We start from the raw sequence: 43,853 nt of genomic DNA, 5'->3' as shown, positions 1-43,853 counted from the left end.
CGCCCTTGGGGCTTGCTTGAGCCGGTTGCCTGGAAAGCGGGCATGGCCGGTTCTGAGGGGGCCGGGACACAGCGATGTGCCCCGGCTACCCGACCCCTGCCCAAGGACTTCCCGCCCTGGCGCACCTGTTACGGGTTCATGGCACGCTGGGCCGCCTGCGGCGTCATCGGACAGATCCGTGACCAGCTCCGCAAGCGGATCCGCCGGGACATGGGCAAGGCGCCTGGCGCGGTCGCCACCGTCATCGACTCCCAGTCGATCAAGGCCGCCGATACCGTCGGCAAGGACTCCCGCGGCTACGACGCGGGGAAGAAAATCAACGGCCGCAAGCGGCACCTGGTCGTGGACACCAAGGGCCTGCCGCTGTTCGTCATGGTCACCCCGGCCGACATGGCCGACCGCAATGCGGCTAAGGAAGTCCTGTTCCGGCTGCGGCTCATGCACCCCGAGATCACCATCGTCTGGGCCGACTCCGCCTATGCCGGACAACTCGTGACCTGGGCAAAGACTTACCTGAACCTGACGATCAAGACAGTCAGCCGCCCCAAGGACGCCTCCGGGTTCGTCGTTCTGCCACGGCGCTGGGTCGTCGAACGCTCACACGCCTGGGTCATGCACGCACGCCGACACGCGCGGGACTACGAACGGCTCATCCAGCACTCGGAATCGCTCATCACCTGGGCCGCGATCACCCTGATGACCAGGCGAATCGCCCGCCGAAGCTCCCGCAGAAGCGGACAGCCGGCCTCCCGCGAAGCCCAGCGGGACTGATCGTTCTCAAGGCCAGGGCCATCACCTTGGCCTTGGCGCAGCCCGCATCGGCTCGGAGTACCACTCTCCCACCCCGGCGAAGCATCGTCAGCGAGATCGGTCGGCAGACGGGACCTGGCATGGCTGACCACCCCGTGGCCGTCAGCCGAGACGACGAGCTTGGGGCGCGACCCGGTAGCGCGCACGCAGAAAGTGCCTTCCTGCTGGAATGACAGAGACCTTCGACAAGCCTCATCATCCCAGCTCAGAGGGCACTTTCGCGTTCCCGATCAAGATCCGTACACCGTGGCAAGTGAAACGCGCACGTTAGAGGTGCTGCCTATCAACGCGTGTCTGCCGCCAGCGCGAGACCGAGGCAGGTACGCGGGACGTCAGTCTCCGTCATGAACCGTTGAGATGCAGGATCCGTTAGTGAGGACGGCATCCGGGTCATGGCGCACCGCGTACGGCGACCGTCGGTAAAGCCTGTCCGTTGCTCACAGGGCCAGCTCAGGTTCACAAGCAACCTGGCCACTGGAGAATCCCGATACGTAAACGACTCAACCAAGAAGTGGAAATGCCGTGGACTCGAAACCCCGAACACCCATGGACTGACAGTCAGGGGCGGGCATGGTCAGCCGACGACATCGCAACAGCAATAAGTAATTATTTTGGATACATGAGCAATCAAGGCTTTTCCCGGGGATCTATCGATCGCAGGGATCATGCCAGGTTCACTCCGCAGAACGCAACCGAGAACTGCTGGGGCGAGAACTTCCCGATCGGACAGTACGTTCACGAGTTGACGGCAGGCATCAGTGAACGCGATCTTTCCCGACCAGAGCAGGATGCTTTATGGCGGGCCGAACTTCGTTTCGCGCAAACAGAAGAAGCCATGCATCTGTACGACCCCAGTGGACTGCCTGGACCTGCGGGAGCGCCACAACACTTCAACTTCGCCACAGGTGAGGTATTCCTGGTCGACTCGTTCTGCCAAGAAGCCGGATGGCCTGACACTCCACCGCTGCCTGACTATGCTGCTCAAGCCCCGGCCACAGACAACGAGCAGCTTCCGATGTACACCCCAGGCCCGCCCCCTGCCTACACTCCACCGCAACAGCCCCCCATGCCCCAGCCCGTCAACGCTAACGTGGCCCTCCATGCTGCTGGTCAGCAACAGCGTGATCAACAGCCTGGGAATCAGGCTCCCCCTCGGCGGTCGGAACGACTCCGCTCCCGAAACACCTCGGAAGTCAATACACCTCAATACGATCAGCAAAGCAGTGCATCTCAGCAGAATCGAAATCCCACCGCCGGACACGGCCGCCGCTAACTGCATTTGGCCGTTCCATGCCATTACTGGAGTCTACCTGTCGGCGGGAATATTCATCCCCGAAGGGGACTCTAACCAGAGCCGCCACTACGCTCACCACAATTTACGCTCCCATCTGGAAGACGTGATTCGTAATGGCATTCCAGAATCCGTAGCGAGGCGTCCACTGTCGTAATGAGTGTTGCGATCAACGGTCTCGACAACGATGGTGTACGGGGTGCAACGCGCAGCAATGCATGGACCCAAGCACCACACAACACGCTTCATGACATCCGGGTTCGGAAACAGGCTCTCAGCGGTCGCCGACATCGGGGTCGACCTTCAAGTGAGGGAGCACGGCGAGGACGCGCTCCCGCAGGGCTGTGGGCAAGTGGTCAAACGCTTGGGAGTCGTCTGGGTAGTTGGCGTAGGCGGCGTGCAGGAGCACTTCGAGTTCATCGTGCCGTTCGGGCTTGCTCCATCCCGAGTGGGTGGCGATGTGATGGCCGACCTCGTGCCAGACAACTGAGTCTTGCGGTGCTTCCCTGCCCAGGAGGCCGGCCAGGTGCTCCTCGACGCTCGGGGTGAAGTACGCCTCGACCTGCCGGTCATCTCGTACTTGGAGGTAGCGGCGCAGGAAGTAGTCCGTCACTCCTGCTTCACGCAGGTAGGCAGCGATCGTCCCGATGAGCAGGTGCAGGTGTTCCAGGGCGTCGGTGAGCTTGTACAGCGTGTTGCGCTGCCACTCCGCGAGGTCGTCTCGGTAGTGGCCTTCGTCGACGGCGAAGTAGAGGTACTTGGCAATGCGGTGCGAGTGGTACCGCACGAGCTCTGTCAGCTCCTCGGGTACAGGCTGCTCGTGGAGGCTGGCGGACGCGCCCCCTGTTGTGCCGTCTGCTTCGCTGAGGTCGCCGAGCCGGCTCAGCCTGTCCAGCCGGACCGCTTGTAGCGCGGCCGCGTAGGACTCGCCGGTCTCGCGCTGCCGTCGCCGTGCTGCGTTGGCTCGTGCCTGGTTGTGGGACTCCATGGTTCGTTTTCCGTGCCAGCCCCGTGACCTGACACTGGCTGTTCGCATGAGACAGAGGCGCCAGCAGCGATCACGCGGAGCGTATTTCAGCTGTCATTGCAGAGCTGCTACTCACGGGGTAGCAGTTGCTGAGCTGGAGCCTTCACAGAGCGACTCTGCTGTGGGCAACGACCCTCAGGCGGAAGAGTCACGGCGTTTTCAGAGCGGGCATCCGCTGCAGTCCACGGTGTCGTCAGCCGCTGGGGCGTCCCGGTCCGCTCGAGCTCAGCCGCTTCCAGTAACGGGGCTCCTCGCTAAGCGCGGGCGGTGAAGTGGCCTCGGGTGACTTCGGAAGCCAGCCCGATGTGCGAGTCTGACCGTCTTGCGTCGATGGGCTTCAGCTTGGCCGTGGCGTTGACGCCTACTCACCAAGTCGCCGGGCCTCGCGGGCGATGACCAGTCCAGCCAAGGGTGGGAGCAGCGCCTCGCTGGGGGCAGTTGTTGGTTCTCGTGGTCAACCAACTGCCGAAGTTGCCAAGTAGCGGCGTGCAGGTCGGCGGGGTTGCTTGCCAAGCACAAGGCGGTGAGTAAGGTAACCTCATGACCGCACCGTACAGTCCCGACAGTCGGGAAAAGGTAGTAGCAAAGCTGCCTGCCGCACTACGGCAGGAACTCAAGGTTCGCGCAGCCGAGTTGGGCGTGGACATCAAGGATGCCGTCACCGAAGGCGTCCAGGCCTGGCAGGTAGATGACTCGCCCCACGCGCAGGTCGACACCTCAGGCGGCGCCTCGTTCGCCACTTACCTTCCCACGGGGCTGTACGGCCAGTTCAAGGATGTCTGCAAGGGCCGCGATATCGCCTTCAATCAGGGCCTTGCTCAGGCAATCCGTCTGTGGCTCGACAGTCACCCCTCCCCCCGCCGTATCCCCCGCACTACCGGCGCCCGCCGTCTGATCTTCGGCAATCAGAAGGGCGGTGTCGGTAAGACCGCCACGTCCGCCGGCGTCGCCGAAGCACTGGCCGAGGCCGGACAGCGCGTCCTTCTGATCGACTTCGATCCCCAGTGCCACCTGACGAAGCAGCTCGGCTACCCGATGCTCGACATCGGCGAGCCGAGCTTGGCCAAGCACATGCTGGGCGAGGGCAAGGGCAAGTTGCGGGACCTGCTCGTGCCGATAGAGGAAGGAAGCTTCGGCGGCCGCCTGTTCCTACTGCCTGGCTGCAAGGACGCCTTCCTGCTAGACGCCAAGCTGGCCACCACCCGGCACGTGCGGATCAAGGAGATCGCTCTGGAGAAGGCGCTGGAACCCCTGGAGCACGAGTTCGACTACATCATCATCGACTGCCCACCCAGCCTGGGCTACTCCATGGACACCGCCCTGTACTACGGCCGTACCCGTGACGGCGAGGAGGCCGAGACCTCCGGAGTCGTGATCCCCGTCCTGGCCGAGGACTCCTCCGCGGACGCCTACGACATGCTCTTCGATCAGATCGAAGACCTCACGTCCGACCTCGACATCGAGATCAGCAAGCTGGGATTCATCGTCAACATGTACGACAGCCGGAAGGGCTACATCGCGACCTCCTCCCTCGACAGCTGGAAGTCGATCGGAGACCCGCCGGTTCTGGGCATCATCCCCGAGCGCAAGGAACAGCGAGAAGCGGCCCGCCTCAAGCAGCCGCTGCTGACCTCCGCACCCGACTGTGAGCAGTCCGAAGTCATGCGCACGATCGCCCTGGCGGTGAACGGATGAAGGCCGCAGACCGGCTGGGCACCGGGTCCTCCTTCGGGAATGTGCCGCGGGGCCGCAGCGACCGAGGTCGGGCGAAAGCCATCACTCAGGGCGACATTCCGGCATACGAACTCGTACGCCTGCAACTGAACGATGTCTCCCCCACACCGCTCAATCCCCGCCGCAACTTCGGCACTCCGGAAGAGCTGACCCGCTTCGGCGAGGAACTTCGTGCTGCACAGCTCGCCGCGTGCGTGGCCGTTTCTCGCGACGTCTACCTGAAGCTGTGGCCTGATCACGCAGACCGCATCGGCGACGTCAAGCACGTCCTCGTGAACGGAGAGCGCCGCTACCGCAGTGCCTGCCAGGTCGGTCTGGAGGCGCTGGACTTCGTCGTGCGCGATGAACTGGCGGCCTCTCGCGAGACGTTCATAAACCATCTCCTCAAGGAGAATCTGGACCGCGCGGACTTCGACATCATCGAGCGGGCCCGCGGTATCAGCGAGCTCGTTGCCGTGTGCGCGGAGGAGTCGGAGCGCGGGGCTCGTGCCCGCGCTGCGGAGCACTTGGGCAAGGACAGGTCGTGGATCACGCATCAGCTGTCGCTGCTGGACCTGCCCGAGGCCATTCAGGCGATGCTCAGCTCCGGCGGTCTCCCGGAACGGGATGGACGCCTGCTGGTTCGGCAGCTCAAGGAGAATCCCGAGCTGACAGAGGTGGACCTTCTGCAGTTCCTCAGGGACCAGAAGGCGGCACGCTCTGCCGAGAAGGAAGCCGAGCGCGCCTTGCTGGCTGCGGCCCGCAGCCAGGCCCAGGGACGTGGCGAGCTGGGGGAAACGGGTTCTGCCGATGCCTCCGTTGGCGTACCGGCGCAACTGGACAGTAGTGCTGCAACCACACCGGCTTCCCCTATGGCTAACGGTGCGGGCGACAAGACGTCCCATCCGGCTCTACCCCGTACGGATGCCGTCGCCGAATCTCAGTCGGCAAAGGGCACGGACCAGCAGTCGACTGTCCTGCCAGCACAGAACCCGGAACGGCCACCCGCCGTCCAGTCCCCGCCCGCCGTGATCGAGATCAGGGATATCGAGCACGTCGCTGACGCTCTGGCAGACCATCTGTCCGCGGAAGACCTGACGGCACTGACCGAACTCTTGCTGGAACGGCTATCCAGCGCCAAGGTTCAGGTCTGAGCCCAGCAAGCCGTGACTGGCAGAGGGGCGGATGTTGTACGCGTACAACATCCGCCCCTCTGCCGTGTCGTCACAAACCCGGGCCGACTGCGGCGGAAGCACCACCTTCCTCGTGCGTCTCGTACAGGAAAACGCCCAGGGCAGATGCGCTGCCTACGATGAGGCGGGCGTGCCGCGGAGTGAGTCGCTGTGATGCTTGTGCCTTTGATCGGCCGTGGCCGGTGCCGTAGGCGTTCCTCAGCTCAGCTGCTCCCTGCGCGAGCTGACCGAGGCTCATCATCATGCGCTTGATTGTGTCGCCAGCGGCGGCAGAGTCGAGGTGGTCGGGTGTCAGCTGCAGGCACTTAGTGGTCTTGCGGAGCAGGACAAGCAGGTCGTCGTTCTTGTGGTGGGACTCCTGGCGATCGTCCAGGATCGTCTTGCAGATGCTCTCGAGGAACTCCTTGGCTGTCCCGATGGCAAGCTCAGGCTCCAGTTCGACCGCCCCTTCCATGCGCGTCACCTGCTGGGCGATGTACTCCGCATCGAGGCGGGCCGCAGCTTGATGGGCGTAGCCGATGGCGGTCGTGTGCGCGCCCCTCATGAGCGCGGGAGCGTAGACCGGGCGTCCCGAGAGCTGCTTTGACGGCTTCAACGTCCATCCGTCGGGCTGGAGCAGCCGGTTGAACTCGGCAACCATCTCGGCTGATTCGCCCGGGTCAGCGCACACGACGGGATGGACCATCTGCGCGAGGAAGCCCAGAAGCTTCTCGTCCGGACCGCTCATGAGCTGCAGGCGAGGATCGATGAAGATCCAGGCGTCATCCCAGTCGTAGTTGTTGTAGCGGTGCTGCACGATGTCTTCGCGGAACGTGTCGAAGCGCCGGTCCTCCGAAGGAAGGTCCTCCAGGTCGTACAGGCGTGCCAGAAAGTCGATCTCGTCAAGGCGGCCGTGCCAGGTGGGAAGGCTCCTGATGTAGTCGAAGATGTCGCGTCGTGTTACTGGCGTGATCCGCCGCGCCGGGTCACGTGATTCTTCGAACGGATCTTCCGGCACAGGAGTCATCGATCAATGATGGCCCGGCAGGATTGCTTGTCGCCCAGCTTTTCGGTAGGTGTTCGCTCGCCGTGGCAGGGCCGGATGTTGTACGCGTACAACATTGCGGAAGCCTGCGTGGGCAGGAGAACGGGTGTTGTACGCGTACAACACCCGGTGCCTCAGAGGGACGTGACTCCCCCGTGAGCGCAAGCAGCAACGTCACCTCTTTCGGCCAGAGCTCTCAAAACGCAAAAAAGCGGCCCTCGTCGCTCGGACTGCGAGGTCCGGGACGGCGGGGGCCGCTTCGTGTGCTCAGGTCCTCAGGTCGATGTCGGGTGGGAGGGCGCGCCCGGCGAGGGCGTGGGTGATGAGTCGGTAGGGCTCGATCCACGCGCCGTGGATTCGTGCTCTGGCGCAGAGGAGTGTGCCGGTGAGGATGGTCTCGGTGTCGGGGTGGATGAGGACCAGGGTGACGGGGTCGGCGTCCGGCTGCTGCCCTTCGGCGGGACGGCCGCGCTCCAGGGCGCGGGCGTCGGAGGTGATCCGGACGGCGACGTCGCCGTGGCCGATCCACGGGGCCGGCCTCCGCCGGGCGGTGAGCATGGCGGCGAACTCCGCGACGGCCATGTGGTCGCCGGGGTGGAGCGGGCCGGTGCCGTGGCCGCAGAGGCGGAAGCGGGCGCTCACGTGGCGGGATTGTCGGCGATGACGAGGAAGCTGTCGGAGCGCAGGTCCATGACGACCCTGGCGGGCTGTCCCTGGGCCTGCTGCTGGGCGGCGTACTCGTCTGCGGGCCAGGAGCCGCGGGGGCCGCCGGCGGGGAAGCGCTCAAGGACGGTGCGCGTGGACTGGTCGGGCATCAGGGTGCCTCCTGGTCGGTGAAGGAGAGCTGGAGTGCGGGGCGTGCTGTGCGGGGCGCGGTCGGCCGGGGCGGGGCCGGCGGCTCGGTGCGCTCGAGGTCGGCGTCGGCGAGGAAGCCGAGCTGTCCGGCGGCGGTCGCGCGGGCAGCGAGGGTGATCGAGCGGGTGATCCGGTGGTGCCCGTGGTCGATGCGCAGGTGGCAGAGCTGGCAGGCGGCGAGCAGGTTCTCGTCTCGCACGTCTTCGGGGGTGTGGTTGAGGTGGGCGGTGGTGAGGCCGACCACGGAGCCGGTGTCGGGGTGGATCTGCTCGTGGAGGGCCGGGCAGCGGCCGCCCGGGTGCGTCAGGCCGCAGTGGCCTGTGCACTCGCAGCGGCCGCCTGCCCGCTCGAACCGGATCCGCGCGCTGATCTCGTTCCAGTCGCGCGGGTATCGGTGCAGGTTTTCGGGACGGATGGGCACGGCGGATCCGCTACTCGCCGCCGGCGGCCTGGCGGTGCTCGAAGGCTTCGAGCAGTTCGCTCAGGTCGTTCGGCTCGGGTGCGGTGCCGACCCATGTGCCGCCCTCGGTGAACACCTCCACGTCGGTGGTGTCGGCGTCGAACCAGCAGGCGTACGGCCCGTACCGCTCGATGACCGCCGTGGCGACTGTGGCCGGGTCGGTCATCAGCGGCGCGGTCTCCAGCACGGTGAGCGCGGTGACGACCAGCCATATCGGCTCGTCCGGCGTGCGGGGGAGCCGGAGGTGGCCGGTGACGCGGAGCTTGTCGCCGGGGACCAGGTCGTGGATGACCGCGTGCGCCAGCTCCGCGTCGGCGACGCTGCACGGCAGGATCATCGCGTCCGTGCGCTCGTCCGTCGGGGAGACGGTGAGGCGGAACCGGGCCGTGCTGCCGTGCAGGTCGCCGGGCACGGTCTCTTCGTCCAGGAAGCCGTCCAGGGCTATGGCGTCGTCGGCCATGGGTCAGCCGGCCTTCTGGACCGGCGCCTGGTGGGCGGCGTCGTACGCCTCCAGGACGGCCTTGCGGATCATGCCCGCGTCGGCGACCTGGTGGCCGTTGGCGCGCGCCCACGTCCTGATGGCGGCGAGTTCCTCCCGGGTGCGGCCGCTGCCCAGGCCCGAGCGGATGGGGGTGGGCGCGGTGGCGGCCGCCGTGGTGGTGCGGGTGCCGGCCTTCACCGTGCGCAGTTCTTCCTGCGCCTTCTCCAGTTCGGCCTTGGCCTTGGCGACCTTCTCTTCGGCCTCGTGCTGCGCGGCCTCGCTGTCGCGGCGGTCGGTCAGCTCGGAGAGGTCGGCGGTGATGCGGGCGGCGCGGCTGCGGACTGAGGCGGCCGGGTGCGCGGCCGCCCAGTCGAGCAGTTCCTGGATCTCGTTGGAGACGGCGAGCGGGACGACCGGGACGTCGATGGCCGGGGCGTCGGCGGCCGTGCGGGGCAGTCCGAGGGCCTGGTTGGCGATGAGGTCGCTGAGTTCGGTCTCGCTCAGGCCGGTGGCCTCGCGGATGGCCTGCTCGGTGTCGCCGTTGTTGTGCATGGAGATCGCCATGGCCTCGTGCGCGGACAGGGCCGGGGCGGCGGGGGTGTTCGTCATGGTGGGTGCGTCTCCGGTTTCCGGGATGAGGGGGAGCAGGGCGGTGAGGGTGTCGGTGTCGGTGGGCAGCCCGAGGACGTCCAGGAGCAACCCGAGGTCGTCCTTGTCGCGGGAGCTGCGTGCGGTGACCCGGGCCGCGGCGGCGAGCTGATGCTGCGGGTTCGGGTCCAGGGGCAGCGCTTCGGCCTCGAGGGCTTCGGTCCAGTCGGTGAACATCACGCGGCCTTGCCGCTGGCGACCAGCTCCAGCACGCGCCGGTTGGCCGCGGCCTGTGCGGGGGTGATCGGTTCCTTCCAGCGGTTGTACGGCGCGGGCCGCGTGGGGATGCCCTCTAGCTCGAGGCGGGCGAGGGCCAGTTCGCGGACGGTCGGCGGCACGGCACGCGCCGCGCGCTGCCGCTCACGGCGGCGGCGGTCCTGTTCGGCGACCACGCCGACCCAGTCGTCCCCGAGCCGGACCACGAGCTGCTTGCGCAGCTGCTTGCGGTCGCGGGCGGTGGTCGCCGCCCACACCCCGGCCTTCGTCAAGTCGGCGTTGGCGAGCGCCCACTTCAGACAGCCCGTGACGATCGGGCAGCCGGAGCAGGCGTGCTTGGCCTTGACGAGCGCCTTCTCCCGGGCGCGGGGGTCTTCGTCGGTGTTGTGGATGTCCTCGATGGCGAACAGGCCGGGTTCCGTGCGGCAGCTCAGGGCCTGGTCGGTGTGAGGGAAGGGGATCCGGTCGTCGGCGAGGACGATGTCTGGCAACTTGGCGATGCCGGTGCGGTTGCCGCTCATGAGGTGCCCTCCGGAGCGAGGTGGGGGAGTTGGAGGAGGACCTGGTCCACGAGGTCCTGCGTCGGGCGCCACGGCCCGAGCTGTCCGTTCAGCCACGGGATAGGGAGCGCGAGCTCCTGGACGTCGGAGAGGACCAGGTGGAATGCGTCGGGCTGCGCCCAGCGGGAGCATGGGGCGGTGCCGGCGGCGTCCTGGTGGCAGTCGGTGAGGCGGGCGACGCTGATGACGGCCCGGGTGTGCAGGGCGCGGCTGCGGATCGTGGTGGCGACCAGCGGGTCGCGCATCGGGGCCCGTTCGGTGGCCTGCCCGGCGTGCAGCAGCAGCCAGCCGCGCCAGGACCAGGGGGCCGGCCTGTTCTCCACGTCCTTCCCGGCGAGGATGCAGGTCGTCCAGGGCTGGCGGATCGTGATGCCCCGGATCCAGGTGCCCGGGTCGGTGGGGGTCTCGCTCATGCCGCCCGCCCCAGGGTGCTGGTGCCCGGCCGTCCGGCGCGGCGGCCGTTGGTGGAGGGCACGGTGGCGTGCTGCGGTCCGGCGAGGACGGCGCGGCCGGTGTGCTTGCCCGCGTACATCGCGGCGTCGGCGGCCCGCAGAAGCGGGGACAGGTCGCGGGTGCCGAGGATGGCCGGGCAGGCGGCGCCGACGGATGCGGCGACGTCGACCAGGGCGCCGTCGTCGACCTCCACCGGCTGCGCGAGCAGCGTGGCGAGCTGGGCGAGACGGAGCTCGCGGCGTGCGGGTCCGATCCGCACGGCGAAGGCGAATTCGTCCCCTCCGAGTCGGCCGACCGCCCCGCGGCTGCCCGCCCAGGCGGTGAGCCGCTGCGCGGTGGCGGCCAGGACGCGGTCGCCGGCGGCGTGCCCGCCCGGTCCGTCGTTGATTTGCTTGAAGTGGTCCAGGTCCACGATCCCGACCAGGGCGTGGTCGCCGTACCGGTCGGTGATCTGCCGGGCCTTGGCGGTGAAGCCGTCGCGTCCGAGCAGCCCGGTGAGCGGGTCGCGGCGGGCGGCGGCGAGCTTGCGGTGCAGGCTGACCGCGTGGACGGTCCAGCCGGTCAGTGGCACGGCGAGTGTGGTGATGAGCAGGGCGCGTTGCCCGATCGGGGCCTGTACGCGCACGGTGGAGGCCATACTGGTCTCTCCCTCTCGTCATGTACGGGATGGGTGGCCCGGGGCGGCCGACTGGTTTTCCGGCCTTTGGCGGCCGTCCCGGGGCGGACCTACAGCTCGAAGGGCTCGTGGCTGAGCCAGCTGCAGGGGTCGTTCCAAGGGCCGGCCTTTGCGGCCTGCCAGTCGAGCGCCCAGTCGGGCCGAAGCCCCCGCGCTCCCCAGCCCCCGGCCTGCCTGCCGGGAACCTCGAGTCCGGCCTGCTGCGCGGCGAGCGCCGCGTCGTACACGTCGTGTGCGATGCGCAGGGCCTCGCTCTTGGACGACGCCTCACCGGTGAAGACGTGTACGCCCTTCAACTGGCGGTTGGTGGTGTGGTGTATCGGGACGTCAACCTCGAAGTAGCGAAGCGGCATGACGGCCCATCTCCCTCCATTTGCTGGTCGTGCCCCGGCGCTCAGTGGCCGGTCGCGCGGGCGGCGGTGATGCGGACGGTGTCCGCGAGCAGCACGGTCAGCTCGTGGCCGTGGCCGACGGCGTCCTCCAGGCGCTCGATGAGCTCCGGGGGCAGGCCGCGGTTGCGGGCGCCGGTCAGGACGCCCTCCAGGTAGAGGACGTCGGCCAGGACGCGGCCGCGGACGTCCAGGACGCAGGGCTGCACGGTGAGGACGTCGGTGTTCTTGGCGGTCGCCAGGGCCGCGTGGTCGGCGGCTGCGGTGTAGGCGGTCTCGGTCTGCTCGGTGAGCAGCGCGTCGACCTGTGTGGTGTCGCCGTAGGCGCGGCGCCAGCCGAAGCGGGCGGCGGCGGCTTCCATGAGGGAGCGGCGGGCGAGGGGCACGGTGACCTCCGGGGAGGGCCGGTCGTCCGGTCTCGGCTGACCGGACGGACACTGCACGGCCCCGCCGTCGCCCGCCCGGGGGCGGTGCGGCGGGGCCGTACGGAGAGCGTCCGGTCAGCGCTGGGGACGGCGCAGGGCGGTGAACTCGGTGCCGGGGCCGTCGGTGCGGTTAGCGATCACAGGCCCTCGGGGGGTCCCCCGGGACCAGCGGGTGTAGTCGATCGCGCTGGACACGTAACTCGTGTTCATCAGGCTTCCGGCGTCGTCGACGCGGTCTCGCAGCTCTTCCAGGTGCCAGTCCGCCCACGCGAGCCGGTCAAGAAGCCATCGCGCGTCGTCCGGCGTGAGCCGATCCGGGCGGGCTTGAAGCTCGGCGATCCGGGCTCGCTGTTCGGAGACGTAGTGGTCACCCTCCGGCGTCATCGCGACTGGGTCGGCGGTGTAGCGGATGCTCTCGGGCTTGGGTTCGGTCATGCGGATTCTCCTTGGGGGTGAAGGGCGCGGGCAGCCCAGATCACGCGCAGCCCGGCGTTGTCGGTGAGCAGGGCGGCGGCCTCGTGCAGCGGGCAGGAGGCGTCGCCGTCGCGGTCCGGTTCGGTCTGCTCCGCCCGGCGCGCGGCGGCGGTGACCAGCTGCGCCACGGCCGCGAGGAAGCCTCCGGGCGGGTCGGTGTCCTCGATGAGCTCGCGCAGGATCGCGGCGAGCTCCTCCTGGTCGACGTCTTCGGCGCGAAGGTCGTCCTCGATCTGCTGGAGAGCCAGCGAGGCGATCCCGACCGAGGCGCGTACGCGTTCCAGGCGGTTGCGGCTCACCGGCGGGCGCCAGGGCGGGGGGTGAGCCAGGTCGTGACGACGGCGGCCGCGATACCGATGGAGCGGTGCAGGGCCGCGTCCAGCTCCATCCACGCGCTACCCGGCCCGGTGAGCTCCGCGGTGGCCGTGCCGTCTTCGTCGACGCGGGCGGCCTTGCAGTGCTCGATGTAGCCGGTCTTGCCGGTCTTCTTCGCCAGCCACAGCAGTACGGCGCCGCGGTCGATCGCGACGTGCGTGGAGGCGTTGATGGCCGCCCCGGCGAGTAGCGCGCCGGGGGTGACGCGGTAGCCGAAGGCACGGGTGATGCCGATGGTCGCGGCAACCTGCACGGCGGTGTAGGAGGCGACGTGACGGGTCGCGTGGTGGCGGCCGAGGATGCTTGCTCCCCAGACCGGCTCACCGTTCTCCTCGCGGGTGGGGTCCTGGTCGACGGGGGTGCCGTCCCGGTAGACGAGGTGGTCGCCGTACAGCCTCTTCAGGGAAGCCGACGTGGACCCCTGAATCCAGTGGTCGCAGAGGGGGTGCAGCTCGCCGAAGGTGGCCAGCAGAGTGCCGAAGAGGGCCAGGCGTTCGGTGGTGAGGGGCAGACGGGGCATGCTGGAGGTCTCCTGATCTCGACATGGGTGAAGGGGAGCGGGGCGGCCGGCCTCTTGCCGATGCTGCGGACGCCCCGCGGTGCCTTCGCCCCCGGCCGGTCTCCGGCCGGGGGCGGTGGTGTTTCAGAACGGCGGCTCGTTCCAGGCCGGGACGGGCAGGAGCCGGATGCGCAGCTCGCGCCGGTCGGACCAGCAGCCGCACGCCTCCCTCTCGGGGAAGGTGCCGCCGGTCCACCAGCTGCCCTCGCCGTGGCAGCGCGGGCAGCGCGGCCGGGGCCGGGCGGTGATCTCGATGCGGTGCCTGTCGGCGTAGACCTTGAGGTGGCTGGCCCTGAGCGCGGCGGCGGCCGTGGCCGCGGCGAGCGGGCCGGCGGCGGCGAGCAGCAGGGCGCCGCGCAGGTGGCGGGCGGTCACTTCAGCGGGATGGCGCGGCAGGTGGTGGCGTGGGTGTTGGCGTCCGGCCGGATGCAGAACAGGAAGTCCCCCTGGATCAACTGGGAGGAGTCTCCGCAGCCGTGGCAGTTCCAGCGGTTCTTGTCGGAGTGCTCGCCGGGGCCGGTGACGTCCACGTACGAGCCGCCGACCGTGATGAACCGGATCAGCAGGTCCTTGGGGCGGTCCGGCTCGGTGAAGGCGGCAAGGGGGGTGGTGCTCATGGGCTGGTGTCCTCTCGGATCAGGCGGCCAGCAGGTGCTTGGCCGGGGGAGCGATGTAGGAGGCGGGGTCGGCGGGCGTGCCGTCGTAGCACTCCAAGCAGCAGCCCAAGGTCTTCAGCGGGATGCAGTGGAAGTAGCGCCGGCGGCAAGTGCCGCATGTCTGGCGAGCAGCCATCGCCTTATCGAGCGCGGCCTCTTTCGCGAGCGTCATCGGGAGCTTCGGCTTGGCCAGGTCGATCCGGTACAGCCACGCCCACCGCTTCCCGCCGCGGCATTCGATCCGGGCGACGGGCTCGTGTCCGCCCGGGCGCAGTCCCATCTCCCGCAGCTGGCGGCGGGTCGCGAGGTTCTCGCGCCCGGCCTGCCTCCAGCGGAAGACCGGTAAGGAGCCGTCGCCGGGGTCGTACGGGTCGACGTCGACCAGGTCCTCGTCCTGGTCGGCCATCACCTGCTCCAGGAGCCGGGAAGTCGACGCTGGGGGGCCGGGTAGCGGGGGCCGGGACGCTGCGGGCGGGGCCGGCCGATCCGGCGGCGCGGGCGGGGGATGAGCACGAGTGTTCTCCTCCAGCGGTTGGGTGGGTGTCACCGCGCCCCGCTGACGTCGGTGCGTCGGCGGGGCGCGGGAGTTGGTGGCCGGGCGGCCTGTACGGTCCTCGCCCGCCCGGGGTACGGGCGGGCGAGGGCCAGGCAGGGCGTCAGGTCTCAGCGGGTGCTGCGGGTGCGGAGCAGTGCCGTGTCAGCGCTGGAGGGGGTGGACGTTGTCGGGTTCGTCGTCCAGGTCGTCGTGGGCGGGGACGGGCTGCGGCGGGACGTGGACTTGGGGGCGGATGTCGATGTGGGGCTGGAAGGCGGTGTGGATGACCGGTCGCAGGCTCAGTCCGCGCAGGGCGAAGACGGAGGCGATGGTCCAGGCGAGGACGGCGATCCCGGTGGCGACGGTGCGGCCGTCGGCGGGGGAGGCGGACCACACCATGCCGACGCTGGCCGCTCCCCAGAGGCTGTAGGTGATGCGGGCGCCGGTGCTGTGGAAGAAGCCGCCGACCAGGCCGAACAGGCCGACCGCCTGCCAGAAGGCGTAGACGGCGGATCCGCTGACGGCGAGGTCACCGGTGTGCTGGGCGATGTAGGAGCGGATCGGGGTGTCGATCACTGCCCAGAAGCTGTTGGAGGTATCGGACGCCAGCTGTGTCTCCGGGGTCGCGGTGGCGATCCGGTGGGCCACGGCGGAGACGATGTCGCCGGCGGCGTCCAGCACGATGATGAACGCGCAGACGCTGGCGAGGCTGAGCGCCGCCTTGATCCAGTTGGCCATCCCGTGCCAGCCCGCGAACCGCGCGTGCCGGACGTCCTCCCACCGCTCGTACAGGAAGCCGCCCTCCTGCCAGGACTCCCGCCACGCGGCGCGCAGTCCGGCGAAACGCTTCGGAGGGAGGGGCCAGTCCTTCTCGTCGGGCGGCGGGGGCGTCTGGCTGAACAGGTCGAGGAAGTTCGGGTTGTCCTGACCGTTGATGGGCTGGCCGTTGACGGGCTTGTCGTCGGACTGCATGGCGGGGCGACTCCCTCGCTCGGGCGGGTGTGGTGGGCGGTGGTGCGCAGGCCGGACGGCCTGGCCCGCACCCGACCGCGAGGGTTCGGGTGCGAGGCAGGTGGTCCGGAGCAGGGGGCTAGAGGCCGCGGGCGTCGGCGAGGCCGGCGGCCTGGTCGACCATGCGGAGCGGGGTGCGGGCCGATCCGTGCGCGTCGTTGAAGGACGGCACGGAGTCGACGTCGTCGCCGAACTTGCGGCGGATCGCGTCCAGGAGCACGGAGGCCGCGTCGGCTTCCAGGCCGCTGTCGCCGCGGGCCTCGGCTCGGATGGCCCCGAGCATGCAGCGGGCGCCGTCCTCGTCGACCAGGACGTCCCTGCACCAGCCGCCGGTGAGCAACCGGTGGTGGGCGCGCTGCAGAAGGGCCGCGACCGGGGTCGGGTAGGACTCCGCCGGCGGCTGGAACGTCGGGGTCAGCGGAACGGTGACGACGTCGGCCAGGTCCACGGGCTCGGTTTCGATGTGCGCCGTGTTGACCTCGTAGGCGACCTTCGCTTCGTCCAGCCTCACGCTCATCGCCGCGTTGATGAACGTCAGGCGTTCCTCGAGGGACAGCGCCGTCGGCGGCGCAGGCGGTGCGGTGGTCGGAGTGGCCTGGTCTATGGCGGGGTGGGTCTGAGGCATCGGGGCTCCCTGGAAGCGTCGAAGGCGCGGGGTGGGGTGGCGCCTTCGACGCCGGCGGCCGGGGCGGTTTCAGATGCTGGAGATCCAGCCGGTGACGGTGCCGATCGCGTCGGTGATGAGCGGTGCGGCGCCGGTGGAGGCGAGGAAGAAGCCGAACAGGCCGCAGGCCAGGGCCGGTCCGAGGCGTACGGAGCCGCCCCGGATGAGGACGAAGACGACGATGCCGAGCAGGACGACGGCGGAGATCGATACGGCCACGGGCGGTGTGTCCTTCCAGGTGTGGGCAGGGCCCGGCCGGTGCGGCCGGGCCCTGCGGGGGGTTGGGGTGCGGGAGGGGGGTGGGTCAGACGCCGGAGAGGTTCTTGATGGCCTCCAGCGCCTGGCGGGGCGAGGTGACCGTGTCGCGGCGCGCGGCGGACTTGCTGCCGCCACGGCGCGGGCCGCCGCCGCCCTTCTTGGGCCCACCGTCGTCGTCGCTGTCCTCGTCGTCGCCCGGCTCGGGGCCGAACTCGCCGGGCCGGGGCGGCTCGGTCCAGTCGAACCACAGGTCCCGCGACTCGAGCTCGCGGATCTCGTAGTCGGTCAGGGTGGCAATGACGTCGGGGAAGTAGTCGTCGAGGCCGTTCTTGAAGTCCATGTACAAGGTGCGCAGGACCTCGGGCTGCTTGGCTTCGACGATCCAGCCGGCGCCGCCGGTGTTGGAGTTGGCGGGCGGCTCGGGCTCGCCGCGCATCACCCGCTCGATCCGGCCCGCCTCCTCCGGGGAAAAGGAGCGGGGGAGGGGGTCGGGGGTGTTCTCGGACGGGATGCCCAGCGCCTTGAACATCGCGCCGACCTTGCCGGGGGCGACCTTCAGCACGACCGGGATGCAGTTCTCGCGCAGGTTCTCGCACAGCAGCTGCGTGAACCCGTCCTGCACGTAGATGGACTGGCCGGCCACCTTGATGCCGATGCCGTACTTGCGGCCCTTGACCGACACCTTCTCGGCAAGGTCCATGATCTCCGCGCCGTAGTCGCCGTGGCGGGCGGCGGAGAGGAACTCATCGAGGTAGGCGGACAGCATCCGGTAGGGGCAGCCCGGCATGTTCGGGTCCCAGTCGTAGACCCTGCCGTCCTCCCACACCATCTCGCCGCGGATCTCCATCAGCGCGTCCAGCGCCCGCAGGAGCCGAATCATGTAGAGCGCGCCGACGCCGTAGCGGTCGGTGTACTCGCCCAGCTTGGCCGCCTTCTCATCCGGGGCTTCCGCCGCCAGCCACACCACCGCGCCGAACAGGGCGTCGGCGGCGACGTGCAGGCCCATCAGCTGGGTCTTGCCGCCGCCGGACGGGGCGACGAACAGGCCGTGAGCCGCGCCCCGGTCGGTGTAGACGCGGTTGCGGGCGGGCTGACCGTTGCCGAGGTAGCCGGTCACCCACCGGCCGTCCTTGTCCGGGGTCAGCAGCTCCCTCGTTGCGGGGAAGACCCGCGCGAGCGGCGAGCTGTCCCACAGGGAGACCAGGATCTGGCTGCCGTCGATGGTGACGAACAGCCGGCCTTCGTCGTACTTGGTCTTCAGCGCGGCCGCCAGGGCGTGCTGGTTGACGCGCGGCTCGCCCGCCTCGTCGGGGACCTGGGCGATGTAGTGGGTGACCTTGCGCTCGTTGTCGCGGACTTCCTTGACGAACTCCGAGCCGGGCACGGCCCCGCCGGCGGCGCCGATCCGGTCGGCCCACCACTCGCGGGCGGTGGGGGCCTTGCGGCGCCGGTCGTTCGCGTCAGGGGTGACGTCGACCTCCCGCCAGGCAGGGCCGCCCTCGCGCCCGTGCTGCCGGACGACCTCCCTGATGGTGACATCGGTGACGTCGACGCTGAACGCGGCGGCGATGTCGTCCTCCTTGAGGCCGGAGATGGCCCGGCCGGCCTCGGAGGCGCGCAGCAGCAGTGACAGGTCGTTGGGCATGCCGGGGTGCGGGGTGGCCTTGATGACGATGGTGCGGCCGGGCATGCCGCGGTTCTCCCACAGCCAGCGGACCTGCCGGGTGAAGGCGTCGGCGCCGTCGTCCGGCTGCGCCGGGGACGGCTCGGGGGCGGGCTGAAGCTGCGGGGCGGGGGCCGGGGCGGCGAGCGCGGGCCGGTGTCCCCGGCGGGTGTGCCGGGAGAACGGCATCACGAGCAGGCCGGCCGCCGCCCACCCGGCGGCGAGCAGGGCGTCCATGCACCACGGTCCCCAGCCGATCGTGTGCCGGGCGGCGACGTCGATGGCGGCGGCGGCCACGAGCGGGGACCAACGCAGGATCTTGCGTCCCGCGCCGGACTCGTCACTCTTGTAGGCGAGGAACCAGCCGCCGACACCAGCCGCGCCCGCCAGCTGCACGACCGTGTTGACGGGGCTGTCGGGGTAGAGGTTCGGGGCCGCGGCGAGGACCGGGGCGGCCAGGGTGTAGAGGGTGCGCTCCAGGGCGACGCTGCGCGGCACGGACACGGGACGTTCTCCTTCGGGAGTGACGATGGGCGGCCCGCCGTCGGTGGCGGGCCGCCCATCGGGGACTTCGACGGGATCGGGGGGGGTCAGTGGGCGAAGAAGCCCGGCTTGGGGGTGCGCTCCCTGCGACCGGAGCGAACGGTGTCCAGGCCCTCGTACAGCCGCGCGTGCGTACGCCGCGCGGCCGTGGCCAGGCCGGACACCTCCTGGGCCGTCTCGTGGAGCTTCTGGACCTCGGTGGCGGCGCCACCGAGAGCGACGGCCACCTGGTTGGTCATCTCGATGAACTTGCGGTCCAGTTCGGCGTTGGCGATGTCAACGGCCAGGCCCTCCGTGCGCTGGGCGTTCAGGCGCATGCGGCGCAGCAACTGCTCCAACTCGTCGCCGGCCAGGTCCATCGCGGTGCCCAGCGTCTTGAGTTTCTGCTGGACGGCCTTGTAGCGGTTGTCGCCGTCGGTCGTGGCGGCAGCGCCGCCGCCGGTGGTGGGCGCGAGGTCGCTCACAGCGAACCTCCTTCCTAGTCGTGGTGGGCGGCGGCGGAGGCGTGGGCCAGGCCCGCGTCGTCCATGGCCGCGATGTCCTCGCCGTAGACGCGGCCGACCGACATGGCGGCGATCCGGGCGGCCTCGGAGGCGACCTCGCACTCGGTGGCGCACCGTTCGGCCAGCTGCTTCATGCGGTCCGCGGCGTCGGCCAGGTCCGTGACCTGGCCGACGACCTCGGTGGCGATGTTGTGGTCGCCGACCAGGTCGGCCGCCATGTCCCGCAGGGCGTCGGCGACCTTGCCGAGCGCGACGGCCAGCTCCTGGGCACGGTCCTTGTCGAGCGCGGCGGCGATCGCGATGTTCACGATCTCCATCAGGTACTCGCCGAAAGTGATGTCGGTGCGGTGCTTGGCCGCCATGCCGGCCTGGCCCGACGTGGGCCTGCTGACCTCCGATGCCACGGGGTCCTCCTGTGCGGTGGGTCGGGTGGTGCCAGGACGCTGGGTGTGGGGCTCGGGGGCCCGGGGGAGGCTCGCCGTGTTCGCGACGGTGGCTCCGAAGGGGTCGGCCGCGTCTTCGACGATGACCGCGTCCGGGATGACTTCCTCAGCCTCTTCGGACTTCGGGGAGCGGGTCGGGCCGCCGGGGCGGTCCACCGTGACCTTCAGGTCTTCGGGCCGGAGCCGTGAGGGCTCCTCCGCCTCGGGCGGGGTAGCGTCCTCTTCGGACTTGGTGAAGAAGTCCTTGATCTTCTCCCTGAACGAGCGGTCGTCACCGCTGTCGCCCGTGCCCGGCGGGTCCTTAACGTCGTCGGGCTTGGGGCCGTCCTTCGCGCCCCTGCCGCCGGGGCTGTCAGACGGCTTCTCGCCGCCCTTCTTGCCGTCGTCCGGCTCCTTGGTCGCGGAGCCGTCCCTCGGCCCGCCAGAAGACGACTCAGGGCCGTCCTTGGGCATCTTCTTGGTCGTGGCCTCGGAGTCCTTGGCGTCCTTGGCCTTGTGGTCCTTCGCGGGTTTGTCCTTCTCGGTTCCACGGCGTTTGTCCCAGCGGCGCTGCGCTTCCTCCGCCACGGCCGCACCGAGGGTGGTGCGGTCGTCGGCGGCCTTGGCGGCCTCCCGCTTCGCCTTCCTCGCGGCCTTCCGCTCGGCTTTCGCCCTGCGGCGTTCCTCGCGCGCCGCCTGGTTGGCGGCGCGGTCCTGGTCGCGGTCCTTGCTGCGGTCGGCGAGGTTGGCGGCCTGGTTGGCGCTGCGCCGCTGCTGCCGGGCGGCCTGCCGGGCAGCGGCGCGCTCCTGGCGGCCGCGGGCCCGTTCGGCCCGGGGGCTCGAGGCCGGCGAGTTCTGCGTCCTGCCGCCGTCGCCCTTCGAGCCGCCCTTGCCGGAGCCCGAGTTGCCCGAGCCGCTCTTGCCCGAGCCGCCCGAACTGCCCTTGCCCGTGCCGGACTTACCCGAGCCGAAGCCTCCAGAGCCGTTCTGGCGGCCTTTGGAGCCCCCAGACGACTCATTGCCCTTGGAACCGCCCCCACGGCCGCCAGCGGACCGATCAGAACCCTTCCCGGCGCCCTTGGGGGAGTTGCCGCTCCCGGAGCCGCGACCGGTGCCGCCGGACCCGTTCGTCCCCGAGCCTCGGCCGCCGCCGGTACCGCCCCGGCCTGAGCCGCCGGAGTTGCCGCTGCCTCCGCGTGAGCCGCCCCCGCCGCCGGCCTTCGAGCGGCCGCCCTTGTCGGCGCCCATGCCGGAGCTGGAGGACCGCGCCGCGTCGGCCTTGCCGCGCGCCGCCGCCTTGTCGGCCTTCGATTTCATCTGTGCGGCGTGGAGCTTGGCGTTCTGCTCCATCATCGCGGTTTCCTGAGCGGTGCGGGCTTCCAGAAGCGCAGCCTTACGCGCTATTTCAGCCTCACGGAAGGGCGCTTCCCCGGCGTGCCGGTCCCGCGCCACTTCCAGCCGGTATTCCAGCCAGTCACCGAGGCGATCGGCGAGAGAACGAGGCTGCTCGTATTCGCCTTCCTCGTATTCTCCGTCGTCGGGATCCGGCGCGTCGGGCATTCCCGTTTCCCGCAAAGCGATTTCCGGGGAAATAGGTCCGCGAATAGCCGGGAGTTCCATTGTCGTCTCCGCCGGAGCCTCCGGAGGGACGGCATCGCCCGAGTCACTGTCGGGCGGTTCGCGATAAAAGAGATCCCCGCCGTCGGGAGCGTCCGGCATTCCACCGGAATCGCCGCCCCGGCTGGGGAGGCTGATCACGTTGCTGTCGGTGTCGTCGGACACGCGACCCCTCCTCCTGGGCTTGACAGTCGGCACCGGCCTCGCGTATACGCGTGCGCGCCACGCGCGGCGCGCGTAACGCGCGGCACGCGTTGGAACCGCCGAAGGGCCGTCCCCGAGATCGGAGACGGCCCTTCGTGTGGGACGCGGAAGCTAGCGGCCGTGACGGCTGTAGACGTTGCTCAGGGCGAGCGCGACCTCACGGATGAAGTCCGTGTTCCCTGCGCGATACGCCTGCGTGCCTCGGATATTCACAACCCGAAGCCAGTAGTAGAAGATGCCGAGGTCTTCGCCGTGCTGAGCGATCAGTTCTTGCTTGATTTTCCGCTCGTGTTCTGCACGGTTGAAGTCCTTTCGCTCTGCTCTCGTGAGCGGGCGACCGGCACTCACGCCGACTCCCTGCGGTCCAGGTTGTAAATCGACGTGGGACCACCATAGCCCATATTCGGGCTCTGTGCACCCTGCTGCTCCGTGTTTTCCGGGGCGGCCTGGAGCGGCGGGTTGTTCTTACGCGCCTTGAGCTGGGCCTTTTCCTTTCGGTTTTTCCTGACCTCTTCCACCTTTTCGTCGTGGGCGTGGCGCCTATGGGCGCTCTTTTCCAGCCCGGAACTAATGCTCTTGAGGTCGTTGAGAACGTCGTTCAGGGACTTTTCCACCGGGAAGGAGCGCAGGAATGCCTGGCCCCACTTGTCTCCCTCCACGCGGGTCTTGCGGCAGTGCAGGCGGGTCTCGCGCTGGAGGATCTCCAGCTTGGCCTGCATGTCCAGCACGACCCTGTTGAAGTCCGCGAGGTAGTGCGCGTAGGCGGCGGGGTTCTGCGCGATCTCGCGCAGGGCCGCGTTCGGGTCGTCGAAGAAGGGCTTGTCTTCGGTGCTCACGGGGTCCTCCGTGGGGGTCGGATCTGCTGTACTCGGGGGGCTGTTGACTGCTTCCGGCAGTCGCAGCGGGGGCCAGCCCGAATCCCGCGGGCTGGCCCTCACTGGTGTGTGCCGGACGGTGGATCAGGGGCGGTAGCCGCCGGCGATGAGCGCGACGGCCTCCTGGCGGTACTTGGAGGCGGTGTCGGTGGACGACACGTCGAACTCGCGCTGGATGTCGGCGATGGAGATCCGCTCGCACAGTTCGTGCTGGATGTCCTCGTACGCCAGGCCGTCGGGGAGGAGGCCGGCCGCGAGGGCCAGGCGGGCGACCTTGCGGACCGCGCGCTGCCTCGAGGTCAGCTTCGCGGCGTCCTCGATTTCGACCGCGCGCCGCTCGACTTCGGCAGCGGCGAGCCGGGCTTCGGCAGCGGCGTACTCGGTTTCGGCTTCACGCTTGCGGGCCGCCTGCGTGTTCGCGTCGGCGGTCGCCTTGCGCTCGTTCTCCTCCGCCGTGAGCCGGTCGGCTTCGGCGGCGCGGCGGCGGGTTTCGGCAGCGGCCCGCTCCGTTTCGGCGGCGGCGCGGTCGGCTTCGGCAGCACGCTGCCGGGCCTCCGCGATCTCCGCTGTCTCGATGGCCTGAGCCTCCGCCGCGGCGACCCGGTCGGCCTCCGCCGCGAGCCTCCGCTTCTCCGCCGCCTGGCGCTCCAGCTCCGCCGCGCGGACGTCCGCGGCGGCCTTGGCCTCGCGCTCCTGGGCCTCCTTGCGCTCCGCCTCCGCTTCGCGGGCGCGGGCCTCCTTGATGACGGCCGTCTCCAGTGCGGCCTCCTCCAGCTCAGCGGCCCGCTCTGCGGCGCTGACCTGGGCTCGGGCGTGCGCGCGGGCCTGGCCGGTCTCGCCCTCCACCCGGGCGCGGACGGCCTCGAGCTGGCCCTCCGCCTCCAGCCGGTCGGCTTCGGCCTTCTTACGCGCGAGCTCCCGGCGCGTCTCCGCGTCCAGGCGCCGGCGCTCCGCCTCCTCCGCGCGGGCCTCAGCAGCGCGTTCCTGCTGCTCAGGCATCGCGAGGGCCTGCGCGACGGTGTAGCCGTGGGGGGCCATCTTCATCGGCAGCAGTTCGTCCTCGGTGGCCTTGCCGAGGTCGCCGTCGTACTTGCGCTTGAGCCACTGCTCGTAGCCGATGAGCTCCTGCTGGCGCCGGATCATCTCCGGGTAGGAGGTGACGTTGTGCAGCCGCATCCGGCGGTAGAAGACCGGGGTGGCGATGGGGGAGAGGATCCAGCGGTGCAGCGGGATCCGGTCGGTGACCGTTCCCGCCTCCAGCCTGGCCTTTTGGATGATCAGGCGGCGGGCGGCCTCGACGCCGATCACGAACAGGATCGGCATGACGCCGTGGCTGGCGGCCTGGACCGGGTCGGTGCCGATGTGGCCCTGTGAGCTGGCGTTGAACCAGATCGTCGCGCCGGTCATGGCGTGCGCGGCCATCCGCAGGAGCGGCCACGGGGTGCCCTTGCGGATCAGGTACAGGTCCAGCGCGAGGAACGCGATGATGCTGGCGTCGACGCCGACCGGGAACCAGGGGGCCAGTTCCTTGCTGAATCCCCAGCTCAGGGCGACCTTGGCCAGGGTGCTGTAGGACATCGCGAAGCCGATGACGCCGACCAGCGTTCCGCCGATCGCGGCGACGAGGGACAGGGCGGTCATCAGCCGGTCGCGGGTGGGCTTGATCGTCTTCCGCTTGTCCGTTCGCGAAACGCTCTGGGCCGTGCCCGAAACCTTCTCGGGTGCGCCCGAAGCGCGGCCCGGCGGGTGCGAAGCGGGGGTGTCGGGAGCCGCGGTCTGCGGCATGTCGGTGATCGTCATGGGGGCCTCCGGAAGGGGTCGTTCAGGGTGGGGTCGAAACGGCGGCCGGTGCTCCCGAAACGCGGGGGGTGCGTTCCCGAAACGGCGGTCGGTGCGGACGGTTGATCACGAAACTGGCACCGGCTCTACCCGCTCCGGGCGCACGAAAAGGCCGGCCTCCCGAGGAGCGGGCGGCCGATGCGGGGGAGCGCTGCCGGGCGGACCCGAAACTGTCTGCCGCTCCCGCCGGGCGGGAACGAAATCAGCTCTCGGGGAACTGCGCGCCGTGCCGGCGGAGGTCGTCGGTGGTGATGCCGAAGTGGCGGCACCGCTCGATCAGCGGCTGGAGCGCGGTGCCCGCGGTGAGCGCCTGGGGCGAACCGACGCCGTGCTGCTCCTGGACGGCGATCAGTTCGTTGATGGCGGTCGCGGTGCGGGCGGCGTGCTGCTCGAAGCGGCCCTCGCCCACCCACTCCTCCGCGATGATGTGGAGGGTGGTGCGCCAGCTGCCGTTGTAGTCGTCGGGGTCGATCGGCGGGATGTCGCTGCCGAAGATCGCGAACGCGGCGGCCTTGGCGGCGGCTTCCGTGCCGGGCTGGAACGGGGTCATCGTCGTGGCCATGTGGCCTCCCTCGACTGTCGGTCCGGGCTGTCCGGCTCCCCTTCACCGCCCGTCCCGGCCGCCGTGGTGCAGCGGTCGGTGCGGGCGGATCAGGCAGCCGCCAGAACGGATCAGGCAGCGGTGCGACGGCGGGCGGCGCGGCGCTTCAGGTGGCGGCGCTCGTCCTCGCTCATTCCGCCCCACACGCCGTGGTCCTCGCCCCTCTCCAGCGCCCAGGAGGCGCAGCGCTCCAGGACGGGGCACCTGCGGCACACCGACTTGGCCTCCTCGATCTGCAGGAGTGCCGGACCGGTGTTGCCGATGGGGAAGAACAGCTCGGGGTCTTCCTGCGTGCAGGCGCCCGCATCACGCCAGTTGGTGTTGACCGGCAGGCCGACGGAGGGGGCGTGGCTGGTGCGTACGATGGACTCGCGATTCATCAGGGCCTCCCAGAAGGTCCAGAGCAAGAAGTCAGCCCCGGGGCGGCCACCCCGGGGCTGTCGCGTGTTGTGGCGGCCGGACGGCCGGAGCGGGCGGGAGCTCCCGGCGCTCTCCGCCGGCCCCGCCCGGACAGGCGCGGGGACGACGGGCAGGGCCGGGGTCAGCGCTGCTTCTGTCGTGCGGTGTAGGCGTCCTGGAGACGGGCGAACCGCTCGTGGATCGGCACCCCGTCCGCACACGGCGTCTCGCCCTGGCAGGCCGGGCAGTCGGCGGTGTGCTTGGCAGAGTCTTCGAACGCCTTCATGTAGCGGACGAACAGGTCGTCGGTCGGTCGGGCGCTCATCGGCGGTTGGCCTCCGACCGCTGGTTCTGCTCCCTGTTCTTCTGCGAGAGCGCCTCGCGTTCGGCGTCGGTGAGGCTGGTGATCACGCCGCCACCTCCCAACCGGCCAGTGCCGGCGCGGCGGTGGCAACGAGGGCCAGGGCGACGTTGACGCGGGCGATGTCCTCGGGCTCGTAGCCCTTGGAGTCGTCCTCGCGCTCGATGTCGTCGATGATCCCGGCCCGCGGCTGCGGCGCGGTGCGTGTCATGCTGTGTCGCATCAGGTCCTCCGAGTCAGGTCCTGGACAGCCCCGGGGGTCCGATCCCTGGGGCTGTCGCGTTTGGTAGAGCCGGTGTCCACCGCGCTCTCCACCGCCCACCGACCGACCCGAGGGCCAGGCGGCGGGCGACTGGGCAGCGCGGGGCTGCGAAGTGCTTGGTGTTGCGGTGCGCGGCCTTCTGCCTTCCGCGCTGACCACCTTTCGACCGGGAGGTGGAGTGCCCGCGACCACTGGCTCACCCGCCGGGTCGTGCGATGTTCCGCTTACCGGCTGGGGGCTGTCGTCGCGCTACCGCCGCAAGGTGCTGCGGGGGAGGGTGATCGCTCGGCCCACGCGACAGCCGAAGCAGACCGTGGTCTGCCTTGCTGCCGCTCCGTGGCACGAAGAAGGGTCGCTCTCACTTCCCCGCCTCGTACCGCCGTTCACGGTGACCGGGATTCTGGCTCCGGTCGTGCCCTTCTGACGCGTCAGTCACCAGTCCCGCAAGGACTGAGGCCCGGTTCACCCTTACGCGCAACACCCGGCCAGTTGCCTGGTCAGGGGCGGCAGTCGTCACACCGGCTTTCGCGTCTTCGGTTCTCAAGGAACGGTCACTCCCCGGTCCAGCCACGTGGTGCTGGTGCGGCTTTTCCGGGGGCTAGGCGGTCGGTGAATCTGGCCGCTTCGACCGCCGCCACTCGAGGTGGCGACGATGGGAGCCGTCAGAGCCGAAGGGCAGTGGGTCAGGCCGCGAGCGGCAGGGGCGCCGCGGCGGCCAGCGGCGTGATGCGCAGCTGCGCGGCGTAGGGGAGGAGCACGTCGACCAGGCGCTCGCGCACCAGCTCGGTGGCGATCGGGTCGGTGGCGACGATGTCGCGGGCGGCGAGCAGTCGGCTCTCGCGGGCCTCGATCGCGGCGATGGCGGCGGTGATGTCCAGGCCGTCCAGCTGCTCGTGGGGGAGGGAGCCGTCCTCGTACATCTCCAGCGGCGTACCGAAGGACACGTCCAGGTCGACCCCGCCGAACTCGGGGACCCCGACGTCCAGTTCGTCCAGCAGCGCGAGCGTCTCGGCGTCGAAGTACTCGGTGGTGAGGCTGGCGGCGGGGCGGGAGATGACGTTCATGGAGTGGTGCTCCTCTCGGATGTGCTGAGCTCGGGAGACGTCCCGATGGCGAGTGGGCAGGGCGAAGCAGCACCTCTTCGGCGCCCCCACCCCGACCTCGTTAGCGAGGTTCGGTGCGCTTTCAGTACACCGATCCTCGTTAGCGATGTCAAGAGTTACGTTAACGAGGTAGGCTCTCTCGGCGGCTCTCTCACACACCGGGACGCCCTTGCCGGCTCCTCGATAGCCAGCGGCCGTAGGATCGCTAACGAGGTAGGGAGACGTATGGCGAGTGACACGGGCGAACAGCGGCCCAAGTACCAGCGGATTGCCGACGACCTGAAGGCGGCGATCGAGTCCGGCGAGTACGGCCCCGGTGATCGGCTGCCTGGCGAGAGCGCTCTCGCTGCCCAGTACGAGGTCGCTGTGCTTACCGCCCGCCAGGCACTGAAGATCCTTCGGATCGAGGGCCTGGTGGAGACGAAGAGGGGCGCCGGCGCTCGAGTCATCGAGTTCCGCCCGATCCGGCGTCACGGCATCCAGCGACTCGCACGGGAGCAGTGGGGCGCTGGCAAGTCCATCTGGTCCGCTGACGAGGAACGGCCCGTCACGATCGACGTCCGCGTGGACACCGTGGCTGCACCAGCGCACATCGCCCGGATGCTGGACGTTGACGAGAACGAACTCGTCTGCGCTCGGTCCCGACGCTTCGTGCTGGACGACAGGCCTGTCATGCTCGCAACCTCGTACCTGCCTCTTGGCCTGGCCGAAGGCACAGCGATCATGAGCGTGGACACCGGCGAAGGCGGCACGTACGCGCGGCTCGCTGAGATCGGGCACGCACCCGCTCATTTCCGCGAAGAGATCCGATGCCGGCTGCCCGTCGCTGAGGAGGCCGAAGGGCTGGCCATGCCACTGGAGCGCCCCGTCATCAAGCTGTGCCGCACGGCCTTCGACGCTGAGCTTGAGGCCGTCGAAGTCAACGAGATGACCATGGACAGCGCGGCCTACGTGCTGGAGTACGCGTTCGATGCCTGAGCGCCCCACCTCGCCCATTTCGAGCCCCCTCGTGACTGGTCGTCTTGTGGGGGCCATCACACTCGCGAGCGCCGCAGCACAACATCACAAAGGCTTGTCGAAGCTCGTGCACACCCGTGTTCACGGGTTTTCAACATCTACGTACACATGGGATTTGCGGGCCTGGCTCTAGGCTCACGGCCATGACGATCACGGAGGGTCACAGGGTGGGGAAGCACCGAGCGGGCTGGCGTCCGGACAAGCTGCGCGAGCAGCGCGAGGCTCACGGCCTGACCCTGGAGAAGGCCGGTGAACGCCTCCGTCAGGTTGCTGAGCAGGCCAGGCTGAAGGGCATCCCTGCCGCGAATCCGCAGACTCTCTGGCAGCACGAGCAGGGCGAGGTATACCCCGGCCCGCACTACCGACGCGCTTACTGCCTCCTGTACCGGGCCACTGAGCCCGACCTGGGCTTCCGAACCGCCCTGCCTGGTGAGGAGACGTCCTTCAAGATCACACCGATGGACGACCGCCTCAACGGGTCGCATGTATTGGCGGTTGAGCGAGCCGTTCACCGCATCGCGCCGGGCTCCGGCGAAGCCGACCACTTCGACTTGCAGCAGCGGATCATCGACGCGTGGAAGCGTCGGCACACGGGCGGTGACCCCCACCGTCCGGTGCTCATCCTGGTCGGCGGCTTCGCCGGAAGCGGCAAGACCGAGCTCGCACGCTTCTTCGTTCAGCTCACTGGCTGGCCGCTGCTCGACAAAGACCCGCTCACCCGCCCGCTCGTGGAGCGCCTCCTGGTCGCGCTGGGCGGCGACGCGAACGACCGGCACACCGAGCTCTACCGCGAGAAGGTCCGGCCGGTGGAGTACGACTGCCTGATGCAGTCGGCCATGGCCAACATCAAGTGCGGTATCTCCACCGTGTTGACCGCCCCGTTCATCGCGGAAATGACCGACCCGGACTGGATGCAGCGCCTGTCCAACCGGGCCGCCTCCATGGGCGTCGACGTCTTCCCCGTCTGGGTGCGCTGCGATGAGGAGTCGATGCGCGAGTACATCACCTTCCGCTCTGCAGCCCGCGACGCATGGAAGCTCCAGCGGTGGGAGGAGTACATGGCCACGATCGACCTCGGCCTGCGCCCAGCTGTACCGCACCTGGTCGTCGACAACCGGCTGGGGACCGCAGTCACACTCGCGGACCAGGCCCGGCAGGCGATGGGGGCGATGTACGCATGACCGGACGTCAAGGCCTGATCTTGTACGGCCCACCGGCCTCGGGTAAGGACACTGTCACCGCCGCGCTCAGCGCACTCAACTCCAAGTACGCACAGTTCGCGCGGCTCAAGGTCGGGACAGGCAAGTCGGCCGGCTACCGGATGGGCACGGCGGAGCATCTGCACGAGTTGGAGACCGCGGGCGACGTCGTCTACGCGAACGCCCGGTACGGCAACACGTACGCGATCGACCGGCCCGGCATCGACGCCGCGTTCGCGGTCGGGGTACCCGTAGTGCACCTCGGGCAGGTCGACGGCATCCGGGCGCTGGTCAACGGCTACCCGGCCGACTGGTCGGTGGTGCTCCTGTGGTGCCCGCGCGAGGTGACCGAGCAGCGATCGGCGGGGCGCGGCGACAGCGACACCGCAGCGCGCCTGGCAGCATGGGACGCGACCCGCGAGGACCTGAATGCGCACCCGGGCATGGTTTGGGACCTGACGGTGGACACCACGGCGGCGGCCCCGCAGGACTCGGCGCGGCTCATCGACCAGCTGCTGGCGCAGCGGGCGGGAGCGGCGACGGCATGAGCGCAGGCTACGGCTGGGCGAGTCGGTCCAAGGCGTCGGTGAGCGTGAGCGAGCCGTCGTCCTTGGCGTCGTTCCACCGTGCCAGCGTGGACGCCGCCGCGCGCAGCATCTCCGGCGGAAGGCCGGCTGCCTCAAGCGCGTCGGCAGCTTCCTCCAGTTCCGGACCCCAGCGCCAGGCGCGCGCGGCGGTCTTGGCGACGTACCGCGGCTCGGAGAGGTACGAGTCGGCTCGCCGGGAGGCGACCGCGATGAGCTCCTGGTCGACGCCGTGCTCGCGCGCCATCCCGACCGCGAGCGCCACCAACGCCCGGCTGGTCTTCTGGAAGCTGGCGTACGACAACTTCAGCGCAGACGCCTTCCCCACCTCCGGGCCCAGCACCGCAGTCCGAACGGCAGTGCCTGCGAACAGTGCCTCGAGGCGCGCGGTCGCGGCAGCCGGGCCGGACAGGTACAAGGTCGGCGTCTTGCCGCCGACCGGCGGGGAGCCGACGACGCCGCCGTCCACGACGGTCGCGCCGTGCCCGAGCAGCGCGGCGATCCGCTTCATTCGCTCGGGGTTGATGGCGTTCGCCTCCACGTACACCCCTGCGAAGCGGTGCCCGGCGACGTCACGGGCCAAGTCCTCGGCAGCGGCCGGCGGACAGAGGCTGATGACGATGTCGCTGCGGTCCAGCAGCTCGGACAGGGTGGCCACGGGTGTCAGCCCGAACTGGGCGGCTCGCTCCACGGACGCGACGCTGCGCCCGGTCTCGCACCACAAGACCTCTACCGCGTTGGTCGCGGCGCAGGCAGCGACGGCGGCGCCCATGCTGCCGGGGTGGAGGATGCCGACGGTCGGCTGGTCCACGGTGCTACTCCGTCTCATTGAGCAGGATGGTGATGGCGTCGGTGACGTCGTCGACGACGCGGTGCGCGTCGGGGAGCCCCTCGGGCCAGGGGCGGCCGCGCAGCCAGATGGTGCGCAGACCGGCCTGGTGGCCGCCACCGATGTCTCCGGTCGGGTTGTCGCCGACCATCCAGCCGCCCGCGAGGTCGACGCCGCACCGCGTGGCCCCGAGCTCGAAGAGGCGCCGGTCCGGCTTGCGAATCTCCAGGTCGCCCGAGGCGGCGACGCCATCGACCAGGTCGGCGAGGCCGGTCCCGGCGAGCTTGGCACGCTGGATGTCGCCAGCCCCGTTGGTGACGACGCCGATCGTCCATGCGGCCGCGCGCAGGCGGGCCAGGCCCTCGAGGACCTCGGGGCGGCAGGTAACAGAGGCCGCCATGAGGTCGATGTACTCCTGCCACAGGTCCGCGGCCGACACTTCCAGGCCGAAGGATTCCCGCAGGCGGGCGAAGTCGGCGGCGTTCGCGCGGTCGGCCAGCTGGGTGCGCAGCCACTGATCGGCGGCCGGAGGGAGACTACGGGAACGGCAAAGGCCGGTCACGGCGTCGCTGAGCGCCGTCTGACGGTCGACCAGCGTGCCGTCCAAGTCGAAGAACACAAGGCGAGACACGGGCACGGAGACTACCGGGCACCGAATGGAGTGCAGTTCTGGAGATCACTTCGTGTATCTTTTCAGGGACTGTTCTCTAGACTGGAGGCTGGCATGTCGGATCCGCTGCGTCGAGTTGATGCCCTGGTGGATGACGACACGCTCCCAGCACCTGACGTCCGGCAGCGCTTGCGTGTCGCTGCTGGTCTCACCCAAGCCGAGGTCGCCGACGCCATCGGCGTCAAGCGTGTTGCAGTCGCGCGGTGGGAGGCAGGGCTCACCAAGCCCCACCGCGGCAATCGTCTGAAGTACGCGCACTTCCTCCGTCGCCTCGCCGGGAAGTACCCGTCCGCCCTTCAGGAGGTGCCGGATGAGACCTGATCTCGAGCCCCCTTTCGGGCATGCCGACTCCGCCATCGGAATCGAGGGGGTCGGGGTGACGTAACCGCCACCGGCCGCGCGCACCAGAAGAGGGTTGCCGCCCTCCTTCGGCCTCGCGCGGCCCGTCTACCGCCTGGATCCCTCCAGTGCGGGCGTTCAGATCCCGGTGCCAGCCGGTTCTGAACCGCAGCTCAGCGAGCTGCAGATACCAGTTCGGCCCTTCATGGGCCAACAACAAGCGCAGGACCCCTGCCAGGGGGTTCTGCAATCCGTTCCGCAGGGTCCCTGCCAAGGGCTCCGCAGACCGTCCGTCCGAATCACGCAAGGAGAGAAAGGACTCGCCTCAGGTTCTTCGTCCGGTCACCCGCTCCTCCCGGAGGGGGCGCGCCCACCCATCTGCTGAAACACACTCGGTGATACGCCGAGTGATACATCAAGGCGGTCGTTCTCATAGTGCCCGAGAGTGGTGTCCCCTGTCAGCTTGGCCCTGTCCGTTTCACACCGGTTCAGGCATGCCGACCGTCCCGTGTGACGAGATCGGCATCCTCTTCGCACCTCATTTGCCGTTCTGTAACAAAAGTTAGATTTTCGGTAAGAAGCAACAAGAGCAGCGGTTTCGGAGCGTCCTCGAAGGTCTCGATCGCGGCGTCGGACGCCCCGCTCATGCACCCCCTCGCGGAGGTCTTCAACAACTCCGTCGATGGCGGCGCCCGTAGGGGCGGCTTCCCGTGTGGCGGGACGGTTTCCAAGATTGTTGCCCGCCGGGCGGGAGCGCCGGGGGTGATCGGGGCTCTGCGTCCTCTGTCCACAGGCCGCCCGGTGGAGGGTCAGCGGGTGGATGACGAATCGCGTGTTCCGGCTGCTCAGAGGGGTGTCCGCTTTGGCGTGTACACCGGCCCGATGACGATGCAGACGGCTTCGGCTCTGGTGGTGCCCATTGCTCTCGGGGCGGTGGGCCGATGAGCGCCATGGCGGCACGGGCCGCTGCGTTCGCGCGCCCTCGTACGGAGTTGTCCGTACCGGCCGGGCCGGTCCCGGAGCGGGCGGCGGGTCATCCGCTGTCGCTCGGGCGGGATGCCCGCGCCCGTCTGGGTGGCGCGGTTCGCACGCTGCTGGACTTGGCCAGCCTGGACGGTGCACCGGACGCGGTGCGCCTGGCGGTGCTGGTGCTGGCGTCGCGGACGCCGTCTGAGACCGGTGTGGTGAGGATCCACACCTCCGAGCTGGGCCGGTGGATCGGCATGTCCGCGTCCTACACGGCCTCCGACGTGGTGCCGATGCTGCGCCGCTCGGGCGTGGTGTCGGTGGAGACCGAGAAGGGCGAGTACCGCGAGGACATCGGCCTGGAGTGCAAGGTGCTGCCCCTGTGGGCGGTGCAGGACGTCGTCGGGCACCCGCTGAATCTGGCGAAGAAGGAGTACGCGACGCTGCAGCGGCTGCTGGAGGCCGTGATGGCGCCGGGCTGGAAGCACAAGGACGGCCGGGTGACTCCGGCCGGGCTGATCGGTACGCGTACCGGTCGGGGGGCAGCGACGGACCGTCTGGCGCTGCTGCTGCTGGTGCTGGAGGCGCGGGAGACCGGGCGAGTGCGGCAGTGCGGCGGGACGGTGGACACCAAGCGCGGCCGGGCCGCGGCAACGGTTGCCCGGCTGCTGGGGTGCACGGCGTCGGCGGGGGAGCGGGTGCTGTCGCGCCTGGAGGACCGGGAGCTGGTGCTGCGGGTGCGGCTGAAGACGGGCTCGGGCCTGGCGAACCGGTCGCGGCTGATGGTGCCGGCGGTCGCCGTCGCGCACGGCCGTACGGTCGGCGACGACGTCCAGGAGAACCGTGCGGAAGCCCTGGAGCCCGAGTTTTCAGACCCCGACGATGCGGCAGGGCCTGGTGAGGCGCCGGAGCTGGAGACGGAACCGCAGGTCAGCGGCGTGCCGGTGACGGATGTGGCGCACGTTGCAGAGCCCGACGTTGCGGCAGCCCTTCACACTGACCACCCTCACCTGGTTACTCCCGTCTCTTCCCCCGCTCTCTCTGGTGGCTTTTCCGGCGAAGGCCGTGGGGGTGAAGGTCGTCGGCCGGAGCGCGCGTGCGCGGGCGAGGACCAGGCCGTCGACGGCGAGGACGCCGCTGCCGGTTCGGTGTCGCCGATGGCTGACGACGGCCCGCTTCGCGGGGAACAGCCGAAGGAGTCCCGGGTCGATGAGCGGGGTGGGCAGCGTGCTGCCGGGGCTGGTGCCGGTAGCCGGCCGAAGGCCGTGGGCTGGGACAAGGCGCAGCAGCAGCGGGGGGTGGGCCTTCCGGCTCGTCCTGCTCTGCAGGTGGCGCTGGGGCCGGTCGCGGGACTGTGGGCGCAGCTTTCCGGCTGGCAGCAGGACCAGGTGCAGGCGGCCGCGGATGCGGAGATCAAGCGGCTGGAGGGCCTGCTGGAGCACCAGGGCGGCGGGCCGCGGCTGCTGGCCGACCGGCTCACCGACCGGCTGAAGGAGACCGGCGGCGAGGCCCTGGTCGATAAGCCGTATGGGTGGCTGATCCGCAAGGGCCTCGTGCAGCGACAGGCGTGCACGGACCGGCGCTGCGACGACGGGATCCGGCTGGACACCGGCGCTGACTGCGAGATGTGCGGCAACGTGGTGCACATCCGGCGCGCCCGCCGCGCGAAGATCGCGGCGCAGATCGACCGGGAGCTGCCCGGCCTGGGTGACCGCGAGCGCCGCCGGGTCCTCGAGGAGCGGCTGCGGGAGCAGGTGGCCATCGAGGCGGAGGACCTCGTGTGGCGCCGCGAGCAGGCCCGTGCGGAGCAGGCCCGCCGCGATGCCGCCCGTACGGCTGCCCGGGAGCGGGCGGAGCGCGAGCGCCAGGAGGCGGCGGCCGCTGAAGCGGTGCGCCAGGCCCTGCCGTGCGAGGACTGCGGGCGTGACCAGGCGGCCGGGCTGTGCGAGGCGTGCGACCACCGCCGTCAGACCGAGACCCTGATCGGTGAGGCCGGTCTCCTCGCGGCGGCCGGCTCCGCCGACCTGTCCGACCCGGGCGACGTCGCGACCGTCACGGCCGGGGCCCGGACGGCCATCGGCAGCGGCATCGCCGCCGCGTGGGAGGAGTTCCTGCAGATCACCGACGTGGCTGCCCTGGAGGCCGATCCGGAGGTCGCGAGGGACGCGTACGCGTTCACCGCGTTCGAGACCGCACGGCAGGCCGTCCAGGAGTGCCAGGCCACCGCGCTGGCGATGCTGGGCCGGACCCAGGAGGCCGAAGCCGAGGCCCGGCGGGCGTTCAAGGCTGAGCAGGGCCGTCCCTGGTTCCAGCACAACCCGACCGGCGCGGATGCCGTCGCCGCCGCAACGAAGGCTGCCGACGCGGCCCGGGAACGGGTGGCCGGGTACCTGCTGGCGACGCGGCTGGAGCAGCTGCGCGAGCACCACGCCGCCCCCACCGAGACGGCCGTGGCCGCGCCGTGGACGGACAGGCTGCCGGAGCTCGCCGCGCGCCCGCTGGACGGCGACGCCGGGGCGGTGATCGCGTGAGCACCGAACCGAGCGGGGTCGACCTCGCGCGCCAGGCCCTGGTCGCGGCCAGGGAGGCGGCGAAGAAGAACGGCACCACCCAGACGAAGAAGGCGAAGCGGCGCACCGGCACCGTCGTACGCCGCGACGGCCGTGAGCCGCTCGGGCTCGGTGCGGCGATCGGCATGATGATGACCGAGCGCGGCATGGTCGCCCCGGCCGCCGGCGGCAGCGTCCTCGCCCAGTTCGACGACATCCTCGCCGCGGCCGCGCCCGAGCTCGCCGGGCACGTCCAGGCCCTGGGCTTCGACGCGGACACCGGCCGCCTGGACGTCACTCCCGACGCGCCCGCGTACGGCACGCAGCTGCGCTGGAAAGCCCCGAAGCTGATCGCGGCGGCCAACGAGAAGGTGTCCGGCGCGAACGTCCGCACCGTTCACGTCCTGGCGCCCGCGCCCGCGAAGGCCGGCCCCGCCACCGCGGCAGCCGCCCCGGCCCCGCAGCCGAGTGCACCCGCCGTGCCGGTGGAGCGCCGAATGCCGCCGGAGGGCTACCGCCGTGCGATCGAGGCCCACCGTCAGGCCGCCCGGCTGTCCCTGGCCGACCCCGCTATCGCGGAGGCAGTGGAGCGGCAGACCGCCGCGATGCGGGCGCTGTCGCGCCGGGCGTTCCCTGAACCCGACGTCGGCGCGGACGATGCTCCGGCCCCGATGGACCAGGCCCGCGCCCAGCGCCGCCGCCAGGCCGCGGCGACTGAGGCCGCCGCGCTGCGCCGGGCTCGGCAAGAGCGCGCGGCGCGGGAAGCCGGGACGCCAGCCATCGGCCCGCCAGCTGCTTTGCGAACCACGGCCTGAGCCGAAACGCGGTAGATCAGCACCCCCTGTTCCAGGTGGTTGTCCCGGCGTAGCGTGACGGGTACACGCCTGGTCCACCGTGCGTCGCGGTGCGTACCGAGAAGGGGGAGTCGTGCGGGCAGGGACCGTGCTGGACGGCCGCTACCGGCTGATCGAGGCGATCGGTGCGGGTGGGTTCGGGCAGGTCTGGAAGGCGCACGATCCCAAGGTCGACCGACTGGTGGCTGTCAAGGTCCTCGCTGGCGACGGCGGCGCGGACAGTAGCCAGCAGGCGGCCCGCTTTGCCCGCGAAGCCGCGGTCGCCGGCGGCCTGTCCCATCCGCACATCGTCACCGTCCACGACTTCGGCTCCGCCATGCACGACGGCCGGCTGCACGCCTATCTGGTGATGGAGCTGCTTCGCGGCAAGCCTCTCAGCGCCGTGTTGAAGGACGGCCGACTGCCTCTGCCTGATGCCGTTCGGTCGGCCGTCTGCATCGCCGACGCCCTGGGCACCGCACACGGGGCAGGCCTGACCCACCGGGACATCAAGCCGTCCAACATCATCGTCCGCTCCGACGGTCAGGCGACGGTGGTCGACTTCGGCATCACCAAGAGCAGCGACGAACGGCACGACATCACCACCAGCGGCGTCCTGATCGGCACCCCGGCCTACATGGCACCCGAGTGCTTCAACGGCACGTTCGACCACCGCTCCGACCTGTACTCGCTCGGGTGCGTGCTCTACGAGATGCTCACCGGTCACCAGCCCTTCATCGGGAACTCCTGGCACCTGATCAACCAGCACCTCAACGAACAGCCGGCTCCTCTGCTCAAAGTGCGGCCTGCCATCCCGCCCGAACTGGCGACGCTCGTCAAACGGCTCCTGGCCAAGAATCCCGACGACCGCCCGTCCGACGCTTTCGAGGTCATGCTGACTCTCCGCAAAATCGACCGGCGGTACTACGACGAGGACTCGCCCAGCCGTGGGCCGGACCGATACGTCCGATCTGCTGTGAGCCCTCAGATCGCAGCCTTCGGCGCAGTCAAAGGGCTTCGCCTCACCGACCTGAACCCCTGCCTTGAGTGCGCCTCCCCGCCTGGTGCGCAAGGCACGCGGGACTGCGACTCGTGCCACGGAACTGGCGAGGTCCTCAAAGAGACAACACACCGGATTCGCTTTCCACCAGGCGTCCGCGCCGGACAACGACTGCGGCTCAGGGGACTGGGCTGGCCGGGAAGGAATGGGGGCGAGGCGGGGGACCTCTTCGTCGTTGTACGGATCGAGGGATGACGCCCAACCGACCCGGCATCGCGCCGCGGGGCGTCGGTCGCACGGGACGGCATGAGGGCCAACGAGCGGGCGCGTTCGGCTGAACCCCGCCTGGAGTATGGGAAGTTCGCACCCTGCCGCCCGCAGTGACGGGTGGCTACGCTGCCGAGTATGCCCGAAGCATCGTCAGTGGCCCGGCCCGAAGCGGCAGTCCTACGTTGCCGCACTGGAGCTCCCGTCGTACGCCCGGCCGCCGGCCTCAGACATCACCGTCGTGCGTCGCGACGGCACTCAGGAGACTCGGCCCGCCCTGGCTGGCGAACCTCACTGTGAAAATCTGAGGTGGGGCGGCAAGAGGGGGAGCGCGTGGCTACAGACAGACGGCGAATCCAGACAGCGGTGCTGGGCGGCCCGGACTCGGACGAGCCGCTCATGCTGCCAATGGAGGCCATCGAGTTGGATGCCTTCCGACGGCATTACGAGGGACGCACCTTCTGGTGCGGAACGCTGCTCGGAGGATGCGGCGGGCAGCTGACCACGAAGCTCTACACCGACAAGGTCTGCCATTTCGCGCACTACGCGGATCCGGACGGTCTGCCGCACGCCTGCGGCCGCCATGCCCGCGGCGTGAACAGCGCCGATCACCTGTACGTGAAATCGGCGGCCGCAGCTTGGCTCGACGCCAGCGGCGAGGACGCTCACTTCGACTACGCCCGTCCCGAAGGCGCACCACTCGGCTCCGTCATCGACGTCCACTGGTCGCGTGGCGCCCTGCGCGTACACCTGGACCACGCAGTGCCTCCGGCATGGGACACCGGCCTCGAGCCCGTGCTCGCCCAGACTGTTCCCGTCGAGCGCGACATCCTGATCCGCCGCTGGTACGTGCACCGGATCCGGCTCGACAGCGACGGCACCGCGCGGCGGGTTCGTATCGGCACCGAGGCCTTCGCCCGGGACACCGAATGGTTCACGCTGGACGACTGCTACATGACCGAGCGCGGCCTGACGACCCCGGCTGTGGAACGCATCATCCGCTCCCGTACCGCCACCCCGCCATCACGCTGGCCTGCGACGAAGCCCAAGAAGCAACCGGACGCCGACACTCGCGCACAGGTGCTGCTGCGCCAGCTGGCCAACGCACGCAAAGTCGACGCCGTCGTCGTCGTGACCCGGGTTTGCAACGACATAGCCGACCTGAGCGGCGTGAGCGCGGTAAGGCGAGCCGAACTCGACGACGCCGTACGGGAGGCGCACCTGTGGCTTCAGGGACAAGCCGACGTCCGGCGCGAGCTGTTCCAGCGACTGGACCAGGCCGTGGCCGAAGCACACGTCACGGAGGCCCGCGAACTGCTGACCCGCGTCAACGCGACTCAAGCGCACGAACGCACCGACGACGAGAACCGCATCGCCGGTGCCGCCGCCTCCTTCATCGCCGCTCGCACCCGGGCACGGGAAGCGGCAGAGGCACAACGCGAGAAGCGACAGACGCCGGACTGGGTCGCGCGAGTCGCTGCGGACACGGTACGCCGCGTTCTTTATGACCTTCGATATCGCAACCGGCGCCACATGTCGAAGGCGACGCTGCACAGGCACGCGCAGAACCTTGCCGAGAACGCCGCCAAGGCAGGCAAGCACCTCTCCGCATCCCACCGCCACGAAGTCGAAGGATGGGTGCGACGCTCCGAAAACGCCCGCAAGGGTGTCGTCCCCGCAGCTCAGGCGCACCCCACCGACCAGAGCACGACACTGGCGAAACCGGACACCGCCCCGAGCGACGCTGCGAACAAACCTGCGGCGCATACGGTCCCGGTGTGGGTGTGGAAAGACCACTACGGAGTCCTGCGAGCCGCCGACCACCAGACCCGTCCCGAAGCCACCGTCCGGCACGTCCCGCTTCCCAGAGACGCCGGCCCGCTGCAACGCCTCTACGGCAACCTCACCCGCATGATCACCGAGCGGCAGAACGCCAGCGGCCCCGTGCACGCCAACCGGAGCACACTGACGGTGCGCCTCTGGGAGACACCCGACGGGCACCTGACCGCAAGCCTCACCCGGCGTAAGGGCGCCACCATCGCGTCCTTGACTCTGCCCGCCGAACTGGAGCCGCTGCGCGAGTTGCACGCCAAGGTCGTCGCCCAGATGGAAGCCCGCGGGATTCCCCGCCAGCCGTGGACGAAGCACAACAAGCGATGAACGCTGCCCCGCCGCCCGTTGGTGGCGGGGTGGCACGACCACCTCGAGAGCGCGGCCGCTGACGCGAGTCGCTGTGCGGCCTCAGGCGGCTGGCGGCTGGCCGGACGGGGCGGCCTGGTCGGCAGGCTGGTCCAGCTGCTGCTGGCGGCGCCGCTGCTCGTTCCGGTGTTCTTCGACCCGCTGGGTGAACAGCTTCAGGGCCTGCTGCTCCTGGTCCGCGCCGAAGTCGCTGTAGGGGCCGACGCCAAGGGTGAAGGCATTGGCCTCCTCTTCGATGGCGTCAGCGGTCTGGAGCAGGAAGTAGCTGCGCTCGCGGTACTTGTAATAGCCGGTGAAAGCGGCTGCCACTGTGACGGTGAAACCGATGGACACGATCGTGATGTTCTGCCACGTGTACTGGTTACGCGTGTCCAGAGCCGCGACGACCGTCGTAGACGCGGAACCAATCATGATGAGGTTCTGCAGCGTGTTGTGGACGCGCCGGTACTTGCGGCTATCGGTCCGGTGCTGCTCGATGACGCCGGCGACGTCCTCCCGGTAGAGGCTGCGCCGTTCCTTCACGGTCGGGTGGTAGAGCGCGCTCAAGAACCGCAGAGAGTCACGGTTGGTCTCCAAAGCCTCCTCGAGCTCGCCAAGGGTGACGCTCCCCTGTCCCCTCCCTGCCATGAAAGCTGCTGACCCGGACAGCAGCAGCAGCGCGCCACAGACGATATCGACGCGGACGAACTCAGAAGGGGAGCCCCAGAACAGCGCCGTCCAGAGCGCACCAGTCAGGAAGGAAGCAGCTGCGATGAGCAGCATCACGAACTGGTGGAACCTTCTGCGTCTGCGGCGGGTCACGCCCCGTTCCATGTTCCTCACGATCTGCCGGAGATTGCGCAGTGTGGTCCGTTCGTTGTCGGCGGTCTCCTGCTGTTCGGCGCTGAGCACCTCCTCTGCATCGCTCATACGGCGGGGTGCGTCGTCATCGAGACTGCGGGGCACGGATTGTCCTTCCTCTCATGCTCCCGCTCAGCGGGCGAACGCTTCGGTCAGGCTGATGCGGTAGCCGTCCTCTTCCATCAGTACGACGGTGACGCCGAACGGGTCGGGGTGGTCCAGCTCGATCGGAGTGAAGGAGAAGTTCACTGCGGCCTGGATGGGCGGCACGAGTTCGCCGCAGGGCTGCGGCTCGGGGGCTGGCCTCCAGTCCGGGGCGACCGATGCCCAGCCCTGGGAGCTGCGGGACAGGAGCCGCTCGCTGTAGGGGAACTGGTGCAGGACGTGCCCGGCCGGGGTGGCGAGCACCATGTTGAGGCACGGTGCCGGGCCGACGATCGGCAGCTCGCAGGCGGTGGCAACGTCGTGTGTCTCCCAGACGAGGACGACTTCGTCCGCGCCGGCCGCCGCGGCGATGTTCGCGAGTTCGGCGATCCCGGCGAGCGCGTCCTGGCCGACCTTGAGCGGGCGGACCCAGATCAGCCCGACCAACTCGCCGCGCACCAGCGGCATCATGAGCGGGCGTGGTACGACCCCCTCGCTCAGTGAGGCGGTGTACGTCTCCTTCGCGACGCCGACCAAACCGTTCCACATCCGCGCGTCCACGGAGGCCCCCATATTTCGACTGTTCGTGATCACAGCCGACCCTGGCACGTGAAGTGATGCGGTGTCAGCGCGATGATCGGCCAGCCCTTCCTGCGGCGAGTGCCGGGCTGATGAAGGGGGAGCCGCCCAACAGTGCAGTGTGGCGTGAATCACAGCAGGTGTCGGAAAAATGAGTGCCGGATCAGCCCTCTCCCGCCGCAGGTAGGTGAACAGACTTACCCAAGCGACAAAGGAGGCCCGAGATGCCTGCGGCTTCAACGCCGGACTCGGCACCCGAGGACGCCGCTCAGCGGCCTGCTGCAGTGCCGTTCGAGACAACAGAAGAGCCGCTCGCTCCTTCAGCGGAGGGATGCAGCTCGCCCGACTCGCCCGAAAACGCGGCGCTCGACGAACTGGGCGACGCCGGACCCGCGGCGCCGATGGACAGGTCCGACCTGACCATGGACGGGTTCGAGCTGAACCATGGCGCCTTCCCACTGCTTGACGACGCCGTCCTGCACTCCGGCGGCCTGGCTGACGTCGTGGACACAGCCTCCTTCTGGTCTGGCGTCAGCGACTCCATCCAACCGCTGCTCGGTCTCAGCTCAATGCGCAGCAAGTTCACCGAGCAGACGAGCTTCGTCCTCGCCCCGGTCTTCGCCGGAATCGACCTGGCAGTTCCCCGGCTACCCAACATCGGAGAGATGGCCGGCCAGTCGCTGCTGGACGGACTGGGGGCCCGCAATGCCGCACTGTCACCGCTGGCCAGCATCCGGCCCCAGATCCTCTCGATGTCCGAGACCCTGAACTCCGGACTGCCCTCGGTCGTGAGCACGCTGGGACTGGTGGACGGACTCAACCCCGCCTGGGCGGCCTTGTCCGTTGTCGAGCCGCAGGTCAGCAGTCTGGTGGGATCGGCTGCTCGCCTGTCATCGATGGCTGACGCCTTCCAGCCGCTGGCCGGTCTTGGTGAACTCGTTCGTCAGCCGCACTTCGCCCTGGCTCCGGTGTTCGAAGGTCTTCCCGCTCTGGTGCCTCCGCTGCCCAGTCTGGCGAGGATGGCAGAAACGCTCGCACCATGCTTCGCCATCCAGGCGGGAGTGCCGCGGATGATGCAGGAGGCGCTGCGCACCCTGCCGTCGATGGCGGACCTCGTCGGCGGCCATATGGCCAACCTCTTCGCCGGAGTTCGGTCTGTCGCCGACTGGGCGAAGCGGCTGAGGCCCTCCGTCCTTGCTGAAGCCCGCTATGCCTTCGACGCGTACATGAAGGGCGACACAGAGCCGATGAAGGACTTCCTGCGCCGCTGCCTGCGTCTGTGGCCGGTGCAGGAGGATCACTGCCAGGCCCTGGCTGTGGCGATGGTCGAACGCGCCTGGGAGCAGGAGGCCGACCTCACTGACGACCGGTCGGTGCGCAGGGTCTTGGTCCGGTACGCCCGCCAGGGCTGCGACTTTGAACGCGATCACCAGATCCACGGTGCGCCGATCGGATACATCCCGGAGGGATGGGAGCAACCGGACGCCGTGCCCGGGCCGGAGGATCTGGTGATCCCCCGGCTCGTTCCCTGGGCCCAGCGGTTCGAGACCGCTCCGGTGCGCTACGTGGCGGGACAGTTCAACGAGCAGGAACAAGCTCTGGTCCGCGCCTGGTCGGAGAACCACCCCCTGACGTGGCCTGAAGCATCGGACCTGGTGCAGCAGGATGAGGCTCAAGGAGAGCGGACCCGACGCAAACTGCACCGCCTCGGCAAGGAATGGCGCAGGCGCGAGATGCTCCAGGAGCTTCCGTGAGCACGCCGTCCGACCGATCACAGGAACCGCTGATGACTGTACGGGCCGCGGTCATCTTGATGCTGGGCACGCAGATTGCCGTGGCCGCTGGCGTGTTGACCGTGCTGGCAGGGAACGCATGGGCTGTCGCGGTACTGGCTGCTGGCGGCGCCTTCGCCGGCGCAGTTGCCTTCGCGCGGTCCGTGATCGGTTGAACCGGCCCGGGCGGACAGGACGCCCGGGCCGACGCCGTGGTCACAGGAAAATACGCAGGGTCTCTGGTGACCAGGCCTCGCCGCCGCCGCCGCGTGTGCTGCGCTCCGTCGATCCAACGGGTATGTGAGGCTTCCTCGAGGGGCAGGTCGGCCATGAAGGCGGCGATGTCGCCGCCGCGGGTGTTCTCACGCAGCCGGACGAGCGTCGCGGCCACCTGGCCCTGGTCGTCGCGGACGGCGGGGTGGAACGCGAGAGCGAGGTCCAGAGCGAGCTCGGCCGGGAGGAGGCCGCCGCCCTGGGCGTCGCCGACGTGCCCGCGCCTGACACCGCACCCAGGCCGGAGACCTGTTCGGGACGGGACGGAGACGTGCCGTGCGGGCGGAAGCCCCTGCCGTCGCACAGCCTCTGCGGGTCCACCGCGTCCAGGAGCTCGCCGGGGAGGTCGCCTGATGACCGAGACCCCGAATCTCAGTGGCGTCGCCCCTGGCACGCGTGCGTGACTCATGACCACCAGCTGATGACCCACCACATGGACCGCTGCGGCGAGACTCGGCCAGGAACTTCTTCACCTGGACCACAGGTCCAGCGCCTCACGGGCCTCGGCTACCTCAGCCTCGGCTGCACCCTTTGGGACCAGGCATAAGCAATCACTGAGCCGTTTTCATCCTGTCTCTGTGGGGTGAAATGGCAGGTCAGCGGGGGTGTGTAACGAGGCGAGGCTCCTGGTCGTTGCGGTGGTGTTCT

48 protein-coding genes and 1 pseudogene are annotated in these 43,853 nt (G+C 69.6%); 13 read left to right on the top strand and 36 right to left on the bottom strand.

Translation table 11 applies throughout. The features are described from left to right. Positions 1 to 90: 90 nt before the first annotated feature. A pseudogene (locus ACZ6IM_RS39730) lies at positions 91 to 717 on the top strand (IS5 family transposase); the annotation flags it as partial. Positions 718 to 2,375: 1,658 nt separating this feature from the next. Here the strand turns inward: ACZ6IM_RS39730 and ACZ6IM_RS39725 are convergent. After that, complete coding sequence (locus tag ACZ6IM_RS39725; RefSeq protein WP_469563908.1) at positions 2,376 to 3,089, bottom strand: hypothetical protein; 714 nt, start codon at positions 3,087 to 3,089, stop codon at positions 2,376 to 2,378. Positions 3,090 to 3,668: 579 nt separating this feature from the next. On the opposite strand from ACZ6IM_RS39725, the gene ACZ6IM_RS39720 reads away from it, so the two are divergent. Next, positions 3,669 to 4,823: a ParA family protein gene (locus ACZ6IM_RS39720; RefSeq protein WP_469563906.1), complete on the top strand. Its 1,155-nt coding sequence runs from the start codon at positions 3,669 to 3,671 to the stop codon at positions 4,821 to 4,823. Beyond that, positions 4,820 to 5,995: a ParB/RepB/Spo0J family partition protein gene (locus tag ACZ6IM_RS39715; RefSeq protein ID WP_469563903.1), complete on the top strand. Its 1,176-nt coding sequence runs from the start codon at positions 4,820 to 4,822 to the stop codon at positions 5,993 to 5,995. The genes ACZ6IM_RS39720 and ACZ6IM_RS39715 overlap by 4 nt, the downstream gene beginning before the upstream one ends. 70 nt (positions 5,996 to 6,065) lie before the next feature. Here ACZ6IM_RS39715 and ACZ6IM_RS39710 read toward each other — a convergent pair whose 3' ends face one another. From ACZ6IM_RS39710 to ACZ6IM_RS39560, 31 genes are all read right to left on the bottom strand, one after another. Then, positions 6,066 to 7,040 (bottom strand): abortive infection family protein, encoded by a 975-nt coding sequence (locus ACZ6IM_RS39710; protein WP_469563900.1) that lies wholly within the window; start codon positions 7,038 to 7,040, stop codon positions 6,066 to 6,068. Positions 7,041 to 7,325: 285 nt separating this feature from the next. After that, positions 7,326 to 7,700: a hypothetical protein gene (locus tag ACZ6IM_RS39705; RefSeq protein WP_469563898.1), complete on the bottom strand. Its 375-nt coding sequence runs from the start codon at positions 7,698 to 7,700 to the stop codon at positions 7,326 to 7,328. Beyond that, the gene (locus ACZ6IM_RS39700; RefSeq protein WP_469563895.1) at positions 7,697 to 7,873 is read right to left on the bottom strand and encodes a hypothetical protein; all 177 of its coding nucleotides are present in this window, start codon (positions 7,871 to 7,873) and stop codon (positions 7,697 to 7,699) included. The genes ACZ6IM_RS39705 and ACZ6IM_RS39700 overlap by 4 nt, the downstream gene beginning before the upstream one ends. Next, positions 7,873 to 8,334, bottom strand: coding sequence for a hypothetical protein (locus tag ACZ6IM_RS39695; protein ID WP_469563893.1), 462 nt, complete (start codon positions 8,332 to 8,334; stop codon positions 7,873 to 7,875). Before ACZ6IM_RS39695 ends, ACZ6IM_RS39700 begins: the two co-directional genes overlap by 1 nt. 10 nt (positions 8,335 to 8,344) lie before the next feature. Beyond that, on the bottom strand, positions 8,345 to 8,833 hold the full coding sequence (locus ACZ6IM_RS39690; protein ID WP_469563890.1) for a hypothetical protein: 489 nt from the start codon (positions 8,831 to 8,833) through the stop codon (positions 8,345 to 8,347). Positions 8,834 to 8,836: 3 nt separating this feature from the next. Continuing rightward, the gene (locus ACZ6IM_RS39685; protein ID WP_469563887.1) at positions 8,837 to 9,679 is read right to left on the bottom strand and encodes an Lsr2 family DNA-binding protein; all 843 of its coding nucleotides are present in this window, start codon (positions 9,677 to 9,679) and stop codon (positions 8,837 to 8,839) included. Further along, positions 9,679 to 10,239 carry a WhiB family transcriptional regulator gene (locus tag ACZ6IM_RS39680; RefSeq protein ID WP_469563884.1) on the bottom strand — a complete coding sequence of 187 codons (561 nt, stop codon included), beginning with the start codon at positions 10,237 to 10,239 and terminating at the stop codon, positions 9,679 to 9,681. Before ACZ6IM_RS39680 ends, ACZ6IM_RS39685 begins: the two co-directional genes overlap by 1 nt. Further along, positions 10,236 to 10,691: a hypothetical protein gene (locus ACZ6IM_RS39675; protein WP_469563882.1), complete on the bottom strand. Its 456-nt coding sequence runs from the start codon at positions 10,689 to 10,691 to the stop codon at positions 10,236 to 10,238. The genes ACZ6IM_RS39680 and ACZ6IM_RS39675 overlap by 4 nt, the downstream gene beginning before the upstream one ends. Continuing rightward, a complete protein-coding gene (locus ACZ6IM_RS39670) occupies positions 10,688 to 11,368 on the bottom strand; it encodes a GGDEF domain-containing protein (protein ID WP_469563879.1) in 681 nt (226 codons plus the stop codon). The genes ACZ6IM_RS39675 and ACZ6IM_RS39670 overlap by 4 nt, the downstream gene beginning before the upstream one ends. An 89-nt stretch (positions 11,369 to 11,457) precedes the next feature. Next, a complete protein-coding gene (locus ACZ6IM_RS39665; RefSeq protein ID WP_469563876.1) occupies positions 11,458 to 11,760 on the bottom strand; it encodes a hypothetical protein in 303 nt (100 codons plus the stop codon). A gap of 41 nt (positions 11,761 to 11,801) precedes the next feature. After that, positions 11,802 to 12,182: a hypothetical protein gene (locus ACZ6IM_RS39660; protein ID WP_469563873.1), complete on the bottom strand. Its 381-nt coding sequence runs from the start codon at positions 12,180 to 12,182 to the stop codon at positions 11,802 to 11,804. A 114-nt stretch (positions 12,183 to 12,296) separates the two neighbouring features. Continuing rightward, positions 12,297 to 12,656, bottom strand: a complete 360-nt coding sequence (locus ACZ6IM_RS39655; protein ID WP_469563870.1) for a hypothetical protein — start codon at positions 12,654 to 12,656, stop codon at positions 12,297 to 12,299. Beyond that, positions 12,653 to 12,994 carry a hypothetical protein gene (locus ACZ6IM_RS39650; protein ID WP_469563867.1) on the bottom strand — a complete coding sequence of 114 codons (342 nt, stop codon included), beginning with the start codon at positions 12,992 to 12,994 and terminating at the stop codon, positions 12,653 to 12,655. The genes ACZ6IM_RS39655 and ACZ6IM_RS39650 overlap by 4 nt, the downstream gene beginning before the upstream one ends. Continuing rightward, the gene (locus ACZ6IM_RS39645) at positions 12,991 to 13,590 is read right to left on the bottom strand and encodes a hypothetical protein (RefSeq protein ID WP_469563864.1); all 600 of its coding nucleotides are present in this window, start codon (positions 13,588 to 13,590) and stop codon (positions 12,991 to 12,993) included. Before ACZ6IM_RS39645 ends, ACZ6IM_RS39650 begins: the two co-directional genes overlap by 4 nt. Positions 13,591 to 13,713: 123 nt before the next feature. Next, on the bottom strand, positions 13,714 to 14,004 hold the full coding sequence (locus ACZ6IM_RS39640; RefSeq protein ID WP_469563857.1) for a hypothetical protein: 291 nt from the start codon (positions 14,002 to 14,004) through the stop codon (positions 13,714 to 13,716). Further along, positions 14,001 to 14,246 (bottom strand): hypothetical protein, encoded by a 246-nt coding sequence (locus tag ACZ6IM_RS39635; RefSeq protein ID WP_469563854.1) that lies wholly within the window; start codon positions 14,244 to 14,246, stop codon positions 14,001 to 14,003. Before ACZ6IM_RS39635 ends, ACZ6IM_RS39640 begins: the two co-directional genes overlap by 4 nt. Before the next feature lie 19 nt (positions 14,247 to 14,265). After that, on the bottom strand, positions 14,266 to 14,691 hold the full coding sequence (locus ACZ6IM_RS39630; protein ID WP_402277632.1) for an RRQRL motif-containing zinc-binding protein: 426 nt from the start codon (positions 14,689 to 14,691) through the stop codon (positions 14,266 to 14,268). A 291-nt stretch (positions 14,692 to 14,982) separates the two neighbouring features. Further along, positions 14,983 to 15,792 (bottom strand): hypothetical protein, encoded by an 810-nt coding sequence (locus tag ACZ6IM_RS39625; RefSeq protein ID WP_469563850.1) that lies wholly within the window; start codon positions 15,790 to 15,792, stop codon positions 14,983 to 14,985. A 118-nt stretch (positions 15,793 to 15,910) separates the two neighbouring features. After that, a complete protein-coding gene (locus tag ACZ6IM_RS39620; RefSeq protein WP_469563847.1) occupies positions 15,911 to 16,456 on the bottom strand; it encodes a DUF6197 family protein in 546 nt (181 codons plus the stop codon). A gap of 69 nt (positions 16,457 to 16,525) precedes the next feature. Further along, entirely contained in the window at positions 16,526 to 16,714 is a 189-nt protein-coding gene (locus ACZ6IM_RS39615; RefSeq protein WP_199579408.1) for a hypothetical protein, read from the bottom strand. A gap of 85 nt (positions 16,715 to 16,799) precedes the next feature. After that, positions 16,800 to 18,920, bottom strand: coding sequence for a chromosome segregation protein ParM (locus ACZ6IM_RS39610; RefSeq protein WP_469563843.1), 2,121 nt, complete (start codon positions 18,918 to 18,920; stop codon positions 16,800 to 16,802). A gap of 86 nt (positions 18,921 to 19,006) precedes the next feature. Then, positions 19,007 to 19,423, bottom strand: coding sequence for a conjugal transfer protein TraB (locus tag ACZ6IM_RS39605; protein ID WP_217246115.1), 417 nt, complete (start codon positions 19,421 to 19,423; stop codon positions 19,007 to 19,009). 14 nt (positions 19,424 to 19,437) lie between these two features. Beyond that, positions 19,438 to 21,237: an ATP/GTP-binding protein gene (locus ACZ6IM_RS39600; protein WP_469563840.1), complete on the bottom strand. Its 1,800-nt coding sequence runs from the start codon at positions 21,235 to 21,237 to the stop codon at positions 19,438 to 19,440. Positions 21,238 to 21,816: 579 nt separating this feature from the next. Then, positions 21,817 to 22,053: a hypothetical protein gene (locus tag ACZ6IM_RS39595; protein ID WP_307018443.1), complete on the bottom strand. Its 237-nt coding sequence runs from the start codon at positions 22,051 to 22,053 to the stop codon at positions 21,817 to 21,819. Next, entirely contained in the window at positions 22,050 to 22,541 is a 492-nt protein-coding gene (locus ACZ6IM_RS39590; protein WP_307018441.1) for a hypothetical protein, read from the bottom strand. Before ACZ6IM_RS39590 ends, ACZ6IM_RS39595 begins: the two co-directional genes overlap by 4 nt. A gap of 123 nt (positions 22,542 to 22,664) precedes the next feature. Continuing rightward, a complete protein-coding gene (locus ACZ6IM_RS39585) occupies positions 22,665 to 24,380 on the bottom strand; it encodes a DUF2637 domain-containing protein (protein WP_469563836.1) in 1,716 nt (571 codons plus the stop codon). A 241-nt stretch (positions 24,381 to 24,621) separates the two neighbouring features. Then, on the bottom strand, positions 24,622 to 24,981 hold the full coding sequence (locus tag ACZ6IM_RS39580; RefSeq protein WP_469563833.1) for a hypothetical protein: 360 nt from the start codon (positions 24,979 to 24,981) through the stop codon (positions 24,622 to 24,624). 110 nt (positions 24,982 to 25,091) lie between these two features. After that, on the bottom strand, positions 25,092 to 25,400 hold the full coding sequence (locus ACZ6IM_RS39575; protein ID WP_469563831.1) for a WhiB family transcriptional regulator: 309 nt from the start codon (positions 25,398 to 25,400) through the stop codon (positions 25,092 to 25,094). 161 nt (positions 25,401 to 25,561) lie between these two features. Next, positions 25,562 to 25,744: a hypothetical protein gene (locus ACZ6IM_RS39570; protein ID WP_437012557.1), complete on the bottom strand. Its 183-nt coding sequence runs from the start codon at positions 25,742 to 25,744 to the stop codon at positions 25,562 to 25,564. A gap of 82 nt (positions 25,745 to 25,826) precedes the next feature. Beyond that, entirely contained in the window at positions 25,827 to 25,991 is a 165-nt protein-coding gene (locus tag ACZ6IM_RS39565; RefSeq protein WP_469563829.1) for a hypothetical protein, read from the bottom strand. Between the two features lie 734 nt (positions 25,992 to 26,725). After that, a complete protein-coding gene (locus ACZ6IM_RS39560; RefSeq protein WP_469563826.1) occupies positions 26,726 to 27,106 on the bottom strand; it encodes a hypothetical protein in 381 nt (126 codons plus the stop codon). Between the two features lie 264 nt (positions 27,107 to 27,370). On the opposite strand from ACZ6IM_RS39560, the gene ACZ6IM_RS39555 reads away from it, so the two are divergent. From ACZ6IM_RS39555 to ACZ6IM_RS39545, 3 genes are all read left to right on the top strand, one after another. Then, positions 27,371 to 28,123: a GntR family transcriptional regulator gene (locus tag ACZ6IM_RS39555; protein ID WP_469563824.1), complete on the top strand. Its 753-nt coding sequence runs from the start codon at positions 27,371 to 27,373 to the stop codon at positions 28,121 to 28,123. 182 nt (positions 28,124 to 28,305) lie between these two features. Next, a complete protein-coding gene (locus ACZ6IM_RS39550) occupies positions 28,306 to 29,343 on the top strand; it encodes an AAA family ATPase (protein WP_307018427.1) in 1,038 nt (345 codons plus the stop codon). Beyond that, a complete protein-coding gene (locus ACZ6IM_RS39545; protein WP_469563819.1) occupies positions 29,340 to 29,909 on the top strand; it encodes a phosphotransferase-like protein in 570 nt (189 codons plus the stop codon). The genes ACZ6IM_RS39550 and ACZ6IM_RS39545 overlap by 4 nt, the downstream gene beginning before the upstream one ends. 7 nt (positions 29,910 to 29,916) lie before the next feature. Here the strand turns inward: ACZ6IM_RS39545 and ACZ6IM_RS39540 are convergent, their stop codons facing one another. Next, complete coding sequence (locus ACZ6IM_RS39540) at positions 29,917 to 30,756, bottom strand: NAD(P)-dependent oxidoreductase (RefSeq protein WP_469563816.1); 840 nt, start codon at positions 30,754 to 30,756, stop codon at positions 29,917 to 29,919. Positions 30,757 to 30,760: 4 nt separating this feature from the next. After that, a complete protein-coding gene (locus ACZ6IM_RS39535; protein ID WP_469563814.1) occupies positions 30,761 to 31,405 on the bottom strand; it encodes an HAD family hydrolase in 645 nt (214 codons plus the stop codon). 93 nt (positions 31,406 to 31,498) lie between these two features. Between ACZ6IM_RS39535 and ACZ6IM_RS39530 the strand changes: the two genes are divergently transcribed. The 5 genes from ACZ6IM_RS39530 (at position 31,499) to ACZ6IM_RS39510 (ending at position 39,558) form a co-directional block, all read left to right on the top strand. Next, on the top strand, positions 31,499 to 31,765 hold the full coding sequence (locus ACZ6IM_RS39530) for a helix-turn-helix domain-containing protein (RefSeq protein WP_469563811.1): 267 nt from the start codon (positions 31,499 to 31,501) through the stop codon (positions 31,763 to 31,765). Between the two features lie 959 nt (positions 31,766 to 32,724). Beyond that, positions 32,725 to 35,280 carry a hypothetical protein gene (locus ACZ6IM_RS39525; protein WP_469563808.1) on the top strand — a complete coding sequence of 852 codons (2,556 nt, stop codon included), beginning with the start codon at positions 32,725 to 32,727 and terminating at the stop codon, positions 35,278 to 35,280. Continuing rightward, on the top strand, positions 35,277 to 36,113 hold the full coding sequence (locus tag ACZ6IM_RS39520) for a DciA family protein (RefSeq protein ID WP_469563806.1): 837 nt from the start codon (positions 35,277 to 35,279) through the stop codon (positions 36,111 to 36,113). Before ACZ6IM_RS39525 ends, ACZ6IM_RS39520 begins: the two co-directional genes overlap by 4 nt. A 112-nt stretch (positions 36,114 to 36,225) precedes the next feature. Next, a complete protein-coding gene (locus ACZ6IM_RS39515; RefSeq protein WP_469563803.1) occupies positions 36,226 to 37,386 on the top strand; it encodes a serine/threonine-protein kinase in 1,161 nt (386 codons plus the stop codon). A 345-nt stretch (positions 37,387 to 37,731) separates the two neighbouring features. Continuing rightward, on the top strand, positions 37,732 to 39,558 hold the full coding sequence (locus ACZ6IM_RS39510; protein WP_469563801.1) for a zinc finger domain-containing protein: 1,827 nt from the start codon (positions 37,732 to 37,734) through the stop codon (positions 39,556 to 39,558). Between the two features lie 81 nt (positions 39,559 to 39,639). Here ACZ6IM_RS39510 and ACZ6IM_RS39505 read toward each other — a convergent pair whose 3' ends face one another. Both ACZ6IM_RS39505 and ACZ6IM_RS39500 read right to left on the bottom strand, forming a co-directional pair. Next, complete coding sequence (locus ACZ6IM_RS39505; RefSeq protein WP_469563798.1) at positions 39,640 to 40,542, bottom strand: DUF4231 domain-containing protein; 903 nt, start codon at positions 40,540 to 40,542, stop codon at positions 39,640 to 39,642. 27 nt (positions 40,543 to 40,569) lie between these two features. Further along, complete coding sequence (locus ACZ6IM_RS39500) at positions 40,570 to 41,130, bottom strand: hypothetical protein (RefSeq protein WP_469563911.1); 561 nt, start codon at positions 41,128 to 41,130, stop codon at positions 40,570 to 40,572. A gap of 254 nt (positions 41,131 to 41,384) precedes the next feature. On the opposite strand from ACZ6IM_RS39500, the gene ACZ6IM_RS39495 reads away from it, so the two are divergent. Further along, entirely contained in the window at positions 41,385 to 42,914 is a 1,530-nt protein-coding gene (locus tag ACZ6IM_RS39495; RefSeq protein ID WP_469563795.1) for a hypothetical protein, read from the top strand. Further along, positions 42,911 to 43,108, top strand: a complete 198-nt coding sequence (locus tag ACZ6IM_RS39490; RefSeq protein WP_469563792.1) for a hypothetical protein — start codon at positions 42,911 to 42,913, stop codon at positions 43,106 to 43,108. The genes ACZ6IM_RS39495 and ACZ6IM_RS39490 overlap by 4 nt, the downstream gene beginning before the upstream one ends. The last annotated feature ends 745 nt before the right edge of the window (positions 43,109 to 43,853 follow it).

The sequence above is a fragment of the Streptomyces sp. NPDC042336 genome, assembly GCF_055581985.1.
This window is presented reverse-complemented; position numbering and strand designations above follow the sequence as displayed.

Excerpts from the sequence above, each read along its gene's own strand:
- ACZ6IM_RS39725 (WP_469563908.1), bottom strand. The coding sequence starts at position 3,089 with ATGGAGTCCCACAACCAGGCACGAGCCAACGCAGCACGGCGACGGCAG.
- ACZ6IM_RS39720 (WP_469563906.1), top strand. The coding sequence starts at position 3,669 with ATGACCGCACCGTACAGTCCCGACAGTCGGGAAAAGGTAGTAGCAAAG.
- ACZ6IM_RS39715 (WP_469563903.1), top strand. The coding sequence starts at position 4,820 with ATGAAGGCCGCAGACCGGCTGGGCACCGGGTCCTCCTTCGGGAATGTG.
- ACZ6IM_RS39710 (WP_469563900.1), bottom strand. The coding sequence starts at position 7,040 with ATGACTCCTGTGCCGGAAGATCCGTTCGAAGAATCACGTGACCCGGCG.
- ACZ6IM_RS39700 (WP_469563895.1), bottom strand. The coding sequence starts at position 7,873 with ATGCCCGACCAGTCCACGCGCACCGTCCTTGAGCGCTTCCCCGCCGGC.
- ACZ6IM_RS39690 (WP_469563890.1), bottom strand. The coding sequence starts at position 8,833 with ATGGCCGACGACGCCATAGCCCTGGACGGCTTCCTGGACGAAGAGACC.
- ACZ6IM_RS39685 (WP_469563887.1), bottom strand. The coding sequence starts at position 9,679 with ATGTTCACCGACTGGACCGAAGCCCTCGAGGCCGAAGCGCTGCCCCTG.
- ACZ6IM_RS39680 (WP_469563884.1), bottom strand. The coding sequence starts at position 10,239 with ATGAGCGGCAACCGCACCGGCATCGCCAAGTTGCCAGACATCGTCCTC.
- ACZ6IM_RS39675 (WP_469563882.1), bottom strand. The coding sequence starts at position 10,691 with ATGAGCGAGACCCCCACCGACCCGGGCACCTGGATCCGGGGCATCACG.
- ACZ6IM_RS39670 (WP_469563879.1), bottom strand. The coding sequence starts at position 11,368 with ATGGCCTCCACCGTGCGCGTACAGGCCCCGATCGGGCAACGCGCCCTG.
- ACZ6IM_RS39665 (WP_469563876.1), bottom strand. The coding sequence starts at position 11,760 with ATGCCGCTTCGCTACTTCGAGGTTGACGTCCCGATACACCACACCACC.
- ACZ6IM_RS39655 (WP_469563870.1), bottom strand. The coding sequence starts at position 12,656 with ATGACCGAACCCAAGCCCGAGAGCATCCGCTACACCGCCGACCCAGTC.
- ACZ6IM_RS39645 (WP_469563864.1), bottom strand. The coding sequence starts at position 13,590 with ATGCCCCGTCTGCCCCTCACCACCGAACGCCTGGCCCTCTTCGGCACT.
- ACZ6IM_RS39635 (WP_469563854.1), bottom strand. The coding sequence starts at position 14,246 with ATGAGCACCACCCCCCTTGCCGCCTTCACCGAGCCGGACCGCCCCAAG.
- ACZ6IM_RS39630 (WP_402277632.1), bottom strand. The coding sequence starts at position 14,691 with ATGGCCGACCAGGACGAGGACCTGGTCGACGTCGACCCGTACGACCCC.
- ACZ6IM_RS39625 (WP_469563850.1), bottom strand. The coding sequence starts at position 15,792 with ATGCAGTCCGACGACAAGCCCGTCAACGGCCAGCCCATCAACGGTCAG.
- ACZ6IM_RS39620 (WP_469563847.1), bottom strand. The coding sequence starts at position 16,456 with ATGCCTCAGACCCACCCCGCCATAGACCAGGCCACTCCGACCACCGCA.
- ACZ6IM_RS39600 (WP_469563840.1), bottom strand. The coding sequence starts at position 21,237 with ATGATGGAGCAGAACGCCAAGCTCCACGCCGCACAGATGAAATCGAAG.
- ACZ6IM_RS39585 (WP_469563836.1), bottom strand. The coding sequence starts at position 24,380 with ATGACGATCACCGACATGCCGCAGACCGCGGCTCCCGACACCCCCGCT.
- ACZ6IM_RS39580 (WP_469563833.1), bottom strand. The coding sequence starts at position 24,981 with ATGGCCACGACGATGACCCCGTTCCAGCCCGGCACGGAAGCCGCCGCC.
- ACZ6IM_RS39575 (WP_469563831.1), bottom strand. The coding sequence starts at position 25,400 with ATGAATCGCGAGTCCATCGTACGCACCAGCCACGCCCCCTCCGTCGGC.
- ACZ6IM_RS39570 (WP_437012557.1), bottom strand. The coding sequence starts at position 25,744 with ATGAGCGCCCGACCGACCGACGACCTGTTCGTCCGCTACATGAAGGCG.
- ACZ6IM_RS39565 (WP_469563829.1), bottom strand. The coding sequence starts at position 25,991 with ATGACACGCACCGCGCCGCAGCCGCGGGCCGGGATCATCGACGACATC.
- ACZ6IM_RS39560 (WP_469563826.1), bottom strand. The coding sequence starts at position 27,106 with ATGAACGTCATCTCCCGCCCCGCCGCCAGCCTCACCACCGAGTACTTC.
- ACZ6IM_RS39555 (WP_469563824.1), top strand. The coding sequence starts at position 27,371 with ATGGCGAGTGACACGGGCGAACAGCGGCCCAAGTACCAGCGGATTGCC.
- ACZ6IM_RS39550 (WP_307018427.1), top strand. The coding sequence starts at position 28,306 with ATGACGATCACGGAGGGTCACAGGGTGGGGAAGCACCGAGCGGGCTGG.
- ACZ6IM_RS39545 (WP_469563819.1), top strand. The coding sequence starts at position 29,340 with ATGACCGGACGTCAAGGCCTGATCTTGTACGGCCCACCGGCCTCGGGT.
- ACZ6IM_RS39530 (WP_469563811.1), top strand. The coding sequence starts at position 31,499 with ATGTCGGATCCGCTGCGTCGAGTTGATGCCCTGGTGGATGACGACACG.
- ACZ6IM_RS39525 (WP_469563808.1), top strand. The coding sequence starts at position 32,725 with ATGAGCGCCATGGCGGCACGGGCCGCTGCGTTCGCGCGCCCTCGTACG.
- ACZ6IM_RS39500 (WP_469563911.1), bottom strand. The coding sequence starts at position 41,130 with ATGTGGAACGGTTTGGTCGGCGTCGCGAAGGAGACGTACACCGCCTCA.
- ACZ6IM_RS39495 (WP_469563795.1), top strand. The coding sequence starts at position 41,385 with ATGCCTGCGGCTTCAACGCCGGACTCGGCACCCGAGGACGCCGCTCAG.